General features: G+C 39.4%; 50 protein-coding genes, 1 tRNA gene and 1 pseudogene (2 of these 52 cut by a window edge). 33 read left to right on the forward strand and 19 right to left on the reverse strand.

Features of this window, described 5'->3' with window-relative positions:
- Both CUB63_RS10510 and CUB63_RS10515 read right to left on the reverse strand, forming a co-directional pair.
- A protein-coding gene (locus CUB63_RS10510) for a ShlB/FhaC/HecB family hemolysin secretion/activation protein (protein WP_109847997.1) crosses the window boundary here: on the reverse strand, nucleotides 1-1,159 show its 5' portion. Its footprint begins 524 nt before the window's first position; only the first 1,159 of its 1,683 coding nucleotides appear in the window; it begins with the start codon at nucleotides 1,157-1,159; the stop codon falls past the left edge of the window.
- Nucleotides 1,160-1,358: 199 nt separating this feature from the next.
- Nucleotides 1,359-1,435, reverse strand: a tRNA-Pro gene (locus CUB63_RS10515).
- Between the two features lie 299 nt (nucleotides 1,436-1,734).
- Between CUB63_RS10515 and CUB63_RS10520 the strand changes: the two genes are divergently transcribed.
- Nucleotides 1,735-2,040 carry a DUF5339 family protein gene (locus CUB63_RS10520; protein ID WP_006534621.1) on the forward strand — a complete coding sequence of 102 codons (306 nt, stop codon included), beginning with the start codon at nucleotides 1,735-1,737 and terminating at the stop codon, nucleotides 2,038-2,040.
- A 59-nt stretch (nucleotides 2,041-2,099) separates the two neighbouring features.
- On the opposite strand, the gene CUB63_RS10525 is transcribed toward CUB63_RS10520, so the two are convergent.
- Nucleotides 2,100-2,435, reverse strand: a complete 336-nt coding sequence (locus tag CUB63_RS10525) for a YceK/YidQ family lipoprotein (RefSeq protein WP_072064830.1) — start codon at nucleotides 2,433-2,435, stop codon at nucleotides 2,100-2,102.
- 392 nt (nucleotides 2,436-2,827) lie between these two features.
- Here CUB63_RS10525 and CUB63_RS10530 point away from each other — a divergent pair, with 392 nt between their 5' ends.
- Entirely contained in the window at nucleotides 2,828-4,486 is a 1,659-nt protein-coding gene (locus CUB63_RS10530) for a putative transporter (RefSeq protein ID WP_109847998.1), read from the forward strand.
- A gap of 265 nt (nucleotides 4,487-4,751) precedes the next feature.
- On the opposite strand, the gene CUB63_RS10535 is transcribed toward CUB63_RS10530, so the two are convergent.
- Together CUB63_RS10535 and CUB63_RS10540 are read right to left on the reverse strand one after the other, a co-directional pair.
- Nucleotides 4,752-6,011 carry a valine--pyruvate transaminase gene (locus CUB63_RS10535; RefSeq protein ID WP_072064833.1) on the reverse strand — a complete coding sequence of 420 codons (1,260 nt, stop codon included), beginning with the start codon at nucleotides 6,009-6,011 and terminating at the stop codon, nucleotides 4,752-4,754.
- Between the two features lie 170 nt (nucleotides 6,012-6,181).
- Nucleotides 6,182-6,766 carry a DNA-3-methyladenine glycosylase I gene (locus tag CUB63_RS10540; RefSeq protein WP_109847999.1) on the reverse strand — a complete coding sequence of 195 codons (585 nt, stop codon included), beginning with the start codon at nucleotides 6,764-6,766 and terminating at the stop codon, nucleotides 6,182-6,184.
- Nucleotides 6,767-7,002: 236 nt separating this feature from the next.
- On the opposite strand from CUB63_RS10540, the gene glyQ reads away from it, so the two are divergent.
- The 3 genes from glyQ to CUB63_RS17740 all read left to right on the forward strand — a co-directional run bounded on the left by glyQ (nucleotide 7,003) and on the right by CUB63_RS17740 (nucleotide 10,283).
- Nucleotides 7,003-7,908, forward strand: coding sequence for a glycine--tRNA ligase subunit alpha (gene glyQ, locus CUB63_RS10545; RefSeq protein ID WP_004246832.1), 906 nt, complete (start codon nucleotides 7,003-7,005; stop codon nucleotides 7,906-7,908).
- A gap of 9 nt (nucleotides 7,909-7,917) precedes the next feature.
- Nucleotides 7,918-9,990 (forward strand): glycine--tRNA ligase subunit beta, encoded by a 2,073-nt coding sequence (glyS, locus tag CUB63_RS10550; protein ID WP_006534613.1) that lies wholly within the window; start codon nucleotides 7,918-7,920, stop codon nucleotides 9,988-9,990.
- 86 nt (nucleotides 9,991-10,076) lie between these two features.
- Entirely contained in the window at nucleotides 10,077-10,283 is a 207-nt protein-coding gene (locus tag CUB63_RS17740; protein ID WP_255311263.1) for a helix-turn-helix domain-containing protein, read from the forward strand.
- Nucleotides 10,284-10,286: 3 nt separating this feature from the next.
- Here CUB63_RS17740 and CUB63_RS10560 read toward each other — a convergent pair whose 3' ends face one another.
- Nucleotides 10,287-11,573 carry a YidR family protein gene (locus CUB63_RS10560; RefSeq protein WP_109848000.1) on the reverse strand — a complete coding sequence of 429 codons (1,287 nt, stop codon included), beginning with the start codon at nucleotides 11,571-11,573 and terminating at the stop codon, nucleotides 10,287-10,289.
- A gap of 136 nt (nucleotides 11,574-11,709) precedes the next feature.
- Here CUB63_RS10560 and CUB63_RS10565 point away from each other — a divergent pair, with 136 nt between their 5' ends.
- The 6 genes from CUB63_RS10565 to recG all read left to right on the forward strand — a co-directional run bounded on the left by CUB63_RS10565 (nucleotide 11,710) and on the right by recG (nucleotide 18,559).
- Nucleotides 11,710-12,327, forward strand: coding sequence for a trimeric intracellular cation channel family protein (locus CUB63_RS10565; RefSeq protein ID WP_006534609.1), 618 nt, complete (start codon nucleotides 11,710-11,712; stop codon nucleotides 12,325-12,327).
- Between the two features lie 306 nt (nucleotides 12,328-12,633).
- Complete coding sequence (gene gmk / locus CUB63_RS10570; protein WP_006534608.1) at nucleotides 12,634-13,257, forward strand: guanylate kinase; 624 nt, start codon at nucleotides 12,634-12,636, stop codon at nucleotides 13,255-13,257.
- Between the two features lie 54 nt (nucleotides 13,258-13,311).
- Nucleotides 13,312-13,587: a DNA-directed RNA polymerase subunit omega gene (gene rpoZ / locus CUB63_RS10575; protein ID WP_006534607.1), complete on the forward strand. Its 276-nt coding sequence runs from the start codon at nucleotides 13,312-13,314 to the stop codon at nucleotides 13,585-13,587.
- Between the two features lie 28 nt (nucleotides 13,588-13,615).
- The gene (gene spoT, locus CUB63_RS10580) at nucleotides 13,616-15,742 is read left to right on the forward strand and encodes a bifunctional GTP diphosphokinase/guanosine-3',5'-bis pyrophosphate 3'-pyrophosphohydrolase (protein ID WP_109395897.1); all 2,127 of its coding nucleotides are present in this window, start codon (nucleotides 13,616-13,618) and stop codon (nucleotides 15,740-15,742) included.
- Nucleotides 15,743-15,744: 2 nt separating this feature from the next.
- Nucleotides 15,745-16,467, forward strand: coding sequence for a tRNA (guanosine(18)-2'-O)-methyltransferase TrmH (gene trmH, locus CUB63_RS10585; RefSeq protein WP_109848001.1), 723 nt, complete (start codon nucleotides 15,745-15,747; stop codon nucleotides 16,465-16,467).
- A gap of 4 nt (nucleotides 16,468-16,471) precedes the next feature.
- Nucleotides 16,472-18,559, forward strand: a complete 2,088-nt coding sequence (gene recG / locus CUB63_RS10590; protein WP_109848002.1) for an ATP-dependent DNA helicase RecG — start codon at nucleotides 16,472-16,474, stop codon at nucleotides 18,557-18,559.
- 164 nt (nucleotides 18,560-18,723) lie between these two features.
- Here recG and gltS read toward each other — a convergent pair whose 3' ends face one another.
- Nucleotides 18,724-19,941 (reverse strand): sodium/glutamate symporter, encoded by a 1,218-nt coding sequence (gene gltS, locus CUB63_RS10595; RefSeq protein ID WP_072064843.1) that lies wholly within the window; start codon nucleotides 19,939-19,941, stop codon nucleotides 18,724-18,726.
- Nucleotides 19,942-20,182: 241 nt separating this feature from the next.
- Here gltS and CUB63_RS10600 point away from each other — a divergent pair, with 241 nt between their 5' ends.
- From CUB63_RS10600 to CUB63_RS10610, 3 genes are all read left to right on the forward strand, one after another.
- Entirely contained in the window at nucleotides 20,183-21,574 is a 1,392-nt protein-coding gene (locus tag CUB63_RS10600) for a uracil-xanthine permease family protein (protein ID WP_072064847.1), read from the forward strand.
- A gap of 121 nt (nucleotides 21,575-21,695) precedes the next feature.
- Nucleotides 21,696-23,372: an AsmA family protein gene (locus CUB63_RS10605; protein ID WP_109848003.1), complete on the forward strand. Its 1,677-nt coding sequence runs from the start codon at nucleotides 21,696-21,698 to the stop codon at nucleotides 23,370-23,372.
- Between the two features lie 87 nt (nucleotides 23,373-23,459).
- Nucleotides 23,460-23,699 carry a hypothetical protein gene (locus CUB63_RS10610; protein ID WP_072064850.1) on the forward strand — a complete coding sequence of 80 codons (240 nt, stop codon included), beginning with the start codon at nucleotides 23,460-23,462 and terminating at the stop codon, nucleotides 23,697-23,699.
- Nucleotides 23,700-23,780: 81 nt separating this feature from the next.
- Here CUB63_RS10610 and rluF read toward each other — a convergent pair whose 3' ends face one another.
- The 5 genes and pseudogenes from rluF to typA all read right to left on the reverse strand — a co-directional run bounded on the left by rluF (nucleotide 23,781) and on the right by typA (nucleotide 29,100).
- The gene (rluF, locus tag CUB63_RS10615; RefSeq protein WP_072064851.1) at nucleotides 23,781-24,662 is read right to left on the reverse strand and encodes a 23S rRNA pseudouridine(2604) synthase RluF; all 882 of its coding nucleotides are present in this window, start codon (nucleotides 24,660-24,662) and stop codon (nucleotides 23,781-23,783) included.
- A gap of 184 nt (nucleotides 24,663-24,846) precedes the next feature.
- Nucleotides 24,847-25,761 (reverse strand): fatty acid biosynthesis protein FabY, encoded by a 915-nt coding sequence (gene fabY, locus CUB63_RS10620; protein WP_072064853.1) that lies wholly within the window; start codon nucleotides 25,759-25,761, stop codon nucleotides 24,847-24,849.
- Nucleotides 25,762-25,797: 36 nt separating this feature from the next.
- Nucleotides 25,798-26,234: pseudogene (dtd, locus tag CUB63_RS10625) on the reverse strand (D-aminoacyl-tRNA deacylase).
- 67 nt (nucleotides 26,235-26,301) lie between these two features.
- Complete coding sequence (yihX, locus tag CUB63_RS10630; protein ID WP_006534588.1) at nucleotides 26,302-26,919, reverse strand: glucose-1-phosphatase; 618 nt, start codon at nucleotides 26,917-26,919, stop codon at nucleotides 26,302-26,304.
- Nucleotides 26,920-27,264: 345 nt separating this feature from the next.
- Nucleotides 27,265-29,100, reverse strand: coding sequence for a ribosome-dependent GTPase TypA (gene typA, locus CUB63_RS10635; RefSeq protein WP_006534586.1), 1,836 nt, complete (start codon nucleotides 29,098-29,100; stop codon nucleotides 27,265-27,267).
- 359 nt (nucleotides 29,101-29,459) lie between these two features.
- Between typA and glnA the strand changes: the two genes are divergently transcribed.
- From glnA to glnG, 3 genes are all read left to right on the forward strand, one after another.
- Nucleotides 29,460-30,869, forward strand: coding sequence for a glutamate--ammonia ligase (gene glnA, locus CUB63_RS10640; RefSeq protein WP_072064860.1), 1,410 nt, complete (start codon nucleotides 29,460-29,462; stop codon nucleotides 30,867-30,869).
- 183 nt (nucleotides 30,870-31,052) lie between these two features.
- Nucleotides 31,053-32,099, forward strand: a complete 1,047-nt coding sequence (gene glnL, locus CUB63_RS10645; protein ID WP_072064861.1) for a nitrogen regulation protein NR(II) — start codon at nucleotides 31,053-31,055, stop codon at nucleotides 32,097-32,099.
- 10 nt (nucleotides 32,100-32,109) lie between these two features.
- Nucleotides 32,110-33,534, forward strand: coding sequence for a nitrogen regulation protein NR(I) (gene glnG, locus CUB63_RS10650; RefSeq protein WP_006534580.1), 1,425 nt, complete (start codon nucleotides 32,110-32,112; stop codon nucleotides 33,532-33,534).
- 147 nt (nucleotides 33,535-33,681) lie between these two features.
- Here the strand turns inward: glnG and hemN are convergent, their stop codons facing one another.
- From hemN to CUB63_RS10675, 5 genes are all read right to left on the reverse strand, one after another.
- Complete coding sequence (hemN, locus tag CUB63_RS10655) at nucleotides 33,682-35,055, reverse strand: oxygen-independent coproporphyrinogen III oxidase (RefSeq protein ID WP_109848004.1); 1,374 nt, start codon at nucleotides 35,053-35,055, stop codon at nucleotides 33,682-33,684.
- An 836-nt stretch (nucleotides 35,056-35,891) separates the two neighbouring features.
- Nucleotides 35,892-36,548, reverse strand: a complete 657-nt coding sequence (locus CUB63_RS10660) for a DUF799 domain-containing protein (RefSeq protein WP_006534578.1) — start codon at nucleotides 36,546-36,548, stop codon at nucleotides 35,892-35,894.
- Nucleotides 36,545-36,898, reverse strand: a complete 354-nt coding sequence (locus CUB63_RS10665; protein WP_072064868.1) for a DUF4810 domain-containing protein — start codon at nucleotides 36,896-36,898, stop codon at nucleotides 36,545-36,547. The genes CUB63_RS10660 and CUB63_RS10665 overlap by 4 nt, the downstream gene beginning before the upstream one ends.
- A gap of 23 nt (nucleotides 36,899-36,921) precedes the next feature.
- Nucleotides 36,922-37,596, reverse strand: coding sequence for a CsgG/HfaB family protein (locus CUB63_RS10670; protein ID WP_006534576.1), 675 nt, complete (start codon nucleotides 37,594-37,596; stop codon nucleotides 36,922-36,924).
- 485 nt (nucleotides 37,597-38,081) lie between these two features.
- On the reverse strand, nucleotides 38,082-40,421 hold the full coding sequence (locus tag CUB63_RS10675; RefSeq protein WP_006534575.1) for a Tex family protein: 2,340 nt from the start codon (nucleotides 40,419-40,421) through the stop codon (nucleotides 38,082-38,084).
- Between the two features lie 182 nt (nucleotides 40,422-40,603).
- Between CUB63_RS10675 and greB the strand changes: the two genes are divergently transcribed.
- The 12 genes from greB (at nucleotide 40,604) to CUB63_RS10735 (ending at nucleotide 52,271) form a co-directional block, all read left to right on the forward strand.
- Complete coding sequence (gene greB / locus CUB63_RS10680; RefSeq protein WP_006534574.1) at nucleotides 40,604-41,083, forward strand: transcription elongation factor GreB; 480 nt, start codon at nucleotides 40,604-40,606, stop codon at nucleotides 41,081-41,083.
- A 149-nt stretch (nucleotides 41,084-41,232) separates the two neighbouring features.
- Nucleotides 41,233-41,955 carry an osmolarity response regulator transcription factor OmpR gene (ompR, locus tag CUB63_RS10685; RefSeq protein ID WP_006534573.1) on the forward strand — a complete coding sequence of 241 codons (723 nt, stop codon included), beginning with the start codon at nucleotides 41,233-41,235 and terminating at the stop codon, nucleotides 41,953-41,955.
- Nucleotides 41,952-43,292: a two-component system sensor histidine kinase EnvZ gene (gene envZ, locus CUB63_RS10690; RefSeq protein ID WP_109848005.1), complete on the forward strand. Its 1,341-nt coding sequence runs from the start codon at nucleotides 41,952-41,954 to the stop codon at nucleotides 43,290-43,292. Before ompR ends, envZ begins: the two co-directional genes overlap by 4 nt.
- A 204-nt stretch (nucleotides 43,293-43,496) precedes the next feature.
- Complete coding sequence (pstS, locus tag CUB63_RS10695) at nucleotides 43,497-44,537, forward strand: phosphate ABC transporter substrate-binding protein PstS (protein WP_006534569.1); 1,041 nt, start codon at nucleotides 43,497-43,499, stop codon at nucleotides 44,535-44,537.
- A 76-nt stretch (nucleotides 44,538-44,613) separates the two neighbouring features.
- Nucleotides 44,614-45,573 (forward strand): phosphate ABC transporter permease PstC, encoded by a 960-nt coding sequence (pstC, locus tag CUB63_RS10700; protein WP_006534568.1) that lies wholly within the window; start codon nucleotides 44,614-44,616, stop codon nucleotides 45,571-45,573.
- Nucleotide 45,574: 1 nt separating this feature from the next.
- Nucleotides 45,575-46,477 (forward strand): phosphate ABC transporter permease PstA, encoded by a 903-nt coding sequence (pstA, locus tag CUB63_RS10705; RefSeq protein WP_072064874.1) that lies wholly within the window; start codon nucleotides 45,575-45,577, stop codon nucleotides 46,475-46,477.
- 29 nt (nucleotides 46,478-46,506) lie between these two features.
- Nucleotides 46,507-47,283 carry a phosphate ABC transporter ATP-binding protein PstB gene (pstB, locus tag CUB63_RS10710; protein WP_006534565.1) on the forward strand — a complete coding sequence of 259 codons (777 nt, stop codon included), beginning with the start codon at nucleotides 46,507-46,509 and terminating at the stop codon, nucleotides 47,281-47,283.
- Between the two features lie 14 nt (nucleotides 47,284-47,297).
- Nucleotides 47,298-48,032, forward strand: coding sequence for a phosphate signaling complex protein PhoU (gene phoU, locus CUB63_RS10715; protein ID WP_006534564.1), 735 nt, complete (start codon nucleotides 47,298-47,300; stop codon nucleotides 48,030-48,032).
- Nucleotides 48,033-48,246: 214 nt separating this feature from the next.
- On the forward strand, nucleotides 48,247-49,086 hold the full coding sequence (locus tag CUB63_RS10720; protein WP_072064877.1) for an ABC transporter substrate-binding protein: 840 nt from the start codon (nucleotides 48,247-48,249) through the stop codon (nucleotides 49,084-49,086).
- Nucleotides 49,087-49,192: 106 nt separating this feature from the next.
- On the forward strand, nucleotides 49,193-49,930 hold the full coding sequence (locus CUB63_RS10725) for an amino acid ABC transporter permease (protein ID WP_109848006.1): 738 nt from the start codon (nucleotides 49,193-49,195) through the stop codon (nucleotides 49,928-49,930).
- Nucleotide 49,931: 1 nt separating this feature from the next.
- Nucleotides 49,932-50,684, forward strand: a complete 753-nt coding sequence (locus CUB63_RS10730; RefSeq protein ID WP_109848007.1) for an amino acid ABC transporter permease — start codon at nucleotides 49,932-49,934, stop codon at nucleotides 50,682-50,684.
- A 228-nt stretch (nucleotides 50,685-50,912) separates the two neighbouring features.
- Complete coding sequence (locus tag CUB63_RS10735) at nucleotides 50,913-52,271, forward strand: NCS2 family permease (protein WP_099076019.1); 1,359 nt, start codon at nucleotides 50,913-50,915, stop codon at nucleotides 52,269-52,271.
- Between the two features lie 78 nt (nucleotides 52,272-52,349).
- Here the strand turns inward: CUB63_RS10735 and CUB63_RS10740 are convergent, their stop codons facing one another.
- Nucleotides 52,350-52,898 (reverse strand): GNAT family N-acetyltransferase, encoded by a 549-nt coding sequence (locus CUB63_RS10740; RefSeq protein ID WP_006534555.1) that lies wholly within the window; start codon nucleotides 52,896-52,898, stop codon nucleotides 52,350-52,352.
- Between the two features lie 2 nt (nucleotides 52,899-52,900).
- Complete coding sequence (locus CUB63_RS10745; protein ID WP_109848008.1) at nucleotides 52,901-54,373, reverse strand: glycosyltransferase family 39 protein; 1,473 nt, start codon at nucleotides 54,371-54,373, stop codon at nucleotides 52,901-52,903.
- A 188-nt stretch (nucleotides 54,374-54,561) separates the two neighbouring features.
- On the opposite strand from CUB63_RS10745, the gene yihI reads away from it, so the two are divergent.
- The 4 genes from yihI to feoB form a co-directional block, all read left to right on the forward strand.
- Nucleotides 54,562-55,059, forward strand: a complete 498-nt coding sequence (yihI, locus tag CUB63_RS10750; RefSeq protein WP_072064892.1) for a Der GTPase-activating protein YihI — start codon at nucleotides 54,562-54,564, stop codon at nucleotides 55,057-55,059.
- 225 nt (nucleotides 55,060-55,284) lie between these two features.
- Complete coding sequence (locus CUB63_RS10755) at nucleotides 55,285-56,724, forward strand: DUF4026 domain-containing protein (protein ID WP_109848009.1); 1,440 nt, start codon at nucleotides 55,285-55,287, stop codon at nucleotides 56,722-56,724.
- A 398-nt stretch (nucleotides 56,725-57,122) separates the two neighbouring features.
- Nucleotides 57,123-57,359, forward strand: coding sequence for a ferrous iron transporter A (feoA, locus tag CUB63_RS10760; protein ID WP_109399125.1), 237 nt, complete (start codon nucleotides 57,123-57,125; stop codon nucleotides 57,357-57,359).
- A gap of 48 nt (nucleotides 57,360-57,407) precedes the next feature.
- Nucleotides 57,408-57,671, forward strand: partial view of a Fe(2+) transporter permease subunit FeoB gene (gene feoB, locus CUB63_RS10765; RefSeq protein WP_006534548.1) — the beginning only. The gene runs 2,064 nt beyond the window's last position; 264 of the gene's 2,328 nt are visible here — the first part of the coding sequence; the start codon lies at nucleotides 57,408-57,410; the stop codon falls past the right edge of the window.

Consider the following 57,671-nt stretch of genomic DNA (forward strand, 5'->3'; position numbering starts at 1 on the left):
ATTTAGTATTAAGATAACCCCCTCTCATAAAACGATAATTTTGCTCAATACCCGCATTAACATAAGGGCTACGACGCTCATGTACTGATAAGCGATAGCCTGACATTTCATTTCGGTAAGTGTAATACTGAATTCCCCCTTTTAAAGTCACTGTACGCTGCGTTGAGGGTCTAAACTGGCGCTGGATCTCAAAGGAAAGAAGTTGTTGACGCGTTTTTTGTAACTTTTTTGTCGTTTCCGATATTCTACGGTTTGATCCAATGTTATAACCAAATAATGTCGCACGCCAATAATGATAAGGTACCTGCCATAAAAAGATCTGCTTTTTGATACCTCTTGATTTTAAGGTATCAAGTTGACTTGAAAGAATAACCATTAATGTGTCATTAAGTTGCGCTAAATTACCAAAGCTTAACCTTGTCGTACCAAATAGATCTCCGTAAATTTTTTGCTCTTTATTATCAATCGATACCGAGCCTGCGACTGTCCTTTTTCCAACTTGAGAAAGAGAAATAATTGACTCATTTTCTTTTGATGATGGTTCTATCTGAATTTTGACATTACTTTTAGGAATGGTTTTGAAATTTTCAGCGCCCTGTTCAATATCTTTAATATTTAAAATATCGCCTTTTTTTATAGGCATCGCCTGTGAGATCAAATAGTGTTTATCTGTCGACGTTTTAGAAACAATGTCTTGTACTTTCCCGACATTTAATGTGATATCCAATACCTCGTCATCAGCATAAAGATCAACGTTACCCACTTCACTCGTCACATAGCCAGCATCATAAAGCATCGCATTAAGAATATTGATATCTTGTTCTAATAATGATTGCGAATGACAATGCCCTATTAATGCTGCTTGCCATTTCGCCACTTGGCGTTGTAATGATGGAGAAGAAAACTCCTCCAAATGATGAATTTTTACCTGTTTGATTGAAAAACATGGCAAAGAAGGCGTGACAAACTCCATTTTATTTTGTTGCGCTAAATTCACTAAAGAGACACTGTCATTTTGTTGTAGTAAGTCATCTCTAAGTTGTGTCTCTGTTGGTAAATCTACTGGTACGGAAAGATCAATATGACTTTCATTCGCTACAGAGAAAAAGGCACAACACCATAAAATACAGTAGATTAGAATAGACAACTCAATACGCATTCAATTTACACTCTTATACAGGGAATAGGAGTGTTATGTATATGTAAAGAGAAACAAAAAAGATTTATAAAAAACGTCTTTTACCTACATAGGTGCCAATAATGCAACCATGCCTATCTATCAGAAAGTAAAAAGAGATGATTGATGAAGAGATGCCCAAAACGACAAAACCCCGCTTTAAAAGCGGGGTTTCTTAATATGGTCGGCGAGAGAGGATTCGAACCTCCGACCCACTGGTCCCAAACCAGTTGCGCTACCAGGCTGCGCTACTCGCCGAAAACGAGGTGCATCTTACTGCCAGAAACCCACTCCGTCAATACTTTTTTAGTATCACCTGACTGTTCGTACGGTTTTCGACCAAAATAGTTGATTTTTAACTTTTTTATCATAAACAAGAGGTGATTTTTAGCGTTACTGTAACAAGCTTAGCTTTCTTTCTTCGCTTTACTATGGCTTTCTTTACGTTATCTATAAAATATGAAAAAAAATAACAAATTTATTCTTAATTATTATCGTCTAATTAGTGTACTTTTTATATAATTCGATTATGTCAAATAAGGTGGGTAATTTAGAGAATGAAACAATGTTGGTTGGGTGTCGCATTACTTTTATTGTCAATCACACTTCCAGCTCAAGCATCTACAGTTCATGCTTGCCGAGTGTACTTTAAAGAAGCGGATAAATTTATTCAGTACATTTCTGAAAGAGAAGATCTAAAACATAATATGCCGGAGATTAAGGCTAACTTCGAGCAAAGCAAAAAACAGATAATGACAGCACCTCAAGCAGAACAAAAAGTTATATGTGACAAGGAAATGCAAGAGCTTAATAGTTTGAATAAAATGTTTGGCCCTAAAGAAGAAACAGCTTTACATAAATAATCAAATAGATAATGACTAAATATAATTACTTATTTATTATTTAGTCATTAATTTTTATATTAATTCTTATTTTCATGATTATTATTCGCAGTTGTATTTTCCAATCTTTTTATACGTTCCTTAGGTGAATTATCACTTTTATCATCACCTTGAGTATAATAATCATATGGTAATAATAAAGTATCTAATACGGCACTAAAAGGGAAATCGAGAATAACCAGTGGCTTCATTGCCCATCCGGTTTCATCATCTTTTAACATTGTCATGTTATTTTTTGTCCCTGAATAAAGTTCTTTATTCGGGCCAGCATGAGTCATAACACTTGAGCAACCTGTCAGTAATGTCGTCAAAAATGTAACTAATGTTAAATTTTTACTTGTCGTTCTGAATATCATAGGGCACCTATAAAACGAGAGCTGTAATCAACGCTTTTTATCATATAGTTAAACCTGTTTTCTCTTACAGGACAAGAGAAAGATGATATAAAAAAGCTTAATTTTTTAGTCAGTAAATAAATAGTTCTAGTGTAAGAAAGTTTCATTTTCTCTAATTAAAAAAATCATAATAATATTATTAATGATTATGTTTTGATGATATTAAAATTCAACCTTCATTATTTTAAATTAACACTTTAACGCTATATTTATCTTTCTTGTTAGTTTGATCTCTATATATGTTGAATCTGTGCGATAAGACACAGCGACTTTCATTATTCTTTGCCAAAATAGGTTTATCGTTTTAGCTCAAATTTCTTCTTTTTTTATTTTTTGGGTACAGGATCTTTTTTATGAGTGATATTGCATTAACAATGGTGATGTTGTCATTAGCAGGCGCTCTAGGTCTTTGGATTGGCAATATCAAAATTTATCGGGTTAGCCTAGGAATAGGCGGTGTTCTTTTTGGTGGAATTATTATTGGCCACTTTGCTCAGCGCTATAATTTCATACTTAATGCACAAACTCTTCATTTTATTCAAGAATTTGGGCTTATCCTTTTCGTTTATACTATTGGTATCCAAGTCGGTCCTGTTTTTTTCTCCTCACTACGTGTTTCGGGCTTAAAACTAAACGCCTTTGCTATCCTAATTATTCTTCTTGGTTCAATCATAACCGCGTCTATTTATCATCTATTTGATGTTCCTTTACCTATTATTTTGGGTATTTTTTCTGGTGCGGTTACCAATACCCCTTCTTTAGGGGCAGGACAACAAATACTGACTGATCTGCATGTCGACCCAGCATCAGTGGGACAAATGGGGATGGGCTATGCCATGGCTTACCCTATGGGGATCTGTGGCATTCTGCTAGTCATGTGGCTTATTCGTGTGTTCTTTAAAATCAACATTGATGAAGAAGCAAAAGCCTTTAGCAACCAACAAAACAACACTAAAGATGCACTACATACCATTAATATTGCGATTAAAAACCCCAATCTAGATGGCTTATTAATGCAAGATATTCCTCTGCTCAATGAAGATGCCATTGTCTGCTCTCGCTTAAAGCGTGGAGATAATATTATGGTACCTATGCCATCAACAATTATTCAGTTGGGAGATTTACTGCATATTGTGGGTTCAAAAGAAGATCTCAATAAAGTACGCCTAGTACTTGGTGAAGAGGTCGATGCTTCACTTTCAACATCAACAAATTTATTGCAATCAGTACGGATCGTTGTAACAAATGATTCCGTGCTCAGTAAGCGTTTAAAAGATCTGGATCTTAAAAGAAAATACGATGTTGTCGTGACTCGATTAAACCGCGCAGGTATCGAACTTATTCCAAGCAATAATAGTATGTTACAGTTCGGGGATATTCTTAATGTCGTTGGGCGCCCTGAGTCTATTGAAGCCATTACAGCCCTGTTAGGTAACGCTCGTCAGAAATTAGAACAAGTTCAAATGCTTCCTGTTTTTATTGGTATCGGTTTAGGGGTTTTACTTGGCTCTATTCCTATTTTTATTCCTGGTATTCCTGTGGCACTTAAACTGGGATTAGCTGGTGGTCCCCTTGTTGTTGCCTTAATTTTAGGACGTATTGGTACATTTGGTAAACTCTATTGGTTTATGCCTCCAAGTGCTAACTTGGCATTGCGAGAGCTCGGTATTGTCATGTTTCTTGCGGTGGTAGGATTAAACTCTGGCGGTGAATTTGTCGAAACATTAATTGATGGTCAAGGCTTGAGTTGGATTGGCTACGGCATTTTGATTACGTTATTACCGCTATTGATTGTTGGGGTGATCGCCAGAGTCTTCTTTAAACTTAATTATTTAAGCCTCTGTGGAATGTTAGCAGGTTCAATGACAGATCCGCCTGCATTAGCCTTCGCAAATTCAATTCATAGCTCAAGTGGGGCAGCCTCACTTTCCTATGCTACAGTTTATCCCTTGGCTATGTTTTTACGCATCGTAACACCACAATTAATGGCACTGATTATATGGACTTTGTAGTGAAAATAATAAATATATTAAATAATTGAACCGAAGTTGTTATCAAAATCTATATTTAGCTTAGCAGAGTGATAATTAAGGCAATGAATAGCCCTTATTTAAGCCATAGATTTTATAAATGTCTGTTTTAATAGTTCTCGTGCTAAGAAATTTAGATTGAGACGGATTACTAAATTTTTAGTAATCAATTTCTTTCCGTCAAACTTATGCTCAAAAGTCCTCGTTATTGTCTTTGCCCCTTCTTCTCGCTGAAGGGGCATTTTTATTAGATATTCACTGGCTGATAGATGTTCTCGATTTCTTCAGCCAGAATTTTTATTCCTTTCTCTATCAATTCAGGCTCTGGTACATAATTCATTCTCATACATTGATGAGCATGATCCCATGAATCTTCTAATCCCGGAAAGAAGTAATGTCCCGGCACCATTAATACACCACGTTTTTTCAAACGACGGTAAAGCTCTTCACAAGAAACCGGTAAATCTTTAAACCAAAGCCATAAAAATATCGCACCTTCAGGCTTATGAATAAGACAACGCTCTTCAGGTAAATAACGACGAATAATATTAATAGTTTCAAGTACTCGTTGATGATAAAAAGGCCCTATCACATCTTGAGATAACCGCATTAAATCATCGCGTTTTAACATTTCTAATGCCATTGCTGGTCCAATTCCACCAGGTGCGAGACTAATAATGCCGTTAACATTTGTAATGGCTGAAATCAGTTCTTCATTGGCAATAATAATGCCACAACGTGCCCCCGGTAAACCTAGTTTAGACAGACTCATACAGAGAATAGTATTGTCATTCCAACGAGGTGTTGCTTGAGTAAAAATAATACCCGGAAAAGGAACACCGTAAGCATTATCTATAATCAGAGGAATATTATGTCGTTTAGCTAAAATCTCTAGCTTTTCAACTTCGTCATCTGTAATCACATTACCCGTTGGGTTTGTTGGTCTTGAAACACAAATAGCCGCAATATCATCACTAATTTCAAGATGAGCAAAATCCACATGATATTTAAATTGCCCATTCGGCAACATTTCTATTGTTGGCTTATTCGCAACAAACAGATCTTCTTCTAATCCAGAATCAGTATAACCAATGTATTCAGGCGCTATAGGGAAAAGAATTTTTCGTTTTTTCCCATCTTTAGTTGTGCCACCTAATAAATTAAACAGGTAGAAAAAAGCACTTTGGCTACCATTGGTTAATGCAATGTTTTTCGCCGAAATATTCCAACCCAGCTTCTCTTTTAAGCATGTCGCCAACGCTTGTAACATAGCATCTTTGCCTTGCGGACCATCATAGTTACAAACTGCATCACTTAACGTACCATTTTCTGTCATCTCTTTAAGTAATTGACGAAAATAGTTGTCCATTTCAGGAATATGCGCAGGATTACCACCTCCCAACATCACGGCACCCGGTGTCCGTATTCCTTCATTTAAATCTTGCATCAAGCGAGCAATGCCTGAGTGCTGAGCAAATTTTTGCCCGAATTGTGATAATTGAGTCATCTTTGCAGGTATCTTCTATGTTGCTTTCTCGTTAAGAAATACCATACCGCGAGCTTTAATCTGCATCAATAGTTATAATGGAAATGATAAAATAGGAATATTAATACAGATTTAAATATTGAAATATAAAACCAATAATTTCTTAAATTAAAGATAACTCAACCCACATTTTAATTTTTATTGGTGTTTTCACTCTCTTCTTGGCGACAAAAACAGGAGAGAATATGGTCATTCACCATACCAACGGCTTGCATAAAAGCGTAGCAAGTTGTTGTACCAACAAATTTAAAACCTTTTTTCTTTAACGTTTTTGCCATTTTATCTGAGATTTCAGTGGACGCAGGTACTTGGGATATATCATCCCACTGATTAACAATTGGTTTATTATCAACAAATTGCCAAATAAACTGGCTAAAATCCTCACCTTGCTCTTCCATTGCTATAAAAACACGCGCGTTATTAATAATGGCGTTAATTTTTCCTTGATGACGGATAATAGCGGGATCTTGTAATAAAGCTTCGACATCTTTCTCTGTCATTTTGGCAATTTTTTCAGGTGAAAAACCAAAGAAACAGCGACGATAACCTTCTCTTTTTTTGAGTACGGTATACCAAGATAGCCCAGCTTGTTGGCCTTCAAGGCAAATCATTTCGAAAAGCTTGTATTTATCTCGTTCAGGTTTTCCCCATTCATCGTCGTGATATGCCAAATATTCAGGATCATTGGTTACCCAATCGCAGCGTTGTTTACTCATTCACTCATTCCTTGTTATCAATAACTTTCAATAGCATCACTTATATACTGTATAAATACACATGTAAATAGGTAAAAAAAATTCAATCTAATTCTTTGAGCATAGTCATAAAGTCAATTAAAGGATTATTTTTTTGATCGAGGGAAAATTGCCCGCATTCCTTGCTGTATATCTTTCGTCTAGAAGGTATACTGAAACCTTTCTTTTTATTCTATGTATCGCCATGCGGATATAACATGCAAAAGTTTGATACCAAAACCTTTCAAGGTCTTATCCTGACATTACAGGATTACTGGGCTCGCCAGGGCTGTACCATTGTCCAACCATTAGATATGGAAGTGGGCGCAGGCACATCACATCCAATGACTTGTTTACGAGCATTAGGCCCAGAGCCTATCGCTGCGGCTTATGTACAGCCTTCACGTCGTCCAACAGACGGACGTTACGGTGAAAACCCTAACCGTTTACAGCACTATTACCAATTCCAAGTTATCATTAAGCCATCGCCTGATAATATTCAGGAGCTTTATCTTGGCTCATTAAGAGAGTTAGGTTTGGATCCTACAATCCATGATATTCGTTTTGTGGAAGATAACTGGGAAAACCCAACACTAGGTGCTTGGGGCTTAGGCTGGGAAGTTTGGCTCAACGGCATGGAAGTCACGCAGTTTACCTATTTCCAACAAGTGGGTGGATTAGAGTGTAAACCGGTTACAGGTGAAATCACTTACGGCTTAGAACGTCTTGCCATGTATATTCAAGGTGTTGATAGCGTTTATGACTTAGTTTGGTGCGATGGCCCATTAGGTAAAACCACCTATGGCGATATCTATCATCAAAACGAAGTTGAACAATCAACTTATAACTTTGAATACGCAGACGTAGACTTCTTATTCTCTTGCTTTGAGCAATATGAAAAAGAAGCTCGTGAGTTGTTAGAATTAGAAAAACCTCTGCCTCTACCTGCCTATGAACGTATTTTAAAAGCAGGACACACTTTTAATCTATTGGATGCACGTAAAGCTATCTCTGTAACAGAGCGTCAGCGTTATATTTTACGTATCCGTACTTTAACCAAAGCGGTTGCTGAAGCATATTATGCTTCTCGTGAAGCGCTTGGTTTCCCTATGTGTAAAAAGTAAGAGGCTATCATGACAACTGAGACTTTCCTCGTGGAAATCGGCACAGAAGAATTACCGCCGAAAGCGCTTCGTTCTTTAGCCGAATCTTTTGCTGCTAATTTTACTGCAGAGCTGGACAACGCCAATATCACTCATGGTGATGTATCTTGGTTTGCAGCACCTCGCCGTTTAGCCATTAAAGTCGCTAATATGGCGAAATCACAAGCAGATAGAACCATCGAAAAACGTGGCCCTGCCATTGCTCAAGCATTTGATGCTGAAGGTAAACCAACCAAAGCGGCTGAAGGTTGGGCTAGAGGCAATGGCATTACTGTTGACCAAGCAGAACGCTTATCAACAGATAAAGGCGAATGGTTATTTTATCGTGCGGAAGTAAAAGGTGAAGCGGTTAACCAATTACTGATTGGCATGGTAAGCACTGCATTATCAAAATTACCAATTCCAAAATTAATGCGCTGGGGCGATAAAGAAACTCACTTTGTACGTCCTGTTCATACTGTTACTTTATTATTAGGTGATACTGTTATTGATGGTGAAATTTTAGGTATCCAAAGCGATCGCGTTATTCGTGGTCATCGCTTTATGGGTGAAGCTGAATTCACTATTGATAATGCAGATCAGTATCCTGAAATTCTTTATGAACGCGGAAAAGTGATTGCTGATTACGAAACGCGTAAATCAATTATTCTTCATGATGCTCGCCTTGCCGCTGAAAAACTCGGTGGTATCGCAGATTTAAGCGATAGCTTAGTGGAAGAAGTCACTTCATTGGTTGAATGGCCAGTTGTACTAACAGCAAAATTTGAGGAAAAATTCCTTGAAGTGCCTGCTGAAGCACTGGTTTACACCATGAAAGGTGACCAAAAATACTTCCCTGTTTATGATAAACAAGGTGGATTGTTACCTAACTTTATTTTCGTCACTAATATTGAATCTTCGGATCCACAACAGATCATTAGTGGTAACGAAAAAGTGGTACGCCCTCGCTTAGCGGATGCTGAGTTCTTCTTTAAAACTGACCGTAAACAACGTTTAGAAGATAACTTGCCGCGCCTTGAAACCGTATTATTCCAGAAAGATTTAGGCACACTGCGTGATAAAACCGACCGTATTCAGGCATTAGCTGGCTTTATCGCAGGTAAAATGGGTACTGATGTTAATAAAGCAACCCGTGCAGGTTTACTGTCAAAATGTGACTTAATGACCAATATGGTGTTCGAATTCACAGATACCCAAGGTGTTATGGGTATGCATTATGCACGTCATGATGGTGAAGCCGAAGAAGTTGCGGTTGCATTGAAAGAACAATATCAGCCTCGTTTCGCAGGTGATGAATTACCGTCTAATCCTGTTGCTAGCGCCCTCGCTATTGCAGAGAAGATGGATACCCTTGCGGGTATTTTCGGTATTGGTCAACATCCGAAAGGGGACAAAGATCCATTTGCTCTACGTCGCGCATCATTGGGTGTTTTACGTATTATCGTTGAGCAAGATTTACCGCTAGATATTGAAGAATTAACACAAGAAGCCGTTCGCCTTTACGGCGAAAAACTGACAAATAAAAATGTCGTCAGTGATGTGGTTGAATTTATGTTAGGTCGTTTCCGTTCTTGGTATCAAGAATTGGGTTACAGCATTGATACTATTCAAGCTGTATTAGCACGTCGCCCAACACAACCTGCAGACTTCAATGCTCGCGTTAAAGCGGTAACTTATTTCCGCACATTAGAGGAAGCCGCTGCGTTAGCAGAAGCGAATAAACGTGTTTCTAATATCTTAGCAAAATCTGCTAACGTAAAACTAAACGACACGGTTTTAGCTTCCGTCTTAAAAGCACCAGAAGAAGTTCAATTAGCGGCGAATCTTTCTGTATTACAAGATAAGTTGGCGCCATTATTTGCAGAGCGCAAATACCAAGAAGCCTTAGTTGAACTGGCATCATTACGTGATGTGGTCAATAACTTCTTTGATAAAGTTATGGTAATGGATGAAGACGAAGCGGTTCGTATCAACCGTTTAACCATGTTAAGTCAATTGCGTGAACTGTTCTTAAAAGTCGCGGATATTTCTGTTTTACAATAAATTGTAGAAATACAAAAAAACACAAAACCGGCATTGTGAAAGCAATGCCGGTTTTTTTTCCAATGAATGGTGAAAATATAAAATGAATTCGTGAACAAAATAATATTCCGCAATCGTCTCTTGCTTTAATACTCAATATGACAAAAGAGAGTGTATCAAAATGGGAGCGGAACAAAATTAAACCCAACGGAGCTACACTGAGACGTGTAAATTTGATTGCTCAAAAAGTCACTTATAATCTAATTCATTCTATTTTTAGAGCCTATATAATACAGGCTCTATTTTTAGAATAATAACTACAATCCAGTCTCTACCGTAAATATCTGACGATAACCATCAACATCACGCATAAAGGCGATATATTGATCATCAGGAGAGAATACAACAGCATCACTACTTGGTGCTTGTGCTGTTTTTTCTGTTAATCGCGTTAGTTCACCCGTTTTTGCATTACATAACATCACACTATTATCACAAATAAAGGTGAGATATTGTCCGTTACTATTCCATGTAAAGGCGGACTGAATATCCCAATCCTGCGAGGTAACTTGCTTTATTTCTTTCGTACTTGGCGAGACGGTATATAACTGCACAACACCGTTATCATCTTTCATTAAAAAAGCAATCGCATCACCTTGTGGGGAGCTTCTTAACCAATGACGAGGCTGATTTAAAACACCTGCATATTTTCTATTTGCGGTATTTGTTAGGCGAACTTGATGAATACCTTTAGCCACTGCTGGCATTGTTGTCTCGGTTCCTGCCAGTGGTTTATCACCTTCAATACTGAAAGCCTGATTATCATCCGGTAAATCCACTAAGAAAATATCAGAAACTTTATCACCCGTTTCACTGACGGTATCGCCAATAAATGCAATAGCCCAACGTTGTTGTGAACCATCAGCCTTTGTATACCCCTGAGTACCAACCCAACACTCTTCATAAGCTTTATTAATTTCATCGCTCCCCTTTTGTGGATGAGCGACAGTTTGGCTTATGACAGTGCAAAAATATTCACCGTCATATTCACGAGGGTGTTTTTTAACAACATTAATCGCTTTCAGTGGCACAGCAACAGCCACATTACGTTGATCATATTCGCCACCCAGTTCGTGCATAATATGATCGTTATATGTAAAGCTTAAACGCGTGCCGTCAGGACTAAAAACATGAACATGCGTACCGCCACGTAAAGCACCAGCCTGATAAGGTGATGTCAACGAACAAGCGTCGATATTAAATGCACGATTGTTTTCTGATCCATCAACAATCACTCCGCGACGATGATGAAAATCATAATGCCATTCATCATCTGGGTTTTCAGGTCCATGAATAAAAGCATAACGCACAGGCTCAATTGGGCATACTGTAGCCACACCAACATGTGCCCCTTGTGTTGCTGTGTAAATTATCTGTTGCTGTTTTGTTTTCGCATGAATTTTTTCTATGGTTAGACCTGTAAAAGATCCTCCATTGGGACGTACATCATAGACTAACCACTGGCTATCTGGCGTCCAAACATTTATATTGGTTAACTGATGATGACGGCTATCAAACGTAATCTGGTGTTCCTGAAAAGACATATTTATCCTTATCGGGAAATAAATTTCCACATTATAAAAACTAATTAATTTTACCTGGCACTAAAAAAATTCAGTCGAGACTTTTTCGCAAGGTAATTACTCTACCCTCACTAAATAGTCAAAAAATTAGAAAATCATGTTACTTAGTGTTCTCTATATTATTGGTATTACTGCAGAAGCCATGACCGGTGCACTTGCTGCTGGTCGTCGTAAAATGGATGTTTTTGGCGTTATTATTATCGCCTCTGCAACTGCCATTGGTGGTGGCTCTGTCAGGGACATTCTACTGGGCCATTACCCCCTCGGTTGGGTAAAACATCCTGAATATATTGTCACTGTTGCATGTGCTGCTGTTATCACCATGTGGGTTGCTCCCATGATGAAACACTTACAGCGACTCTTTCTTATCCTAGACGCCATCGGTCTAATGGTTTTCTCTATTATCGGCGCACAAATCGCACTCGATATGGAGTATGGCCCAATTATTGCTGCTATTGCCGCAGTGATTACAGGTGCTTTTGGCGGTGTATTAAGAGATATGCTTTGTAATACCATTCCTCTCGTGTTCCAAAAAGAAATTTATGCCGGTATCGCTTTTGGTGCTGCGTGGCTTTATATGGGATTACTGTTTTATACACCGTTACCAAGAGACGTCATTATCATCATTACCCTAATTGCTGGGTTAACAGCTCGACTTCTCGCTATTCGTTATAAATTGGGCCTACCTGTCTTTAATTACGAGAATCAAGATTAACGAATCGCTATTTTAACGACAGCGGTTCTTTTTGATTCTGTGGGGTATCTCAAAATATAATCTCTTTTCGCTATTGTGATAAAAGGTAATTCCTATCACTGAGCCTTTAATTGTATGTTAATATTGACATAGTTTAATTTTTCTCTTGTTTCTATATTCAGAAAATAGAATGTAATAAGAAAAAAATAGCTCTGTATTAAACATGGGCGCTGTATGTCATTCATTGTATGTGTATACTATATGGGGGGATTTACTCCCTAAACATGTATTTATACTTAATTCTCCAGTCAAATTCAGAAAGTCATCATGATCCAAGGAACACTTTATATTGTTTCCGCCCCAAGCGGTGCGGGTAAATCAAGTCTTATTCAAGCGCTGTTAAAAACACAGCCTTTATATGACACGCAGGTTTCTGTCTCTCATACAACCCGCCCAATGCGACCGGGAGAGAGCCATGGTGAACATTACTTCTTTGTTACTGAAGAAGAATTTAAAAGCATGATAGACAGCGGAGATTTCCTCGAACATGCTTGTGTCTTTGGTAACTATTACGGCACATCAGGCAAAGTTATCAAAGAAATTTTAGCCAGTGGTGTTGATGTCTTTTTAGATATTGATTGGCAAGGCGCACAACAAGTGCGTAAAGCGATGCCTGAAGCTCGCAGTATTTTTATTCTGCCACCGTCAAAAGAAGAGCTTTACCGCCGACTTCGTGGACGTGGCCAAGATAGCGAAGAAGTGATTACAAAACGTATGTCACAAGCTGTATCGGAAATGGAACATTTTAATGAGTATGATTATTTGCTGATTAATGATGATTTCAATACTGCGCTTGCTGATTTACAATCAATTATTCGTTCAGAAAAATTACGCCTTGATCGTCAAACGCTACGACATGGTGATTTAATCAGCAAATTATTGGCAGACTGAGTTAACTTTCAGTATTATGCCCAGTCATTTCGTTAATGGTGGAGTAACACAAATATGGCACGCGTAACCGTTCAAGACGCTGTAGAAAAAATTGGTAACCGTTTTGACCTTGTTCTGGTCGCAGCACGTCGTGCGCGTCAGCTACAAGTTGGCGCTAAAGACCCTTTAGTTCCAGAAGAAAATGATAAAATGACTGTTGTCGCGCTACGTGAAATCGAAGAAGGCCTGATTAACGGTAAAATTCTTGATGCTCGTGAACGTCAAGAGCAGCAAGAGCAAGAAGCAGCAGAATTACAAGCTGTTTCAGCGATTGCGGAAGGTCGTCGTTAATCGTTTATAAAATAGGGGTAGGTCTGCCTTGTACCTGTTTGAAAGCCTGAATCAAATCGTTCAAAAATACTTGCCATCGGAGCAAGTTGAACAACTTAAAAAAGCCTTTATCGTCGCCCGAAATGCCCACGAGGGGCAAACTCGTTCAAGTGGTGAGCCTTATATTACTCACCCTGTTGCGGTTGCGTGTATTCTTGCAGATATGCGATTAGACCACCAAACGCTAATGGCGGCGCTATTGCATGATGTTATCGAAGATACTCCTGCAACCTTCCAAGATATCGAAAACCTATTTGGTAGTACGGTGGCCGATCTTGTTGAAGGCGTGTCTAAACTTGATAAATTGAAGTTTAGAGACAAAAAAGAGGCTCAGGCTGAAAACTTCCGTAAGATGATTATGGCGATGGTAAAAGATATCCGCGTCATTTTGATCAAACTGGCAGACCGAACTCACAATATGCGCACTCTGGGATCATTACGCCCAGACAAACGTCGCCGTATTGCTCGCGAAACACTCGAAATTTACAGTCCTCTTGCACACCGTTTAGGTATACACCATATCAAAACAGAGCTTGAAGAGCTGGGTTTCGAGGCGCTACATCCTAATCGTTACCGTGTAATCAAAGAAGTCGTTAAAGCTGCTCGAGGCAATCGTAAAGAGATGATTAATAAAATCCTCTCTGAAATTGAAGGTCGCCTAACGGAAGCGCATATCGAATGCAAAGTTAACGGTCGCGAAAAACACCTTTACTCTATCTATCGAAAAATGTTGTTAAAAGAGCAACGTTTTCACTCGATCATGGATATTTACGCCTTTCGCGTTATTGTGAAGGAAGTCGATACCTGTTATCGGGTTTTAGGGCAAATGCACAGTCTTTATAAACCACGTCCCGGTCGAGTTAAAGACTATATTGCCATCCCCAAAGCCAATGGCTACCAATCTCTTCATACCTCACTAATTGGCCCTCATGGAGTACCCGTTGAAGTGCAAATTCGTACGGAAGATATGGATCAAATGGCTGAAATGGGGGTTGCTGCGCATTGGGCTTATAAAGAGCAAGGTGAACAACCGGGCACAACCGCACAAGTAAGAGCTCAACGCTGGATGCAAAGTCTACTTGAATTGCAACAAAGCGCGGGTAGCTCATTTGAATTTATCGAAAACGTAAAATCCGATCTTTTTCCTGATGAAATCTACGTTTTCACGCCAGAAGGTCGCATTGTTGAATTACCAACGGGTGCGACTCCTGTCGATTTTGCTTATGCGGTCCACACAGATATCGGCCATGCCTGCGTGGGCGCAAGGGTTGATAGACAACCTTATCCTCTTTCACAATCGCTACGCACAGGACAAACGGTTGAAATCATTACTGCTCCAGGCGCAAGACCAAATGCGGCTTGGCTAAACTTTGTCGTCAGTTCAAGAGCACGCTCTAAAATTAGACAACTGCTGAAAAACCTAAAACGTGAAGACTCTATTAATTTAGGTCGCCGTTTACTCAATCACGCATTAGGTGAGCACAAGCTTGCTGATATTTCAGCAGAAAATATTGAGCGTGAGTTGAAACGGATGAAACTTCATTCAATCGACGACTTAATGGCTGAAATTGGTTTAGGTAATACCATGAGCGTTGTTGTTGCGCGTAATTTATTGATTGATAGTCAAAATCAAGATGAAAACGCACAAACCGAAACAACCAATGATGCTCCACCTAAACTCCCAATTAAAGGTGCTGATGGCGTATTGATCTCCTTCGCTAAATGTTGTCGCCCTATTCCGGGAGATCCTATCGTTGCACATATTAGCCCGGGTAAAGGTTTAGTTATTCACCATGAGTCTTGTCGTAATATTCGTGGTTACCAAAAAGAGCCTGAAAAATTCATGCCTGTCGAGTGGGACAAAGAGATCAACAGCGATTTCATTACTGAAATTAAAGTCGATATGATTAACCACCAAGGTGCTTTAGCAAACTTAACCGCAGCTATTAATGATGCAAATTCAAGTATTCAAAGTATGAATACAGAAGAGAAAGATGGTCGCGTGTATTGTGCTTTTATTCGCTTAACAGCAAAAGACCGAATTCAATTAGCCAATATCATGCGTAAACTTCGTATCATGCCAGACGTTCTGCGCGTTAGCCGTAATAAAAACTAGTCATGAATTCAATTCGATATGCCCGCATCTGTCAAATGATGGCGATGCGGCAACCTGACCTGACGATTTGCCTTGAAGAAGTGCATAAATCCCATAATGTGGCTGCTGTTATAAGGACAGCTGATGCCGTGGGTATTCCTAAAATTCATGCTATTTGGCCTGAAGAAAAAATGCGAATGCTCGTATCACCAGCAGCCGGAAGCAACAGTTGGGTTAATGTAGAAACACACCCCACAATCACTGATGCCGTAGGTGCCTTTCGTACTCAAGGTATGCAAGTTCTTGCGACACATCTCTCAGATAAAGCCGTCGATTTTCGTGAGATTGATTACACTCGCCCAACTTGTATTATTATGGGACAGGAAAAAACCGGTATCTCACAAGATGCGATAGCGCTTGCCGATCAAGATATCATTGTTCCTATGATGGGGATGGTGCAATCACTGAATGTTTCAGTTGCCAGTGCTTTAATTTTATATGAAGCACAACGCCAACGTCAGGCTGCGGGTATGTATAATCGAACAGAGAGCACCTTAACAGAAGAAGAACAACAAATTCTGCTATTTGAAGGTGGATACCCAGTATTGGCAGAAGTTTCTCGTCGAAAAGGCCTGCCTCGCCCATACATTAATGATCGTGGTGAAATTGAAGCACCTGAGTCATGGTGGGCAGAAATGCAAATGACACAAAAGCAACTTAGGAAATTAAAAAAGACGGAGTATTGATCCCATGAAAGGAAAACTGCTTGATGCAATCCCCTTAACCACTCTTCACGGCGTAGGTGCAAGTCAGGCAGACAAGCTGGCAAAAATAGGGCTTGTGACTATTGAGGATTTGTTACTCCACCTTCCTTTGCGTTATGAAGATCAAACGCACCTCTATGCTATTAGCGATCTTCTTCCCGGTATCCCTGCCACTGTTTCAGGTGAAGTATTAAGAACTGAAGTCAGTTTTGGTCGACGAAAAATGATGACCTGCCAAATTTCTGATGGCTCAGGTATTTTAACGCTTCGCTTTTTTAACTTTACAGTTGCAATGAAAAATAACCTTGCTCAAGGTAAACAAGTCATCGCCTATGGTGAAGTAAAGCGAGGAAGTCGTGGCCCTGAAATTATCCACCCTGAATATAAAATCAAAGTGGCAGGTGCTGAGGTTAAACTACAAGAAACACTCACCCCGATTTATTCAACAACCGAAGGCTTACGCCAAACATCATTGCGAAAACTGATAGAGCAAGCGTTAGAATTACTTGATACCTGTGCTATTAATGAATTATTGCCCGATCAATTTATTCATGGTTTACCTCCATTAGCCACCGCATTACGTACACTGCATAATCCTCCCCCTGATATCGCTTTTGCACAGCTTGAAAAAGGACAGCACCCTGCTCAAAAAAGACTCATTATTGAAGAGTTACTCGCCCACAATCTAGGTATGCTCAATGCCAGAGCTGGTGCGCAATCTTATCGTGCAGAACCGCTGTTTATGCCAAGCACTTCCACATTACGCCAGCAATTTCTCGCAATGCTACCTTTTACCCCGACAAATGCTCAACAACGTGTCGTCAATGAGATAGAAACAGATTTAGAAAAAAACTATCCGATGATGCGATTAATCCAAGGAGATGTAGGTTCAGGTAAAACGCTAGTTGCAGCATTAAGTGCATTACGTGCTATTGCAAATGGTAAGCAAGTGGCGTTAATGGCTCCAACAGAATTATTAGCAGAACAACATGCATTGACGTTTAGAAAATGGTTTGAGCCTTTTGGTATCCAAGTGGGTTGGTTGGCTGGAAAGCAGAAAGGGAAAGCTCGCGAGGCACAGCAAAACGCCATTGCGAATGGTGAAGTATCGATCATTATTGGAACGCACGCTATTTTCCAAGAACAAGTTAAATTCCACTCTCTAGCCTTAGTGATTATTGATGAACAACACCGATTTGGTGTACATCAACGCCTCGCATTATGGAAAAAGGGCGAAGAGCAAGGCTTTCATCCCCATCAATTGGTGATGACAGCAACGCCGATCCCTCGCACATTAGCCATGACAGCCTACGCTGATATGGACACCTCTATCATCGACGAATTACCACCGGGACGCACACCTGTTACCACTGTCGCTATCCCTGATACTCGCCGTAATGACATTATTGAACGCATTAGGTTGGCTTGCACAGAAGAAAAGCGACAAGCCTATTGGGTATGTACCTTAATTGAAGATTCTGATGTTCTTGAAGCGCAAGCAGCCCAAGTTATCTATGATGAGCTTACAATTGCACTCCCTGAAATCAAAGTAGGGTTGGTACATGGGCGAATGAAGCCCGCAGAAAAACAGGCCGTAATGACCGCATTTAAAGAAAATGAACTCCAACTTTTAGTTGCAACAACAGTGATTGAAGTTGGCGTTGATGTGCCTAATGCCAGTTTGATGATTATTGATAATCCAGAACGGCTAGGCCTTGCACAGTTACACCAACTACGTGGACGTGTAGGTCGAGGCGCAATCGCCTCTCATTGTGTCTTGTTATATAAAACACCACTCACTCAAACGGCACGTTTGCGATTGCAGGTATTAAGGGATAGCAATGATGGCTTTGTCATTGCACAAAAAGATCTAGAGATCCGTGGCCCCGGTGAGCTTTTAGGTACCAAGCAAACGGGTAATGCACAATTTAAAGTCGCTGATTTATTGCGCGACCAAGGACTTGTTCCTGAAGTTCAGCGTATCGCTCGTTACCTGCATCAACACTATCCTAAACATTCTCAAGCCTTAATCGAACGCTGGCTACCTGCTAAAACACAATACAGCCAAGCTTAAAGTTTCTCTTTTACATGGCTTAGCGTGCGTTTAAACTCGCTTTAGGTCGATCTTGAAATATATTAGTAAGTTACATATCACATAGAAAAACACCTCAATGCCGATATCCAACATTGAGGTGCTCTTTAACGTTTTTGAAGCTATTTTAATTTATAGCAACCAAACTATCCTGCAACTATAGGCGTAAAGAATGGCAATAGTAGATACAGTTTGATCACTATCGCATTCACAATATCAATAAAGAATGCCCCTACCATTGGTACGACTAAGAACGCAAGATGAGAAGGGCCAAAACGATCTGTAACAGCTTGCATATTCGCAATCGCCGTTGGTGTTGCTCCTAAACCAAAACCACAGTGACCCGCTGCTAAAATCGCCGCATCGTAGTTTTTACCCATGACACGGAAAGTAACAAAAATTGCATAAAGTGCCATTACACCTGCTTGAACACCAAGGATAACCAGCATTGGGATCGCCAGTGAAGCCAGTTCCCATAATTTCAGGCTCATTAATGCCATTGCTAAGAATAACGATAAACTCACGTTACCTAAAACTGACACCGCTCTATCAAAAACACGGTAGAACCCAAGCATTGAAAGGCTATTACTTAAAATAACACCAATAAACAGAACACACACAAAGGTTGGTAGTGAGAATGCCGTGCCTTCTAACAATTGAGAAAGGAACGTACCGGCCATTAAACAGATAGAGATCATCGCAATGGTTTCTAACAATACCATTGAAGTAATCATTCTACCTGTAGTGGGTTTCTCAAAGGCCGTTGGCATTTCATGATCATCAGCACCAATTCCTGGTGTTGGAATATTTTTGATTAAGTAACGCGCAACTGGGCCACCAATCAATCCACCTAAGACCAAACCAAAGGTTGCACACGCCATTGCGACTTCAGACGCACTCATGAAGCCATAACTTTCAACGAACGTTTTACCCCAAGCAGCCCCTGTACCATGACCACCCGATAATGTAATAGAACCAGCCAATAATCCCATAAGAGGATCAAGGCCTAACATTTTCGCCAATGCAATACCGACAGTGTTTTGCACTAATAACAACCCAACAACAACGAAAACGAAAATAAAAAGCGCTTTTCCTCCCGCTTTTAAGCTTGCAAGGTTCGCGTTTAAACCAATTGTTGCAAAGAAGGCTAGCATTAATGGATCTTTAAGTGAGAGATCAAAACTGACTTCCCAATCCATAAAAGATTTAGATGCTAATAGAAGAACTGCAACAAGTAGCCCACCTGCAACAGGTTCTGGGATCGTATACCGTTCTAAAAAAGGAACAGATTTCACTAACTTACGTCCGATCAAGAGAACCAAAGTGGCCGCAACCAGCGTGCCATAAACATCAAGATGATACATTTATGTACCCCGTCTTATTTGTTAATTTTATATAAAAATACTACGACGCTAAGTTCATCCATAAACAACGCCAAAAGCAGGTATCCCCGATTAGAAAAAAAAACGCAGACAAACACAAGTTAAAACATATAAAAATGTGAGCGCCTCTTATGCATTTTAATAACATCATTTTCACGCAAACGATTGCTTTTGTGGCGCAGATCATTAAAATACTGTTTTTGTCGAATAAGAAATTCACACCATGGTTACTTCAGAAAAACAAAATTTGCCTAAAAATAGTGATGTTTCAATTAAAAAAAATAGCGAACTTCTTTTTGCTTTAGAAGAGAAACCGCCATTACCACAAACACTTTTTGCTGCTTGCCAACATCTTTTAGCTATGTTTGTCGCGGTTATCACGCCTGCGATCCTTATTTGCCAAGCATTAGGATTACCTGCACACGATACTCAACGCATTATTAGCATGTCTTTATTTGCATCAGGTATTGCCTCTCTTATTCAAATTCGAGCATGGGGACCGATAGGTTCAGGATTATTATCAATCCAAGGAACAAGCTTTAACTTTGTTGCTCCGCTCATTATGGGAGGATTAGCACTTAAAAATGGTGGAGCAGATATTCCTACAATGATGGCGGCCCTTTTTGGGACATTAATGGTCGCCTCATTAACCGAAATCATCCTTTCTCGTGTACTTCACTTAGCAAGACGTATCATTACACCATTAGTTTCAGGTGTCGTAGTAATGATAATCGGCCTCTCTTTAATTCAAGTTGGATTAACTTCAATTGGTGGTGGTTATGCTGCTATCGAAAATAATACCTTTGGTTCACCACAAAACCTGTTATTAGCAGGCTCTGTTCTTATCGTTATTATTTTACTTAATCGACAAAAAAATCCTTACTTACGCGTTGCTTCTTTAGTCATTGCAATGGCTGTGGGCTATGTTCTTGCTTGGGCTTTAGATATGTTGCCCACACCAGTAGAACATCAAGAAACACCTTTTATGACTATTCCTGAGCCGTTTTATTATGGGCTGTCATTTGATTGGCACTTGCTTATTCCTTTAATGCTGGTGTTTATGATCACTTCACTAGAAACCATTGGCGATATCACGGCAACTTCTGATGTTTCAGAACAACCCGTCAGTGGCCCTTTGTATATGAAACGGATCAAAGGAGGCGTATTGGCTAATGGAATTAACTCTATGGTTTCGGCATTTTTCAATACCTTTCCAAACTCTTGTTTTGGTCAAAATAATGGTGTGATCCAATTAACTGGTGTTGCTAGTCGCTACGTAGGCTATGTTGTTGCCGCGATGCTCATTATCTTAGGACTATTTCCGTTTGTCGCAGAATTTGTGCAAAGAATTCCTGAACCAGTATTAGGCGGAGCTACATTAGTCATGTTCGGTACGATAGCTGCGTCTGGTGTACGCATTGTTTCTAAAGAAGCGTTAAATCGCCGAGCCATCATGATCCTTGCGATTTCACTTGCGGTAGGGCTGGGCGTTTCACAGCAGCCTCAAATATTACAATTTGCTCCAGATTGGCTAAAAACATTGCTGTCATCAGGTATTGCTGCAGGCGGCTTAACGGCAATTATTCTTAATCTTATTTTCCCTCAAGAAAAGTAGTTGCCATAAATTATAACAGTTAAATAATCTTGTTTTATCTAGTGATGAATACTTGAGCATCGCCTAGTTTTCAGGCATAACTGTATACTGTTTTGATGGAGTATAAAACAGGAGAAGGGCAATGCGCTGGCTGATGAAAAGTATGGTATCTCTGATACTTATTGTTATTTTATTTATTATTATAATTTACGCTTTTATTCAGACTCAGTGGGGAGCGCAAAAGACAAGCGAATGGCTAACAGAATACACTGATTATGATATTCGCTTCTCAGGTATTGAACATGACCTTATGCAGCCCGAACAAGTTATTGTTTATGATCTCCTCGTTAATCCTAAACAAGATAAAGCCAGAGTATCGGCAAAATCAGCACAAATCCGATTTGATTGGCAATTTTTTACCACCCCTTCCCATCTGCAAAAAATTACATTAGAAAATGGCAATATTGAATTTACCAATAAGTCTCCATCAATACCGTTAAGTGCTGATATTCTGCAATTTAAAAATATGATTTTAAACAGCACCAATGCGGATTTTTCTTTCGAAGCAAACAAAGTGACGGGGGGAATTACACCTTGGGCACCTACATCGGAAGATTTTATTGGGGCAGGCCATTTTCAATTTTCTATTGCTGATGGAATGATAAATAATAATAAATTCAGTAACTTTATTATTTCTGGTCAATATCAGCCCAATAATATTCAAATAGAAAAACTAGGAACGCGTTTACTTAATGGCTCACTCTCATTAAGTGGTCAGTATCAAGATAATCAATGGAAGTTTGATGAAGTTTATATGAATGGCTTACGCTGGCAATCTTCGCAAACTTTTAATGAATTAATTCAGTCTCTCTCTGAGTACCCACGCATTAGCATAAGAGCGCTTAATATTGTTGATTTTACGGCTGAAGGGAAACAGTGGGCAATGAGTGGTTTTGATGGGCAATTTTCTCAATTTAATTGGGATAACGCTCTTTCATTTACAACCGGCGAGCTCAATACAAATGACCTTGTTTTTCAAGATGAGCATTTCACTGATCTTATCGCAAAACTCAACCAGCAGAACAATCAACTCAATCTAGATAACCTCAGTTTACGCTATGAAAAAGGCTTAATTAAGCTTGCTGGTCATTGGAATAAAGACAATAAAACCATCACGATCCAAGATGCCACACTATCAGGTCTTTTATATACGTTACCTGAAAATTGGCTCAATTTTTTAGCTAAACCGATAGATACCAAGAGTAATATTCAAAATATCACTATCGAACAGTTATCTATCAACCAATCTATTTTGATTAATATCACGCCGGAATTTCCATTTCAATTCACCAACTTAACAGGAAAATTGCAAAATTTAATGGTTGCAAAAGAAGGTGAATGGGGATTATGGCAAGGTTCAGCCGTATTCAATGCAGATAGTGGAACATTAAATCGCATTGAATTACGTCGCCCTGATTTAAAAATTGTCACTCAGCAAGATAACGCTATTATTGAGCAATATTCAGCATTTATTGGTGACGGCATTGTTCGAGGTTCAGCCGGCTTAATCCAATCTAACCAACAACGCCAATTTTCACTTATTACTAATGGTTTAAATGTACCTTTATCAATACCTTATACATTAGGTTTAAAAACAACCTACTCTGATGAAATAGGTCAATTTACACTAAAATTGAAAGGTAATTTACGTGCAAGCCCAGTGATATCAACACTCAATGGCACATTGACTGGAAGTAAAGGTGAGCAACAAATACTCAATTCAGAAATACAAAATGGTGAAATAATTAATCACCTATAATATTGATCTTTCGCAGGAGCACGGATTGCTCCCTTAATAAAAAGCGTTACAATGCGCTATTGCCCTTTTCTTTATCGTGGAGTTTTCATGTCTGACGAAGATTTTTCCCCTGAAAAAATATCTTTAAACACGTTTCAACAATCTCCTTTAACTGCACTTAAAGATAACAGCACACTGCTTGTGTGTGATGACAACAAAACTCCGTTGTTCTATTGCCTTTCTAAAGAAGACTATGACGCCTTAATTGAACGAGTTATGGATGCCGAACTTGCCGCGATAGTGCTTGAACGTCGTCAAAATAAATTAGATGAGTTGAATTTAGACTAACTTTATTGATGCCTAAATAGAACAAATAAAAAACACCCTTTCAGGTGTTTTTTTGTTTTTATCGCATCTACAAAAATGAAATTAACGTTTTTTCTTTTTTCGACCCGGCTGAGCAAAGCGCTTACGAGAGTTATTTTCCGTTTCTTTGGTTTTTGTTTGAGGAATATGAATACCCAAGGCTTTTGCATTACTGCTGATTTGTTTCTTCGGCTTATTTTGCTTAGCTTTTGGTGGTGCTTCTGACGTTGATTTTTCAATCGCATCAAAGAGTTTGATCAGCTCATCATCCGTCAAGTCTCGCCATTCACCGACTGGTAATCCAGATAAGCTCACATTCATAATACGAACACGTTCAAGCTTAGTGACTTCATAACCAAAATATTCGCACATACGACGAATTTGGCGATTTAACCCTTGAACTAAGGTTATACGAAACACCATCGGCGCTTCTTTCTTGACCTTACATTTCTTGGTTTTTTGTCCCATGATAGGAACACCCGCACCCATTCCATGAATAAATTCATCAGTGATCGGTTTATTCACTGTCACAAGGTACTCTTTTTCGTGATCATTACCCGCACGTAGGATTTTATTGACTAAATCACCGTGGTTGGTCAAGAAAATCAATCCTTGTGAATCTTTGTCCAAACGTCCAATTGGGAAAATGCGGGTGCTGTGGTTAACATAGTCAACAATATTATCTTTTTCGCCATCATCTGTGGTACTGACAATACCCACGGGTTTATTCAGCGCAATCAGCACCAGCTCAGAATTATCCTGTGCTTCAATCAATCGACCATTGACTTTGACTTCATCGCCAGCAAATACTTGGTCGCCAATACTGGCGCGTTTGCCATTAATAAGGACAAGTCCTTGCTCAATATAACGGTCAGCCTCACGACGTGAGCAGATCCCGCTTTCACTGATATATTTATTAAGACGAGTAGATAAATTGGTGTCCATGCTTCCCTCCGTAAACTGCGAAATATACATCAATTGGATAGGGATAGAAACTCTATAACACTAGCATTCAAGAATAGATTTTTTATACTCTGTTTTTTTAATTAAAAACGCAGAAAATAGAAAAAGTAACCCAAAAGAAAATAATAATTTCCCTTTAAATTACTTTTAAAGATAGCTAGCTGAATTAGCACTGCTTATTTTGTGAAGGTAAAACAATATAAGTACCACTAAAAACAGCACCAACACCTTCATCACCACAAATATCAACATCTAGCTTAATTCGTGCCTTACTCCCCTTCGCTAATCGCCCTAAATCTCCGCTTAAATTTTCCATATCAGCAACGGCAGCAGGACGCCCTGATACAGGTTTGCGATAACGAATATGCGCATCCACCAACACAATATCACCTTGCAACTTATGTTCTTGCATTAATAGCCAAATCAATCCCCAACCCGTTAATGTTGCGAGTGAAAATTGGCTGCCTGCAAAAATAGTGTGGTGAGGGTTTTGGTTCCCCGCTTCTGGAATAGTGGTGTAAAAACGTGTTCCCGTATATTGAGTAATACGTAACCCCATTTTTTCACTTAAAGGAATATGTTGATGCCACTGTTTTTGTAATTCAGCACACCAATCAGGCCGATGAAGAATATCATCTAAAGACTCAATACTTTTTTTCATAAAAAAGTGCTTAATGGGTGTTGTTTGCGGGCCTGTCACTAAACCACAATTTTCATAACCCAATTTTTCAAAGAAACTTACAGATTCTTCTCTCGCACTACACACTATTCGTTTTATACCCTCTTGGCGAGCCAATGACTCAAGTGCCATAGCAACGAGAGTACCTAAACCTTTACCTTGTGCATCCGTGTGCACCGCCATAAAGCGAATAGCACCCTCATTATCGGCATTGATATAGAGTCGTCCAATCGCAACAGGTTGTCCTGTTTCATCGACAACCATTTGGTGATGTGCAAAGGTGTCATAACCGTCTTTTTCAGAGCCTTCAGGTTGATGTAGAGGTTTACGAAGCATTTCCCAGCGAAAAGCATAATAGGCATCAAATTCGGCCTCTGTTTTTGGGGTTCGTAAATGGTACATATCTGAGCTCCTTTTAACATCACTGCTCGTTCGATGTTATACCTGCAACCAGAAGGTAACAGGGCCATCATTCGTCAGTGTAATTTGCATATCTGCGGCAAATTGGCCTGTTTGCGTTTCTAAGCCTTGTTGCTGACATTGTTCAATAAAGTAGTGATAGAGATTTTTCGCTAATTCTGGGGGGCGCCATTCGAAAACCCAGGACGCATTCCTTTTTGTGTTTCCGCGGCAAGTGTAAATTGAGAGACAACTAATAAACTGCCACCAGCTTGTTGCACATTTAGGTTCATTTTGTCGTTTTCATCACTAAAGATGCGATAACCACATACTTTTTCACATAATCTTTTGGCTTTCTGTTCGTTGTCGTCTTTCTCTACACCTAATAAAACCAATAAACCTTGATTAATAGCACCGACTGTTTCACCTGCAATATCCACTTTTGCCTGTGTCACTCGTTGAATTAATGCGATCATACTCTCTCCAAAATAAATCAATAAAAAAGGATAACAAACTCAGCCTATTGTTATCCTTACGATAGCATTATTCTTCTACTGGGAGAGAAAAATCATAATCTTTGAAGTAATCAATAATGGTATTTTTATCAACTACATGCACGGCTTTCATACCAACCGAAAGAGCAGCATCGACATTAGCTTGTAAATCATCAAAAAAAATGGCGTCTTGTGCTTCAACATTTTCAGACTCCAAAACATACTTAAACAGTTCAGGATCGGGTTTTCTCATACCAAGATCTTGCGATAAGTAGAGGAAATCAGCGGAAGCTGCGATTTCAGGATAATGCTCTGGCCAGTAATCATGATGCAAGCGATTCGTATTTGATAACACCACAACCCGATGTCCTTGCTCTCTTAATTTATTCATTATATCAATGACTTCAGGTCGTACTGCGATAAAAATAGCCTGCCATCCTTCAGCAAATTGCTCAAAACTTAAGTTCATGCCAAGTTCTGAGTTAATTTCTTCAGCAAATTCGATATCTGTAATATTACCGCGCTCATGTAATTTAAAAACTTCGCCGGCTGTGAAGTTCTTTTTTATACTTGCTAATGGAACACCACTAAGCTTACTCCATACTGCGAATACTCGGTTAAAATCGATATCAATAATCACATTACCCATATCAAAGATATAAAGCATAAATCCTCTCCATAATAGAAAACTCGTTTTACTTTAATCATAAATCGCGTTACTGAACAGGCTTAAACGCTAAAAAAGTACAATAATCACACTTAATTTTTTGTAAAACATAAAATCCAAAGAGGGAGAGATAAAAAAAGAGATGAGAAGCATCATTACCTAGAATGGAATTATGAGGTGATGATAAAACATGATAAAAGGTGGGAGAAGAAAGGATTGAGAGAAAACTTATGCGGCAGAGATTATTTTCCACCGCATTCGTCTTTTATAGCAACATAGACTCTTGATGAGTATAAACTCAGGGCGCTAAACGCGCCCTAAGAATTATGTTATCAAAATAACGAATTAGTCTTTGCTACGGTAAGCACGACGACGATCGTTTTCTGACAGATAACGCTTACGCAGACGAATAGACTGCGGAGTAACTTCAACTAACTCATCGTCATCAATAAATTCTAGTGCTTGTTCTAATGTTTGTTTCAGGTGTGGAGTCAGCGTTGTCGCCTCATCGGTACCAGAAGCACGCATGTTAGTCAGCTTTTTACCCGTTAAACAGTTTACTGTTAAGTCATTAGAGCGAGTATGAATACCAATTACTTGGCCTTCATAAACTTCTGCACCATGAGTAACGAATAATTTACCACGGTCTTGTAAGCTATACAGTGCGTAAGCAACGGCTTTACCTTGGCCATTAGAGATCATAACACCATTATTACGGCGACCAATTTCACCTGGACGAACATCATCATAGTGACTGAATGTTGCATACAGTAAACCAGTACCTGATGTCATGGTCATAAATTCAGTACGGAAACCAATCAGACCACGGCTAGGGATAATGTAGTCTAAACGTACACGTCCTTTACCATCTGGTTGCATATCACGCATTTCGCCTTTACGCTCACCCATCGCTTGCATCACATCACCTTGGTGCTGTTCTTCAATGTCGATAGTCACTTGTTCAAAAGGCTCTTGTTTACGACCGTCAATATCACGGAAGATAACTTTAGGGCGAGATACGCCTAATTCGTAACCTTCACGACGCATATTTTCAATCAGAACTGACAGGTGAAGCTCACCACGACCTGATACACGGAATGCATCTGGATCTTCTGTTTCTTCTACACGTAATGCAACGTTATGGACTAACTCTTTTTTCAGACGATCTAAAATCTGACGAGAAGTCACAAACTTACCTTCACGGCCACAGAAAGGTGAAGTATTAACACAGAAATACATGCTAACAGTTGGTTCATCAACGGCTAATGCAGGTAGCGCTTCAACAGCACCCACTTCACAAATCGTATCAGAGATATTCAGTTCACCTAAACCAGTGATTGCAATGATATCGCCAGCTTCAGCAACATCAACTTCGATACGCTCTAAACCTAAATGGCCTAAAACTTTACCGACTTTACCATTACGGGTATTACCTTCGCTATCGATAATAGTCACTTGCTGGTTAGGTTTAACCTTACCACGCTTGATACGACCGATACCGATAACACCTAGGTAGTTGTTGTAGTCCAACTGAGAAATTTGCATCTGGAATGTACCTTCCAGATCAACTTTTGGTGGCTCTACATATTTGACAATAGCTTCATATAACGGAGTCATATCTTCAGCCATGTCATTATAATCTGTTCCCGCAATACCGTTTAATGCAGATGCATAGATAATTGGGAAATCAAGTTGTTCGTCAGTTGCACCTAAGTTTACGAACAGGTCAAATACCTGATCAACAACCCAGTCTGGACGCGCACCAGGGCGGTCAACTTTATTGATAACAACAATTGGTTTTAAGTTGTTAGCAAACGCTTTTTGTGTCACAAAACGAGTTTGTGGCATTGGGCCATCCATCGCGTCAACCAGCAATAGAACGCTGTCTACCATAGACATAACGCGTTCTACCTCACCACCGAAGTCGGCGTGTCCTGGGGTATCTACGATGTTAATACGATAGTCATTCCATTTAATCGCTGTGTTTTTCGCAAGAATAGTAATTCCGCGCTCTCTTTCGAGATCATTTGAGTCCATCACGCGCTCAGCAACGGTTTCACGTTCACCGAACGTACCAGATTGCTGTAGTAATTTATCGACGATAGTTGTTTTACCATGGTCAACGTGGGCGATGATGGCGATATTACGCAAGTTTTCGATCACAAAATTTGCCTCAGGCATTGTAGAAATAAGCGCAGTATTGTACACGCTTTAGACGAGAGACTAAACAAGATCACAATAATGATTGCTTAACAATATGCAATTAATTGAATTGTGATCCTTTTCACGCCTCAGAATTTAGTAGTATCCGTTCCATTGCACCAAAACAGTGCAACTAATTAGGCTTAATTTGCACCAAGTTTGTGCAATAATTAAAAAATCACAGGAGATATTCTACACTAAACTTCATCAATACAGTATATATCCCTTTTTAGATAAGTTGGCATGCTTTTCGCAATAGAATTCAGGTGAGCAAAAAATTCACCGAAAAATGTGTAAGGCCACTGCACTCAATAAAACCATTCGCCAGGAGAGTTCCTATGTCCCTTGAACATGTGTTATCCATGATTGAAGAACATAAAGTTAGATATATTGACTTACGTTTCACTGATACCCGCGGTAAAGAACAACATCTTACTATTCCGGCTCATCAGGTTAACGATGATTTCTTTGAAGAAGGAAAAATGTTCGATGGTTCCTCTATTGGTGGCTGGAAAGGCATTAACGAATCAGACATGGTACTGATGCCTGATGCAACAACCGCAATGCTCGACCCATTTTTCCAAGATCCAACCCTGATTATTCGTTGTGACGTTTTAGAACCGGGCACAATGAAAGGTTATGACCGCGATCCTCGTTCTATTTCAAAACGTGCTGAAGACTATTTAAAATCAAGTGGTATTGCAGACACTGTACTGTTTGGGCCAGAACCCGAATTCTTTCTATTTGATGACATTCGTTTCAAAAACGATATTTCGGGTGCTTCTTACGCTATCAACGATATTGAAGCGGCTTGGAACACCAATACCAAATATGAAGATGGCAACAAAGGTCACCGCCCTATGGTGAAAGGGGGTTATTTCCCACTGCCACCTGTTGATTCATCACAAGATATTCGTTCTACCATGTGTAACATTATGGAAGAAATGGGCTTAGTGGTTGAAGCACATCACCATGAAGTAGCAACTGCAGGTCAAAACGAAGTAGCAACTCGCTTCAATACCATGACCAAAAAAGCAGATGAAACCCAAATTTATAAATACGTGGTACAAAACGTGGCTCACGTATTTGGTAAAACAGCGACCTTTATGCCAAAACCTCTCGTGGGTGATAACGGTTCAGGTATGCACTGCCATATGTCACTGTCTAAAAACGGTGTAAACCTGTTCGCAGGTGACAAATACGGCGGATTATCTGAAATGGCGCTGTATTACATCGGCGGTATTATCAAACATGCTCGTGCACTCAATGCGTTCACTAACCCAACCACTAACTCTTACAAACGTTTAGTCCCAGGTTTTGAAGCACCTGTAATGCTGGCTTACTCTGCGCGTAACCGTTCAGCGTCAATTCGTATTCCAGTGGTTGCCAGCATGAAAGCACGCCGTATTGAAGTACGCTTCCCTGATCCTTTAGCAAACCCTTATCTCGCGTTTGCAGCTCAATTAATGGCTGGTCTTGATGGAATTATCAATAAAATTCATCCTGGTGATGCTATGGATAAAAACCTCTATGACTTACCGCCAGAAGAAGCAAAAGAGATCCCAACGGTCGCAGGTTCATTAGAAGAAGCATTAAATGCATTAAATGCAGATCGTGAATTCTTAACCCGCGGTGGTGTATTTACTGATGATGCTATTGATGCTTATTTAGAGTTATTACGTGCGGATGTTCAACGTGTACGTATGGCGCCACATCCTCTTGAATTTGAAATGTATTACAGCGCTTAAGATAAGTTTTACTGATAAAAACTTAAGCCAAGATGTAAAACTGTTTTTTGCCGTGAAGCTATTTTGCCCATCTTCGGATGGGCACTTTTCTCCCACTTAAGGAGTCCATCTATTCACTTACGCATTGGTTCATTAATGCAATAAAGGTAAGATGCACTAAAATGGTGCAAAGAGGTATTCAATATGGAAACGGCAGACTTACCTGACAATACATTAATTTTAGACTCATTGATTCACTCAGTATTGGTTATCAACAAAGAGTTTATTATTTGCTACGCAAATCATTCTGCGTTACAGGTTTTAGCACAAAGCCGTCGAAAATTATTTGAAACACCTTTCACTGCCCTTTTCAGCTATTACTCCTTTGATGCTGATTTAATGCGTGAAACATTAGCAAATGGACAAAGCTTTACCGACAATGAAGTGATATTGGTTGTAAATAACCAATCACACACAATGTCGCTCAGTGCCCAACCTATTTCCGAGCAACATATTTTGCTGGAACTGGCGCCTATGGATAGTCAACGCCGGTTAAGCCAAGAGCAGATACAACAAGCCCAGCAAATGGCTGCTAGGGAATTGGTTAGGGGGCTGGCACATGAAATTAAAAATCCGTTGGGAGGATTACGAGGTGCGGCTCAATTGCTAGCAAAATCCTTACCTGATCCTGCTTTAACGGAATATACGCAAGTCATTATTGAACAAGCTGATCGCCTACGTGTGCTGGTGGACAGATTACTCGGCCCCCAACATCCAGGCACAAAAACACATCAGAGTATTCACCATGTCGTTGAGCGCGTTGCTCAACTTATTTCTCTCGAATGCCCTGAAAATGTTACCTTGCTAAAAGATTACGATCCCAGCTTACCTGAGTTATCACATTACCCCGATCAAATAGAACAAGTACTCCTAAATATTACTCGTAACGCCTTACAAGCTGTTGAAAAAACAGGAGGGACGATTATTTTGCGTACCCGTACTGCTTTTCAAGTCACACTCCATGGTGAGCGCTACAAACTGGTTGCGCGTATTGATGTCATTGATACGGGTGATGGCATTCCTCCTCATCTACAAGATACACTTTTTTACCCCATGGTGAGTGGTAGAGAAGGAGGTAATGGATTAGGGCTCTCTATTGCGCGTAATTTAGTCGATCAACATGCAGGTAAAATCGAATTTACCAGTTGGCCCGGAAATACTGAGTTTTCTATTTATTTACCAATTAAGTAGGAGATAACCAATGCAAAAAGGAAATGTATGGGTTGTTGATGATGACAGCTCAATTCGCTGGGTACTTGAACGTGCCATTTCTCGTGAAGGTATATCTTGTAAAACCTTTGAACATGCGAATGATGTGCTTAATGCACTCAATACAGAAATACCTGATGTGTTGTTATCAGACATTCGTATGCCTGATATTGATGGTTTATCTCTTCTTAAAATCATTAAAGAAAACTACCCTACTTTACCCGTGATAATTATGACTGCGCATTCTGATCTGGATGCTGCAGTAAATGCTTATCAACAAGGCGCTTTTGATTACTTACCAAAGCCATTTGATATCGACGAAACATTAGCATTAATTGACCGCGCTATTACGCATTATCGCGAGCAAAAACAACCGAATACCGATGAAACCTCACTGCAATCAGTTACCGATATGATTGGTGAAGCGCCTGCAATGCAAGAGGTTTATCGTATTATTGGTCGACTTTCTCGTTCCTCAATCAGTGTACTTATTAATGGAGAATCGGGTACGGGAAAAGAGCTAGTCGCACATGCATTACATCGCCACAGCCCAAGAGCTTCCTCTCCTTTTATTGCTCTCAATATGGCAGCTATTCCTAAAGATTTAATTGAATCAGAGCTTTTTGGTCATGAAAAAGGGGCATTTACAGGTGCTTCTCAAGTACGACAAGGGCGATTTGAACAAGCCAATGGCGGTTCTCTTTTTCTTGATGAAATTGGTGATATGCCTCTCGACATTCAGACACGGTTACTGCGAGTGCTTGCTGAAGGGCAATTTTATCGAGTCGGCGGTTATGCTCCAGTTAAAGTTGATGTGCGCATTATTGCCGCTACACATCAAGACTTAGAAAAGCGCGTTCAAGCCGGTGATTTTCGTGAAGATCTCTATCATCGACTTAATGTAATACGTATTCAATTACCACCATTACGTGATAGAACGGAAGATATTCCCAGCTTAGCGCGCTATTTTCTGCAAAAAACAGCAAAAGAATTGGGCGTCGAAGCCAAAGTATTACATCAACAAAGTTTGCAAATCATGATGGAATACAACTGGTCAGGCAACGTTAGACAATTAGAGAATGTGTGTCGCTGGTTAACGGTAATGACGGCAAGCCAAGAGATTATGCCTCAAGATTTACCACAAGAAATTCGCCAACCTGATGAGAGAGCCAAAAATATCAATCGAATTGCTTCTTCTCAACATTGGTCACAACATCTTTCATTATGGGCAGATGAAGCATTAGGGGAAGGAAAAGAAAACATCTTAACAGATGCTCTACCTCAATTTGAACGCACACTATTACTCAGTGCCTTGGCATATACACAAGGGCATAAACAAGATGCCGCACGACTATTAGGTTGGGGCAGAAATACACTAACCCGTAAATTAAAAGAGTTGGGGATAGAGGAATATTAATCCTCTATACTCGTCATCCTTCAAGTTGCAAGGGTGTTGGCTACGCTCAGCTACCCGAATCACATACATGAGTATGCTCATCGGGATATCTTTGCTTGCCGCCTACCTGCAACTCAAATGATTTAGAATATATACCCTCTTTTGTATTTAAATTACACGAGAGAATTGACGTTGGCGCATTTGATTTCGTAAATAGGTATCAAAACACATGCAGATATTACGAATAAGCAAACGTCCTCTTGGTGTCACTTGAATGCCGTCAACTGTTATTTCAACTAAACCGTCATCTTTCATTGGCACAAGTAATTCTAAATCTTCTTTAAAATAGTCATGGAAAACAATATCGTGCATTTTTTCAATATCAGAAAAATGCAGATTAAAATTACAAATTAAGGTTTTAATTACATCACGGCGAATACAATCATCATGAGTCAGTGATAAACCTCGCCATAGTGCATTACCTTCACTATTTACGCACGCATAATACTCTTTCAATACCTTCTCATTTTGCGCATAGTTATCCCCTAACATACTAATTGCAGAAACACCCATACCTAATAAATCACACTCTTCATGAGTGGTATAGCCTTGGAAATTACGATGTAAAATACCTTTGCGCTGAGCCACGGCTAATTCATCATCAGGCTTTGCAAAATGATCCATTCCAATAAATTGATAGCCATTTGTCGTTAGCGTAGAAATGGTTTCTTGTAATATTTCTAATTTTTCTTCCGCTAAAGGGAGGTCTTCATCTTTAATTTTACGTTGAGCTGCAAATAAATTAGGTAAATGAGCATAATTAAATACACTTAATCTATCTGGTGATAATTCAATGACACGTTTTAATGTAAAGGCAAAACTCTCTTTGGTTTGCTTAGGTAAGCCATAAATTAAATCAATACTGGTGGAGTGAAAACCCACTTCACGCGCACGCTCTACTAATGCAAAAATAAACGCTTCATCTTGCTCACGATTGACTTTTTGTTGTACTTCTTTATTGAAATCTTGCACGCCCATACTCAGACGGTTAAAGCCTTCATTACGCAAATGATCGATAACATCTAATTCAATCTCACGCGGGTCAATTTCAATAGAAAGCTCTGCATTATCGACAAAATCAAAATGCTGACGTAATAACGAGACCAATCGACTAATTTGTTGCTTATCCAGAAAAGTCGGTGTCCCCCCACCCCAATGCATTTGAGTCACTTTTCGGTCTTTAAAATAGCGTGCTCGATTAATAATTTCTTTTTCTAAAACATCAAGATACTCATCTGCTTTATGTTTATGGCGCGTAATAATTTTATTGCATCCACAGAAATAACACAGCTTATGGCAGAAAGGAATATGGATATAAAGTGATAAAGGGCGCTCAGGATAACGTTGAGTCGCTTTGATAAAATCAGCATCGCCATATTGCTGATTAAACTCTAATGCTGTTGGGTATGATGTATAGCGAGGACCTGAATAGTTATACTTATGGATCAGGTCAAGATCCCAAATAATTGTTTGTTCTGACATGCCTCTACCTTCCAAAAGTGAACCGCTGATATTTCATACCAGCAAACAGACATTATGAATATCTGGAAGATATAGTGTAACCAATAAATCAGAAACTGAATATGATCGAAAGAGGTATCGCATAAATCTCTATCTTCTTATTGATAGACGATAACTCTCAAATATACGGCGTGATGTAAATCACATTATATAAAAATAGTCTTATCCATTAAAGATATTCATGAATAAATTACGTTTATTCAATATGTTAGTCGTTTAAATTTATTGTGGAATATCAGAAGAAAACTTTTACACCGAGTTTAAAGCGATATATTACTCAAAATACGATTTAAATTAATTAAATATCTCGTTATATTGGTTTTATTATTCTTTTATTCCCTCTTAATTCGATGATTATAATAATAGTAACATTTATACCTTTACCTAAATTATAATATTACATATCCTAGAGACAAACATTGATTAATATCCAAATCAGTCGTGTTTTGATTTAAATTTGAGAGTCATTTAAAGAATAAAGGTCGCTATATTACAAGGAAAGATAGCATCCCCCATACCTTATCTTATTCTAATTGACCAGTCTCTTTTATATACCCGAATTATGGATTATTAACCATGGAAGGAAATGGACTAGCAACCAAGGATGGTTTATCTTTTCAATAACATCACTTCTTTTTTATTTCCTCTCTATCTCATACTTATCAGATCGTAAGTATAAGCAGTATTACCTAACATTAAATAAGAATAATTATTATCTGTAAATAAAATAAGGCTCTGCTTATTTTAAACTAATTAAACAGAACCTTTCATTATGATGCTTATTTTAATGCATTTACTTATTCTGCATCTTTACCATAATTAGGTGAACGAGGGCCGTATAAAATACCATTGACTTTACCGGCTGAAAGTAACCGCACACTGGTTATTCCTGCAATTTGGTAACTCTTATCAGAAACGGTATTAACAATTTGATTCACAACAGCTGAAACCAACATCCCGACTAAACTACCTGATGAACCTTCTGTTTCTGTACTTGATGCCGTTGCAGAGCTGCTCCACAACACGCCACCATTACGAAGATCAACAAGCTTAGCAGTCACGGTCACTCTCGTATCACTGGAAATAACTTGATATGACGTTCCAAACTCGGTGATATCTAAGTATAAAACAGCATCTGCCCCAAAGATTTCACGTAATTTATTAGGACTTACCGCGTGAATATCCCCAGCCATGGATAAACCATTTTGCTTAAATGTCTCTTCAACGACAGCAACAGGGAAAACATAATATCCTGCTTCTGCCAAAGGGTATGTCACTTGAGATAAGAAACTGTGCCCTGCTTCAACTTCCGTTGTGTGGTTTTGCGGCACTAAGACTAAAATACTTTTTGGTTTACTCTGTTTAAATGCAGTGTAATCTGTTTTAACTGGCTGGGCGCAACCCGTTAATACCAACGTAAAAGCCAAGCAAACTAAAGTGAATAAGCGACTCATTTTTGCATTCCTTTATTTTTCATCAGGCGATCCATAAATTCTGCTGATTCAGGGTAAAGTGCTTTTTCCTCATTAAATTCAGCCATCGCTAAATCTAATGCACCTGTCGCACCATATAACATGCCTAAATGCGCATGTAATCCTGGTGGAATACCTAATGATTTAGCACGAGAAAGTTCGATGCTTTTCTTTAATGCATCAATCTGTGCTTGAGGGTCACTTTCACTTTGTTGATAGTGTTGATAAACCACTTGTTGATAACTGTCCCAGTTATAAAGTGGTTTAGGGCCACTTGCACAGCCCGTCAGTAATAATGCCCCAAAAGCAAGGCTTACTAATGATTTAGACATCGTTATATCCTTATAAAGACATATTATTTTGAAGGCTGCCAAGCATTGCTCTCAATACCTGCAACTAAGTTATTAACCGCTTCACGAATTGCTAAATCTAGCACTTTACCGTTAAGTGTTGAGTCATAGCTTGCTGTTCCACCAAATCCAATGATTTCACGGTTAGAAAGCTCGTATTCACCCGCACCTTGAGATGAGAACACCACTTCTGATGTGTTTACATTCACAACGTTTAAATTGACTTTTGCGTAAGCAACTTGGGTTTTACCGCGGCCTAAAATACCAAATAATTGGCGATCACCGACTTCTTTACGGCCAAATTCAGTGACATCACCTGTAATAACATAGGTTGCACCTTTTAATTGCTGGCTTTGGCCTTTAATACCCGCTTCTTCTTTTAATTCAGATAAATTAGCTCTATCTAATACATTAAAACGCCCAGTCTGTTGTAAGTGCGTCATTAAAATGGTTTTGGATTGATTACCTAATCTATCAACACCATCAGAGAATATTCCATTCATATAACTAGAACGGTTATCAAACTTACCAATTGAAATAGCGCTCTTAGTGCCTGTATAAGTTGTGTGATAGGTTGCGACTTTAGCAACCTCTAAAGAGCGTGAAGATTCTGATGCACAGCCTGCTAGTAATGAAGCAGAAATCATGATCAAACCAAACGATAATTTATTTAAATTCATATTAATAACCTAATAAAGGTGAAATAAACCTATAGATATTCATTCTATTAATTAAGATAGAGTTGATATAAACAGAAACAATGGTTTCCAGTTCTAGCTCATAGACGTTCACTTAAAAACCTTAATAATAATAAGGTTATAAGGCGATCAACTCATATTTATAATATAAAGGTAATCAGCGATAGGGAGAATAGAAGATGAATGATAAAAATAATAACAAATAAATATAGAGATAAAACAGAGAATGCTTTGTTTATTATTTTTTTAATATCACTTAAGTCAGTTCAATATTAAAGCTATAAAAAATGGAAGAGAATTTATATTACCTTACTATTTAATTAATTCTTATAAGTATCTTTATCAAAAGAAAACATCTAAATAATGTGTAATAAAAAAGGCGATATAACCTATATTAGTTATATCGCACTTATTATTCTCGTTCTTTTTACCAACTACCAACTAATAGGGTAGCAATAAATGCGCTATTAGCGTTTTTTTCCAAATGCTGCGGCTAAAGCATCACCCATTGCACTATTTCCTGCATTATTACCATTACTCATTGGCTGACGGTTATTACGAGCTGTTTTTTGCCCTTTGTTATTTCTAACAGAATTCGTGTTATTTGATGATGACTGTTTTTTATCACTATCACCCGCGACTTCATCTAAACGCATAGTCAGTGCAATGCGCTTGCGAGCTAAATCCACCTCAAGAACTTTAACTTTAACAATATCACCCGTTTTTACCACAGTATGTGGATCTTCAATAAATCGATCTGCTAAAGAAGAGATATGAACCAAGCCATCTTGGTGTACACCGATATCAACGAATGCACCGAAGTTCGTCACGTTAGTCACAGTTCCTTCAAGGATCATACCACTGACTAAGTCATTCATTGTTTCGACACCTTCAGCAAACGTTGCCGTTTTAAACTCTGGGCGAGGGTCGCGCCCTGGTTTTGCTAACTCTTTTAAGATGTCATTAATCGTTGGTAGACCAAATTGCTCCGTGATAAACGCTCTTGCATCAACCTGTGAGATCAAAGCGCTATTTCCCATTAAATCGTCAATCTTTTGCTGCGTAGATTGCAAGATATTTTCCACAACAGGATACGCTTCAGGGTGAACTGTTGAGGCGTCAAGTGGGTTTTTGCCATCACGAATACGCAAGAATCCTGCACATTGCTCAAAGGCTTTTGGCCCTAAACGCGCCACTTTGAGTAACTGTTTTCTATCAACAAAACGACCGTTTTCATCGCGCCAGCTAATAATATTTTGAGCAATAGATTGGCTAAGACCTGCAACACGCGTTAATAATGGTACTGATGCTGTATTTAAATCCACACCAACACTATTCACACAGTCTTCCACGACAGTATCCAGTTTTCTGGCTAATAATGTTTGGCTAACATCATGCTGATATTGACCAACACCAATTGATTTAGGATCAATTTTTACCAGTTCAGCCAACGGATCTTGTAAACGGCGAGCGATAGATACCGCACCACGAATAGAAACATCTAAATCAGGAAACTCGTTAGCAGCAAGCTCTGATGCGGAATATACGGACGCTCCTGCCTCACTCACAATTACCTTCTGTGCTTTGACATCTGGGTAACGTTTTACAGTTTCAGCAAAAAAGCGTTCGGTTTCACGAGAAGCAGTACCATTGCCAATTGCCACCAGTTCAACATTATGCTTAATACATAACGCCGCAACACTGGCTGCCGCTTTATCCGCTTGGCCTGTATGTGGATAAATCGTATCTGTGGCGATTAATTTACCAGTGCTATCAACAACCGCAACTTTAACACCGGTACGTAAACCAGGATCAAGCCCCATTGTGGCACGCATGCCGGCAGGAGCAGCCATCAATAGATCATTAAGGTTACGAGCAAAAACATTAATCGCTTCTTCTTCCGCTTTTTCTCGTAATTGGCTCATCAGTTCTGTTTCAATATGCATTAAAACTTTTATGCGCCAAGTCCAACTTACAACCGCTTTACGCCAGCTATCTGCGGGTTGATTATTTAAACGTAACCCTAAATGTTCCGTAATCAGTTGTTCACCGTAGCTCTCTTTGGGTGCTTCTTCAAATTGTGGATCTGGATTAAGTGATAATTGAAGAATACCTTCATTTCGGCCACGAAACATCGCTAATGCACGGTGAGAAGGAACATTAGCAATAGGTTCATGATGATCAAAATAATCACTAAACTTAGCCCCTTCTGCTTCTTTACCCTCAATCACTTTGGCAACAAGGTGTGCATTCTTCCATAGATATTGACGGACTTTCGCTAATAATCCAGCATCTTCTGAAAAGCGCTCCATTAAAATATAACGCGCACCATCTAAAGCGGCTTTCGTATCATTCACGCCTTTTTCTGCGTCGATATAAGCGGTTGCCACTTCTTCTGGATTATTTTGTGGTTCATTCCACAGTAAATCCGCTAAGGGTTCTAATCCATTTTCAATCGCAATCTGCCCACGAGTACGGCGCTTAGGCTTATAAGGAAGATAGAGATCTTCAAGCTCTGTTTTACTTTGAGTGTCATTAATTGAAGAACGTAACTCAGGCGTTAATTTTCCTTGTTCTTCAATTGATTTTAAAATTGTTTGGCGGCGATCGTTGAGTTCCCGTAGATAACTAAGGCGAGTTTCTAATTGACGTAATTGCGTATCATCTAGTCCGCCGGTGACCTCTTTACGATAACGGGCAACAAATGGCACCGTATTCCCTTCATCCAGTAACGTTATAGCCGAAAGGACTTGCTGGGGCTTAACTGAGAGCTCATCTGCAATAATTCGGCTTAATGATTCATTCATAAAATATTTACCTACCGAGAGGAATAGTTAAAAAAAGATGGTTATTATACACGCAGAGCACTAAAAAAATTGGGCAAATTTCCTATCTATCTCGACAATTATGAGGAAATTAACAGATTATTTTAACATTCACGTTATAGTATCTTTATGAAATTCAATGTTGATGATAGTTTTTATTTGTAATGGCAAAAAGTAACTATATTACTCGTGATGGCTGGTATGCCTTAGACAAAGAGCTAAAATATCTTTGGAAAGAAGAACGCCCCCGTGTCACACAATCGGTTTCAGAAGCCGCGGCACAAGGTGACCGTTCAGAAAATGCTGAATATATTTATGGAAAGAAGCGATTACGCGAAATTGATAGACGTGTTCGTTTTTTATCAAAACGTCTTGATGAGCTAAAAATCGTTGACCCCGATCCTCGCCAAGAAGGAAAAGTCTATTTTGGTGCTTGGGTTACGCTTGAAGATGATGACGAAAATGTCAAAACCTTTAGACTTGTGGGTCCCGATGAATTTGACCCAGCAAAGCAGTGGATTTCTATTGATTCCCCTGTTGCCAGAGCGCTTATTGGTAAGCAAGTTGATGATGAAATTAGTGTGCAAACACCAGGTGGTGAAGTTAATTACTGCGTATTATCTATCAAGTATCATTCAGAATAAGGCAAATAAATAGATTTATTCTCTTTATCCTCACCAAAGAACAAGTTTTATCTATAAATTATTAATATTTATTCTTTGTTTTTGGTTTAATATTCTTATCGATGATAGAATTCGCTAATAGAAGCATTTGCACTTCGGGAGCTTAAAAAATGCAAGAAAGTTATAAAGTGCTAATCGTAGATGATGATTTACGTCTACGTTCACTACTCGAGCGTTATTTGACAGAGCAGGGTTTTCAAATCCGTACTGCTGCAAACGCTGATCAAATGGATCGTCTGCTCACACGTGAATCTATCCACCTTATTGTGCTCGATTTAATGCTTCCAGGTGAAGATGGCTTATCTATTTGCCGTCGCTTAAGAAGCCAAAATAACCCTATTCCTATTATTATGGTTACTGCAAAAGGGGAAGAGGTTGATAGAATTGTAGGGCTTGAAATTGGCGCTGATGATTACATATCAAAACCTTTCAACCCAAGAGAATTACTCGCACGTATTCGCGCCGTTCTTCGTCGCCAAGCGAACGAACTGCCCGGTGCACCATCACAAGATAATGCCATTATCTCTTTTGGTAAATTCAAGCTAAACCTTGGTACACGTGAAATGTTCCACGAAGAAGAGCATATGCCTCTGACAAGTGGTGAATTTGCTGTATTGAAAGTGTTGGTATCACACCCTCGTGAACCACTTTCTCGTGATAAGTTAATGAGCCTTGCTCGTGGTCGCGAATACAGTGCAATGGAGCGCTCAATTGACGTGCAAATTTCTCGTTTACGTCGCATGATTGAAGAAGATCCAACACATCCTCGCTATATTCAAACGGTTTGGGGTCTTGGTTACGTCTTTGTTCCTGATGGAACCAACGTTCAATGAGAAGGCTGAGGCTTTCCCCTCACAATAAACTGACACGCTCGTTATTTCTGGTTATCTCGCTGCTTTTTTTTAGCTTGATAGCCAGCTATATCCTTGTGCAGCATCTTATTGTTGGGCCAAGCCTTCAGCAATTTAATAAAGTATTAGCGTATGAAATACGCACGTTAGTACCTGAAGAACTGATCCTAGTTGACGGCACTCCGCTAAAAATATCCCCAGCTTTACGCAATAAAATCTATAACGAATTAGGCATTTCTTTCTTTGATAAAGAAGCTGCACTTAAGGAAGGGCTCTATTGGGCAAAAATAGACGATGAATTAAGTGAACAGATGACTGAATATCTTGAGGGGAAAACTGAAATTTGGATCGAGAATACGCTGGAATATCCTGTTTTATGGGTCAATACACATATTTCCCCTTCTCTTTGGATCCGTGTACCACTAACTGAATTAGGGCAAAACTTCTTACTGCCTGTTTATCGACAAGCGATTATTTTTATTATTATCGTTGTCGCTTTTTTCTGGCTTTATAGTCGTTTTCAAAATCGCCCACCCAATGAAGTAGAGTATGCTGCGCGCCGGATTGGAAAAGGCGTCATTCCTCCTCCTATTCCTGAATCTGGCTCTTCAGAAATGCGTTCAATCATTCGCGCCTTTAACCAGATGTCATCAGGAATTCGCTCATTAGACAATGATAGAACACTTGTTATGGCAGGTGTTAGTCATGATTTGCGTACACCACTGACTCGTATTCGTTTAGCAACTGAAATGATGAGTCCCGAAGATAGTTACCTCGCAGACTCTATTAATAAAGATATCGAAGATTGTGATGCTATTATTGGGCAATTTTTAGACTATATGCGCACGGGTAAAGAGATATCTTTAGAACTGTGTGATATGAATAATCTATTACAAGAAGTCATTTCAGCTGAATCTAATTCAGGAAAAATCAGTGAAGAACATCTTTATCCAGAACCCATTAATATCACAGCTAATCCTATCGCTGTAAAACGAGCACTTGCCAATATGGTTGTCAATGCCACCCGCTATGGCAATGGCTGGATAAGCGTTTCAAGTGGAAAAAATGAAGAATATGCATGGTTTCAAGTCGAAGATGATGGCCCTGGTATTCCACAAGAGGATAGACAACGTCTTTTCCAGCCTTTTGTTCAAGGTGAACAAGCGCGTAGCTCAACGGGGGCGGGTTTAGGATTATCCATTATTCGCCGTATCATGGATGCTCACGGTGGTTATGTTGAGCTTGATGATAGTGTTAAAGGTGGATTATTAATTCGAGCTAACTTTCCATTAAAAGAGCGAGAAGACGAAGACGATTAGGCACATCTTAATCTATCTCTTTTTATCTTTCTCACTTCCTTTTTTTCTTTCTCCCCTATAAATATTTCATCATTTTTATGCTTTGTCATAAAACTGTCACAATTAAGACATTTAATTGTCATCTAACTGACCTATTGTCTGTGCGTACCGTAACCGAAGTTGATAGATGTCGAAAATTATTCTACCTATCCCACAGGAGGGATTATGAAACTGATGCGTACCACCCTGACTAGTGTCATTGCCGCTGCGTTTTCAATGACCGCTCTTTCTGCACAGGCAACGACCTCGCTGACTGGTGCTGGCGCAACGTTCCCTGCCCCAGTTTATGCTAAATGGGCAGATTCCTATCAGAAAGAAACGGGTAACAAAATTAACTACCAAGGCATTGGCTCCTCTGGTGGTGTTAAACAAATCATTGCTAATACCGTTGATTTTGGTGCTTCTGATGCGCCATTAGCAGACGATAAATTACAAGCTGACGGTTTATTCCAATTTCCTACTGTGATTGGTGGCGTTGTTATGGCAGTCAATATTCCTGGTATCAAATCAGGTGAACTGACCTTAGATGGCGACACTATCGGTAATATCTATCTAGGCAAGATCCAAAAATGGAACGACCCGGCCATCGCTAAACTCAATCCAGGCTTAAAATTACCAGACCAAAATATCGCGGTTATTCGTCGTGCTGATGGTTCAGGTACCTCTTTCGTTTTCACTAGCTACTTATCAAAAGTAAATAGTGCATGGAAAGATGGCGTGGGTGCTGGCTCTACCGTTAAATGGCCAACAGGCTTAGGTGGAAAAGGAAATGATGGTATCGCTGCATTCGTTCAACGTGTACCGGGTTCAATTGGTTATGTTGAATATGCTTACGCGAAACAAAACAATCTTGCTTATACTAAATTAGTCACCGCTGACGGCGAAGTCATCGCGCCTACAGCAGACAGTTTCAGTGCGGCAGCAAGAAAAATCGATTGGAGCAAAAGCTTTGCACAAGATCTGACTAACCAAAAAGGTGAAAATGCATGGCCGATTACTTCAACCACCTTTATCCTTGTGCATCAAACACAAAAAGATGCAGTGAAAGGTAAAGAAGTACTGAATTTCTTCAACTGGGCTTATGAGAAAGGTAATCAGGAAGCGAAAAATCTTGATTATGCCGTCTTACCAACTGAAGTTGTAGAACAAATCCGCACAGCGTGGAAAACAAGTATTAAAGACAGTAATGGTAAACCGATTTACTAATAAAACGGCAACCATTAAGAAATTAGTTAACGTTCACCCCCTGTAAAACAGGGGGTAATAAATTAAAAGAGGCTTTATGGCCGAGCACACAACGGTAATAAAGGCCCCTAGTAAACGAGGGGACGTTATTTTCAGCGCACTAGTCCGTCTAGCTGCGTTGATTACGCTTTTGCTTTTAACAGGTATCATTGTTTCACTGATTTTTGCTTCATGGCCAAGTATTCAGCAGTTTGGCCTTTCATTCTTATGGACAAAAGAATGGGATCCACCAGCACAGGAGTTTGGTGCATTAGTACCGATCTACGGTACCATTGTGACCTCAGTCATCGCACTGATTATTGCTGTTCCTGTCAGTTTTGGTATCGCCCTTTTCCTCACTGAATTAGCGCCTAATTGGCTAAAACGTCCATTAGGTATTGCGATTGAGTTACTCGCGGCTATCCCAAGTATTGTTTATGGTATGTGGGGGCTATTTGTCTTCGCACCACTGTTTGCCACCTATTTCCAAGAGCCTGTCGGTAATGTGCTTTCATCCATTCCTATTGTGGGTGAGCTTTTCTCAGGCCCTGCTTTTGGTATTGGTATCTTAGCTGCAGGTGTTATCCTCGCTATCATGATCATTCCTTATATCGCTTCTGTGATGCGTGATGTGTTTGAACAGACACCTGTCATGATGAAGGAATCAGCCTACGGTATTGGTTGTACAACATGGGAAGTGATTTGGAATATCGTTCTACCTTATACCCGTAACGGTGTTATCGGTGGCGTTATGTTGGGATTAGGCCGTGCCTTAGGTGAAACCATGGCGGTGACCTTTATCATCGGTAATACCTACCAATTAGACTCTATCTCACTGTTTATGCCAGGTAACAGTATCACGTCTGCATTAGCGAACGAATTTGCTGAAGCAGAAACGGGATTACACACTGCTGCATTAATGGAATTAGGGCTTATCTTGTTTGTCATCACCTTTATCGTTCTCGCGATTTCTAAGTTTATGACATTACGTTTATCAAAAAATGAAGGGGCGCGCTGATATGTCTAAAACATCCTCTTCTTCATTACGAGTTCAAACAGAAAACGAACTGCGTGTACGCCATAAACGCCAACTTTGGCGTCGTCAAAAAAACCGTATCGCGCTGTTTTTATCTATCTCGACTATGGCATTTGGTCTTTTCTGGTTAACGTGGATTTTATTCTCTACGTTCACCAAAGGCTTTGATGGCATGTCAATCGCGCTTTTTACTGAAATGACTCCACCACCGAATACTGATGGTGGTGGATTGGCGAACGCCATTGCTGGTAGTGGCTTACTGATTTTGTGGGCGACGGTTATTGGAACACCGTTAGGTATTCTTGCAGGGATTTATCTGGCTGAATATGGTCGTCGTTCATGGCTTGCTGAAACTACACGTTTTATTAACGATATTTTGCTGTCAGCGCCATCAATCGTCGTCGGACTCTTTGTCTACACCATTGTGGTTGCACAGATGCAGCACTTTTCAGGATGGGCTGGGATTATCGCATTAGCGTTACTGCAAATTCCTATCGTGATACGTACCACTGAAAATATGTTGAAGTTAGTCCCTGATAGCTTACGCGAAGCCGCTTACGCATTAGGAACACCAAAGTGGAAAATGATCTCTAAAATCACCTTAAAAGCCTCGGTATCAGGCATTATCACGGGTGTGTTATTAGCGATTGCACGTATTGCCGGTGAAACAGCACCACTGTTATTTACTTCACTATCAAATCAATTCTGGAGCACAGACTTAAACGAACCGATAGCTAACTTACCTGTGACTATCTTTAAGTTCGCCATGAGTCCTTTTGCACAATGGCAAGAGCTTGCTTGGGCTGGCGTATTACTTATCACCCTCTGTGTTCTATTTATCAATATTATTGCGCGCGTGCTGTTTGCTAAACGCAAGCACGGTTAACGCAGAAAGTTAAGCAAGAGAGACGTTGAATGATTATGGCTAATGATAACGCAGGAAATAAAATTCAAGTTCGTGATTTGAACTTCTACTACGGTAAATTCCATGCGCTGAAAAATATCTCTTTAGATATTGCCAAAAATAAGGTGACTGCATTTATCGGCCCTTCTGGCTGTGGTAAATCAACCTTACTGCGTACTTTTAATAAGATGTATGAGCTTTATGGCGAACAACGTGCAGAAGGCGAGATTCTGCTAGATGGCAACAATATCCTGACAGATAAGCAAGATATCGCGCTATTGCGTGCCAAAGTCGGTATGGTGTTCCAAAAACCAACACCTTTCCCGATGTCAATTTATGACAACATCGCTTTTGGTGTACGCTTATTCGAAAAGTTATCTCGCGCTGATATGGACGAACGTGTTCAGTGGGCTTTGACTAAAGCCGCATTATGGAACGAAACCAAAGATAAATTACATCAAAGTGGATATAGTTTATCTGGTGGTCAACAACAGCGTTTATGTATTGCACGCGGTATCGCTATTCGTCCTGAAGTGTTATTACTCGATGAGCCTTGTTCAGCACTTGACCCAATCTCAACAGGTCGTATTGAAGAACTTATCAGCGAACTCAAATCAGAATATACCGTGGTTATCGTGACACATAACATGCAACAAGCAGCACGTTGTTCTGATTACACTGCATTTATGTATTTAGGTGAGTTAATTGAATTTAGCGATACGGATACGTTATTTACGCGTCCTGCGAAAAAACAAACTGAAGATTACATCACTGGGCGTTATGGCTGATAACGAGGCAATCAATGGATAATTTAAATCACAACAAGCATATTTCTGGTCAATTTAATGCTGAGTTAGAGCATATCCGTACCGAGCTGATGGTTATGGGTGGGCTTGTTGAAGAACAACTGAAAAAAGCCGTTATGGCAATGCATAATCAAGACCAAGCATTGGCAAATGAAGTTATTGAAGGTGACCATAACGTCAATATGATGGAAGTCGCCATTGATGATGCGTGTATGCGAATTATTGCTAAACGCCAGCCAACCGCGAGTGACTTACGTTTAATTATGGCGATATCAAAAACGATCGCTGAGCTAGAACGTATCGGTGATGTTGCTGAAAAAATCTGTAAAACGGCGCTTGAAAAGTTTTCACACCAGCATCAACCTCTGCTTGTGAGTTTAGAATCTTTAGGTCAACACGCCATACAAATGCTTCATGATGTTCTTGATGCGTTTGCGCGCATGGATTTAGATGAAGCTGTACGCATCTATCGTGAAGACGCTAAAATTGATAATGAATATGAGGGGATTGTTCGTCAATTAATGACTTACATGATGGAAGATCCTCGCACTATTCCAAGTGTGTTAACCGCACTCTTTTGTGCACGCTCAATTGAACGCATCGGCGACCGTTGCCAGAACATTTGTGAGTTCATTTTCTATTACGTAAAAGGTCATGATTTCCGCCATTTAGGGGGCGACCAAGTAGAAAAAATGCTCACCAAAAGTGACGATAGCAACACCTCTAAATAAATTTATCTCTCTTTTTCTTTTCTTCAAAACAGCGACGCTGATGTCGCTGTTTTTTTATTTTCTTATCAATTAATCCCCTTCTAGCTCAACACGTTTTTTTATCTTATTCCTTAAAAGCATATACATATCAATTTTTATTATTTTATGAACTTAGATCAACTTGATAGCGTGATATCCAACATAACGATGATAATTCTTTTCTTTGGGGTGAATAATGAAACTACGTGTTTTGGCAACCGCATTAATTGCAGGCTCTGTGCTTTTCTCTGGTCTTGCAAAAGCAGATAAACTCGATGATATAAAAAAAGCAGGTGTAGTACGTATCGCGATTTTTGATAGCAATCCTCCTTTTGGCTTCATTGATCCTCAAACCAAAAAACTGGCAGGTTATGATGCGGATATCGCCAATGAGATCGCCAACGATTTAGGTGTAAAACTGGAACTTCGCCCAACAAACCCAGCAAACCGTATCCCACTTTTAAGTTCTAAGAAAGTTGATTTAATCGCGGCCAACTTCACCATTACCGATGAACGCGCTAAGCAGGTTGACTTCTCTATTCCTTACTTTGCAACCGGACAAAAATTTATTGCACGTAAAGGGGTTTTAACTAACCCAGAACAAATTCATTCACTGCGCATTGGTGCAGATAAAGGTACTGTTCAAGAAATCACGTTACGTGAACGCTATCCTGACACCAAAGTTATCTCTTATGACGATACACCACTGGCTTTCGCCGCATTACGTAATGGTAACGTACAAGCCATCACACAAGACGATGCAAAATTAGTGGGTTTATTAGCCAATCTTCCTGATGCCATTAAAGCAGATTTTGAAATTTCACCGTTTAGCATCACCCGTGAATACCAAGCAGTTGCAGCAGCTAAAGGTGAAGAACGTTTAATTAATGAAATCAATAACACACTATTAAGATTGGAAAAAGAAGGCAAAGCAGAAGAGATCTATAACCGCTGGTTTGGCCCTGAAACCAAATCAGCTCAACCTCGCGGTGATTTTAAATTTGCCCCACTATCAGAGCAAACACCACAATCTTGATCTTTAAAGCGTAATAACTTTCTTCTTTCATCAAAATAAAGTTATTCCTTTACTAAAACACCTACCCCGCTTTTGCGGGGTTTGGTGTCTACAATAGGCCTATTATATGTTTGAGCAATTTCTATCACATTACCTTCTTGAGCCACACTATTTAAGCTGGCTCTGGAACGGTTTTCTAATCACTTTGCTTATCTCTTTTTGGACTATTGTCATCGCAACATTAATGAGCTTCGCCCTTAGTGCTGCAAGAGATAGCACGTTTGCGCCATTACGCTGGTTAGCCACTGCTTATACTTCACTATTTCGAAATACTCCACTGTTAGTACAGTTGTTCTTTTGGTATTTCGCCTCAGGAGAATTTCTGCCACAAAGCGCCATGATGTGGTTAAACACACCTCATGAGATTGTATTCTTAGGTGTAACACTTTCTTGGCCTTCTTTTGAGTTTTTGGCTGGCATTGTGGGGCTGACATTTTACTCAACGCCATTTATTGCCGAAGAGCTGAGAGCGGGCATTCAAGGTGTTAAACAAGGGCAAAAATATGCCGCTTTAGCACTAGGCTTAACACCGTGGCAATCTATGCGTTATGTGATTTTACCTCAAGCGTTTCGTATTGCTCTGCCTCCTTTGTTGGGTCAATACATGAATGTGATAAAAAACTCATCACTGACTATGGCTATTGGTGTTGCAGAGCTTTCTTACGCATCAAGACAAGTCGAAACAGAATCACTACGTACCTTTGAAGCCTTTGGTGTCGCAACCATTCTTTATATTGCGGCGATAGCCTTGATGGAAGCTTGGGGACAATGGCATCAGCAACGTAAATTAGCACAAGGATATTAAAATGGATTTTACTGTTATTGCTGATAACTGGCAGTACTTACTCTTTGGTGCTTATCCTGATGGGCCTTTAGAAGGTGCAGCGCTGACCATCTTTATCAGTATCATTGCGGGTATTGCATCTATTATTTTAGGTACCTTAGGTGGCATTGCACTTGCGATGCTCAGAGGCATCTGGGTTAACCTTTTCGCGGCTTTTTTAGGTTTTTTCCGCGCTATTCCCGTCATTATGTTGATATTTTGGGTCTATTTTTTATTGCCCGTTGTATTAGGGATGGAAATACCTGAGATCACCACCGTAATTTGTGCATTGGCGTTAATTACATCGTCTTATATTGCACATGGCGTTAAAGCGGGTATCTTGGCGATTGGGAAAGGTCAGTGGCAAGCAGGGTTATCGTTAGGCTTTAATCGCTGGCAAGTGTTGTGGCATATCGTATTGCCACAAGCATTACGCATGATGGTGCCTTCATTTATTAATCAGTGGATAGCCTTAATCAAAGATACTTCATTAGCTTATGTCGTCGGTGTCGGTGAGCTTTCGTTCTTAGCGACACAAGTCAATAACCGCAGTATGGTTTACCCAATGGAAGTCTTTCTATTTGTTGCTTTTATCTATTTTGTTCTCTGTTTTTCATTGGAAATTGTTGCCAATAGAGTGGTTAAATTATTTTCCACACAAAAAGAAAAGCGCCCTTTTTGGCAAATGGTGTTGCCGTTTAGAAAAAAATATTTCACCAAAAAAGAAAAGGCATAGGAAAGGATTTAAATGTATGACTGATCCCGCTATAGAAATTGTATCATGTCGATACCATTATTAGACTTATTAGCCTCCTTACATTTATCCAGTTTAACCCTTAAAGGATCTCAACGTTTTTTAAGCTTTAGATTTTCCTTCTACGCAATCGATTACTTTTTTAGGTGCAGTTATGGTTTTATTTGTGTAGGATAAAGCGAAAAACATTTTTTTTGGGATCTTTTGTCTATGAGCATGTCATCACCAAACTCTGGTTCACAGGGTTTGCTCCAACGTGTGTTTAAGCTACAAGAACACGGTACAAACGCTCGCACTGAACTAATTGCGGGTATCACGACTTTCTTAACGATGGTTTATATTATCTTCGTTAACCCTCAAATTCTCGCTGCTGCCAATATGGATATCAAAGCCGTCTTCGTAACGACCTGCTTAATTGCGGCTTTCGGCAGTATTTTAATGGGATTAGTGGCAAATTTACCTATCGCCGTTGCCCCCGCTATGGGTCTAAACGCCTTCTTTGCTTTTGTGGTTGTTGGCGCGATGGGCTACTCATGGGAAGTTGCTATGGGAGCGATTTTCTGGGGTGCCGTAGGTCTGTTTTTACTCACGCTCTTTCGTATTCGTTATTGGATAATTGCCCATATTCCACTGAGTTTACGTGTGGGTATTACGAGCGGTATCGGCCTTTTTATCGCCATGATGGGCTTAAAAAACTCTGGTATTATTATTCCTAATAACGACACTATCGTGACTATCGGTAATTTTGCTTCTCATAACGTATTACTAGGTGCATTAGGCTTTTTTATTATCGCTATTCTTGCTGCTCGTAATATTCATGCCGCAATTCTTATCTCAATTGTTATCACCACTGTCATTGGTCTTCTCTTAGGGGATGTTCAATATCAAGGTATCTTTGCTATGCCACCTTCTATCACTACCGTGGTAGGTAAAGTGGATATTGTTGGCGCGTTAGATATCGGCCTTTCTGGTGTGATTTTTGCCTTTATGTTAGTTAACCTATTTGACTCTTCAGGCACATTAATTGGTGTCACTGATAAAGCGGGTTTAACCGATGACAAAGGCAAATTTCCACGGATGAAACAAGCATTATATGTCGATAGCTTAAGCTCTGTTGCAGGCTCTGCAATGGGAACATCGTCTGTCACTGCTTTTATCGAAAGCACTTCGGGTGTTTCTGTCGGCGGTCGTACAGGTTTAACGGCGGTCGTTGTCGGTATTCTTTTCTTGCTCGCGATCTTCTTATCACCACTCGCAGGCATGGTACCAAGCTATGCGACGGCAGGCGCACTGATTTATGTGGGTGTATTAATGACATCCAGCCTTACGCGCGTGAAATGGGATGATTTAACAGAATCTGTTCCAGCCTTTATCACTGCTGTCATGATGCCATTTAGCTTCTCAATTACTGAAGGTATTGCTCTTGGTTTTATTGCCTACTGTGTGATGAAAGTGGGTACTTTCCGCTGGAAAGAAATTAATCTATGTGTTGTGATTGTTTCACTACTATTTATTTTAAAAATATTACTAATTGATACTCACGTGATTGATTTAAATAATTTATTTTAACATTTAATAAATTAAGATCATGATGATACAGACAAAACGGCACCAATAACGTGCCGTTTTTTATAAGAAAAGAGGTGATTATGCAACGTTCGTGGGCAACAACAAACCAAAGATAATCGAATCAGAAACCTCATCACCGACTATCCAACGCTGTTTAAGATACCCTTCCTGTTCAAAACCTAATTTCGCTAATAAAGCAGCTGAAGCTTTATTATCAGGGTGAATATCGGCCTCTAAACGACGAACAGATAAATGCGTTTGGAGATACGTGATAAACGCAGCCATAGCTTCTTTCATCACCCCCCTGCCTTGATAAGCCGTATCAAGGCAATATCCGATTTCGCCACGTCGTGAATTAGGGTAATGATTAAAGAAAACACACATCCCCATCAGTGTATTAGTTGCTTTATCTATCACCGCTAAACGCAGATACTCTTTTCTTTCCATATGGGTGATATCTTGAATGATATCTTCTTGCGCTTCTTGCAGAGATTGCCAAGGAAGATGACTCCAGTAGCGCGTCACTTCAGGTGAGCTCATGATCTTAAACCAATCTTCCGCATCCCCCATTTCAAAAGGGCGCAATCTTAATCTTTCTGTTTCAACCTGAATATCGGCGTAACGCATCTCTACTTTTCCTTATGTGTTTTTGGCGCCACAAATGCAATACAAACTGGCTCGGCAATGGCATCGGGTTCAGCACGAAACATTATCTCTTGAGTATCCGCTATTTTTAAGCTCGGCCAGTGCTTTAATCCCTCATCAAAATGTGCTTTTTCACAGTAATAGCCGACTGCACTCACCAAGACGACACCTTTTTCTTCTAATTGTTGAAGTGTTATATATCGATTATAAATATTAGGTGGTTGAACATTTTCTTCTAACACCCAAGGCTGTGAAGATAATGGTCTATCTTTACCATAAAAAGTCACCCATTCATGCATATACTCACCACCAACATATGCAAGTGGCGTGTGATAATGCTGATGCCATGCTTGTTCAACCTCTTGCACAAAGGTTTTTACACCAATAAATTTTTGACCTGCATTACGCACATTAGCAGCTTGAACGACGGTATAGCCAGAAACAACCAACATGCCAAACACACCTAAACCGTACAATACACCACGCAATGAACGCTTAGGCATGACACTGATTGAACCCACAAAAAGCGCAGTTGCAACTGACATAAAGGGTTGTAACCATTCCGTGATACGTCCACCTTCATGAAAACTAAACCAGACAAAAATAATTACCAATGGGAATAGCAATACAAAATTCAACAACTGGCTATCTTTAGATGCAGACCAACTTACTCGGCCACCATAAAGACGTAATATTACCCACATCAAGATAATGGGATAAAAAACCGTCAGTGCAGCACGCGTTGTACGTAAATTAAAACGGTTTTCTATTTGTGAATCGACCCACTTAAAAGCGGCAAAGTCGGTTTGCCATAACCAAATAAAATTAGGGATAACAAAAGCAAACCAAATAACTAACGCTATATAGAAATAGGGAGAACAATAACTTGCTCGAACTTTAGGTACAAAAAGGCTTGATAAAAACACAGAACCTATAAAAGCTAACGATGAATATTTCCCCATTGTGGCGATACCCATCGTAATCGCAAAACCAATCCAATATTTTTGATTGTCATTAATAGCACAAAGGAAAAAATAGAACGCCCATGCCCAACAACCCACTAGAATATAATTATCGTTATACGGGATAATATCAAAGTTGATAACGCCAGATAAATTAAGCGACAACATAGCAAACCAAGCTAGATTAGTATTTTGTGTCAACTTATAGGCTAAGTTCCAAACACCTAATAGCCCAATGGCAATGACAATAAAGTGGATAAAATACCAATAAAAGCTAAAATCGATACCGCCATAAATAGCCGGTGTCATTATAAAACCAACAAACCAAGGATTTTTTGGAGATCCCCACCCTCCATTAGTGCCCCAATTAACAGCCTCAACAGCATCATAAGGCACGGTAGGGTCAAAGAGATAACTCACTAAGATCCAGAGCGTCGCATAACCAATAACCCACCAATATACTGGTTTACGTAATTGTGCAGATAATAATGTCATAATAAATAAAAATTTAAGTTAATTAATTTAGTTTGGTCGTTGATTGACGTCACAACACAGTAAAGTATAGTGAAACGAACCGCACATTGTACGTGAGCAAAAATTAAATTGTCTTAAATTTGCGCTTTTATTGAAAATTTGTTTCTGATAGATTGCGCAACCAAGAAGATCACTATCGAGTTACCATTATGAATATGATTAAAAGAAAACCCGCAGCTAAAACACGTAAGAAATCTCGTGAAGAGCTGAACGCGGAAGGACGTGAACGTAAACGTCAAAAAAAACACCGCGGCAATCCTGCCGGTAACCGTCAGCAGGAAGCGGAAAATAAACAGCAAACGAAAAATACAGCGCCGAAAGATCCCCGTATTGGTAGCAAAAAACCGATCCCTCTGATTGTGGGTGATACACCAAAAGTGGCGAAGAAAAAACCGGCACCTGTTAAAGAAGAGCCCGTTCGTTTAACATCTGAGCAAGAATTAGACCTGTTAGAAAACGATGCTCGTTTAGATGAATTACTGTCTCGTCTTGAAAACGGTGAAAAACTCAACGCAGAAGAACAGGCTTATACTGAGAAAACCCTTGATCGTATTGACGAATTAATGGTTGAACTGGGTATTGAGTTTGAAGATGATGACGATGAAGAGAAAACAGAAGACATCATGCAATTGCTGAAAGGTAAATAATCAAAAGATTAATTATTTTCCTTGATTAGCTGACATCTAACGGATATTAATAACTTATTGATATCCGTTATTTTTTATAACGTTTTCTCTGTTTTACTTTTCATTAATTTTTATTATCAACAATAGATTAAATAACCCTCACAAGCTCAGATAACTCCATCTATTCCTCTCTTGTTATCCCTGATATCCTATTTTTCTATCTTTAATATACGAGTGATAAAAAATATGGATAACAGACAGCAGTACTTAGATATCGCAGCTGGGCAAGGAGAAAAAGTGCCCTCTCGTATAGTGGCCTTCCCTGCACAGCCACTAAACTATGCGCTTATTGAACAACGTCTAGACGAACAGACAGATTACACTGATGGTGAAATAAATTATCTCAGTGAAAATATTGACGACGGTTTTTTCTATCGTTGCCAACATGGTGATGACGAGTTACATTTTTTTGTCTGTCTTTACCCTCGTGATGAAAATTACAAAATACGCCCAATGTATTCAACAGATGAACTTACCCCGCAATTATTAGCGCACGCAAATGCCACAACTCAAGATTTATTGTTGGAAACACTGTTTACTGAAACCTTGCATCCTTTAGCGAGTTATCGCCATCAACTGAATTTTCTTAATATCATCGCACCCGAAATAGTTTTAGCATTAGATGAATCAGCGGCAGGTAAAGCATTAACGCCTGAGTGGATACGCTTCCAATTAGAAACGCCCGATCTTTATCCTGAAGTAGAAAGCTTATATGTTATTCATGCTGTCTATGACACAGAAAATGAACCACCAACCATGTTCTGGTTCCATACACATGGATTAGCTCGTTGTGGTTTAACAGAAGTCGATTTAGTTATTCCAAGTATGCTTGAATCTTACTATGGTATTCCTGATCTCTTCCGTTGCTTTGTTAATAACAGCATTAATCATCGCCAAATTGCATTTGGTGAACCAATGCTTTGCGGTCAAACATCATCAGGCTTGGAGTATCTTGTCGCATTACCTTTTGAAGAAGGTATTCGCCATATTAATCAATCAACACCACTCGAAAGCCTTAGACCTTTAGAAGAGATGCGTTACGACACGGAAGGTGCACCACACGGCGTTTTCTTGGGTGATTTGGCCGATCGTGATGAATATCATCAACATCCTTCTTCTATGCTATTTAGAACCAATGAAGAAAATCCTGTTTTAGAAACCTTCTTTAAAGGTTATGAAGAGCAGCAAGCGATGATGCTACTGCGTAGCAATGAAGAAACCTATGAGATGTCTGAAAAAGCCAAGCGACGTTGGGAATACTTCGTTTCTATGTTTGATAACTACAATCAACCACCTGTTGAGAAAAAAAGTGGGTTTCTCTCCAAGTTATTAGGAAAAGACAAACCCGAAGAGACCGAAAACCCGTGGCAATTTATGATCAAATTCGGCATTCCTTATGGTGAAGAGGAAGAGCTAGAGCATATGTGGTTTGTGCCACAGTCTCGTGATGGAGACACTGTTTATGCAAAATTACTCAATGTGCCATTTTATGTGAAAGAGATGCAAGAAGGTGAAATCTATCCCATCAATATAGATTTAATTACTGATTGGGTCGTTTCATTTGAAGGTGATAGCTATACCCCTAACAATATTTACCAGCTTTTTAGCCACCAGCAAACTCACTAATTAGTAGGCATTCACAATAACAACGCGAGCTTTTTTACTTAAGCTCGCGATCTTCATATTCTTGAAATCTACGTTTATCTTGTTCCCTGTTAATACTATTAATTGATTATTATTTTATTGCTACATCGACATCTCAACACTTCACATTTTGTTTTTGTCTAGTAACAGATAGAGAAAACAGCCTGATTTCCTCCCAATATCTTTTCTCTGGTTGATTTAAATCAAGTGCAGATAAGTGTAGTCTAGGCTAAATTATACCCAATAAGGATAGTTATAATTCTCATTAGCATTAAAAATATTTATTATAATTATCCTGACTATTATTATGTGAATTCTCATACGCGTTAATAATTATCAGTATCATTATTTTTTGTATCAACATTCGTGGAAGGACGATTATGTCTCTGATCCCAAATCACAGTTATAAAATCTTGAGCTACTCACCTCAGATTAGCCCTGCATACAGACAGAAATTGTTATCTTTAGGTATGTTACCTGGCGCTGTGTTTAACGTTATTCGTATCGCCCCACTGGGTGATCCTATTCAAATAGAAACGCACCGAGTCTCCCTAATTTTAAGAAAAAAAGATCTCGCATTCATTAATCTTAGCGAAGTAGTTCATAACGAAAAATAATCGTTATTTCTCATTCAACCTGGCAAGACAACTATTGGCATCACTATTATGACTCCTCTCACTATAGGCCTTATCGGTAATCCCAATGCCGGTAAAACAACACTCTTTAATCAGTTAACAGGCTCTCGTCAGCGTGTGGGTAACTGGGCGGGTGTAACGGTCGAACGTAAAGTTGGTCGTTTCACAACTGCAAATCATAAAATTGAGCTCGTCGATTTACCCGGAACTTACTCTTTAACGACAATCTCAGAACAGACATCGCTTGATGAGCAAATCGCCTGCCATTTCATTTTAAGTAATGAAGCAGACATG

Source organism: Proteus penneri (assembly GCF_003144535.1).
Lineage (GTDB): Bacteria > Pseudomonadota > Gammaproteobacteria > Enterobacterales > Enterobacteriaceae > Proteus > Proteus penneri.

What these genes read in the sequence shown, in the direction of transcription:
- feoA (WP_109399125.1), top strand. Translation starts at nt 57,123, where the DNA reads ATGTCTCTGATCCCAAATCACAGTTATAAAATCTTGAGCTACTCACCT.
- recG (WP_109848002.1), top strand. Translation starts at nt 16,472, where the DNA reads ATGAAAGGAAAACTGCTTGATGCAATCCCCTTAACCACTCTTCACGGC.
- glyS (WP_006534613.1), top strand. Translation starts at nt 7,918, where the DNA reads ATGACAACTGAGACTTTCCTCGTGGAAATCGGCACAGAAGAATTACCG.
- glnA (WP_072064860.1), top strand. Translation starts at nt 29,460, where the DNA reads ATGTCCCTTGAACATGTGTTATCCATGATTGAAGAACATAAAGTTAGA.
- pstS (WP_006534569.1), top strand. Translation starts at nt 43,497, where the DNA reads ATGAAACTGATGCGTACCACCCTGACTAGTGTCATTGCCGCTGCGTTT.
- CUB63_RS10560 (WP_109848000.1), bottom strand. Translation starts at nt 11,573, where the DNA reads ATGTCTTTTCAGGAACACCAGATTACGTTTGATAGCCGTCATCATCAG.
- CUB63_RS10535 (WP_072064833.1), bottom strand. Translation starts at nt 6,011, where the DNA reads ATGACTCAATTATCACAATTCGGGCAAAAATTTGCTCAGCACTCAGGC.
- CUB63_RS10670 (WP_006534576.1), bottom strand. Translation starts at nt 37,596, where the DNA reads ATGAATTTAAATAAATTATCGTTTGGTTTGATCATGATTTCTGCTTCA.
- gmk (WP_006534608.1), top strand. Translation starts at nt 12,634, where the DNA reads ATGATCCAAGGAACACTTTATATTGTTTCCGCCCCAAGCGGTGCGGGT.
- pstC (WP_006534568.1), top strand. Translation starts at nt 44,614, where the DNA reads ATGGCCGAGCACACAACGGTAATAAAGGCCCCTAGTAAACGAGGGGAC.
- CUB63_RS10540 (WP_109847999.1), bottom strand. Translation starts at nt 6,766, where the DNA reads ATGAGTAAACAACGCTGCGATTGGGTAACCAATGATCCTGAATATTTG.
- CUB63_RS10720 (WP_072064877.1), top strand. Translation starts at nt 48,247, where the DNA reads ATGAAACTACGTGTTTTGGCAACCGCATTAATTGCAGGCTCTGTGCTT.
- CUB63_RS10605 (WP_109848003.1), top strand. Translation starts at nt 21,696, where the DNA reads ATGCGCTGGCTGATGAAAAGTATGGTATCTCTGATACTTATTGTTATT.
- CUB63_RS10735 (WP_099076019.1), top strand. Translation starts at nt 50,913, where the DNA reads ATGAGCATGTCATCACCAAACTCTGGTTCACAGGGTTTGCTCCAACGT.
- CUB63_RS10610 (WP_072064850.1), top strand. Translation starts at nt 23,460, where the DNA reads ATGTCTGACGAAGATTTTTCCCCTGAAAAAATATCTTTAAACACGTTT.
- glnG (WP_006534580.1), top strand. Translation starts at nt 32,110, where the DNA reads ATGCAAAAAGGAAATGTATGGGTTGTTGATGATGACAGCTCAATTCGC.
- CUB63_RS10755 (WP_109848009.1), top strand. Translation starts at nt 55,285, where the DNA reads ATGGATAACAGACAGCAGTACTTAGATATCGCAGCTGGGCAAGGAGAA.
- rluF (WP_072064851.1), bottom strand. Translation starts at nt 24,662, where the DNA reads ATGGACACCAATTTATCTACTCGTCTTAATAAATATATCAGTGAAAGC.
- CUB63_RS10675 (WP_006534575.1), bottom strand. Translation starts at nt 40,421, where the DNA reads ATGAATGAATCATTAAGCCGAATTATTGCAGATGAGCTCTCAGTTAAG.
- CUB63_RS10525 (WP_072064830.1), bottom strand. Translation starts at nt 2,435, where the DNA reads ATGATATTCAGAACGACAAGTAAAAATTTAACATTAGTTACATTTTTG.
- yihI (WP_072064892.1), top strand. Translation starts at nt 54,562, where the DNA reads ATGAATATGATTAAAAGAAAACCCGCAGCTAAAACACGTAAGAAATCT.
- CUB63_RS10520 (WP_006534621.1), top strand. Translation starts at nt 1,735, where the DNA reads ATGAAACAATGTTGGTTGGGTGTCGCATTACTTTTATTGTCAATCACA.
- CUB63_RS10730 (WP_109848007.1), top strand. Translation starts at nt 49,932, where the DNA reads ATGGATTTTACTGTTATTGCTGATAACTGGCAGTACTTACTCTTTGGT.
- CUB63_RS10745 (WP_109848008.1), bottom strand. Translation starts at nt 54,373, where the DNA reads ATGACATTATTATCTGCACAATTACGTAAACCAGTATATTGGTGGGTT.
- hemN (WP_109848004.1), bottom strand. Translation starts at nt 35,055, where the DNA reads ATGTCAGAACAAACAATTATTTGGGATCTTGACCTGATCCATAAGTAT.
- glnL (WP_072064861.1), top strand. Translation starts at nt 31,053, where the DNA reads ATGGAAACGGCAGACTTACCTGACAATACATTAATTTTAGACTCATTG.
- trmH (WP_109848001.1), top strand. Translation starts at nt 15,745, where the DNA reads ATGAATTCAATTCGATATGCCCGCATCTGTCAAATGATGGCGATGCGG.
- envZ (WP_109848005.1), top strand. Translation starts at nt 41,952, where the DNA reads ATGAGAAGGCTGAGGCTTTCCCCTCACAATAAACTGACACGCTCGTTA.
- fabY (WP_072064853.1), bottom strand. Translation starts at nt 25,761, where the DNA reads ATGTACCATTTACGAACCCCAAAAACAGAGGCCGAATTTGATGCCTAT.
- pstA (WP_072064874.1), top strand. Translation starts at nt 45,575, where the DNA reads ATGTCTAAAACATCCTCTTCTTCATTACGAGTTCAAACAGAAAACGAA.
- typA (WP_006534586.1), bottom strand. Translation starts at nt 29,100, where the DNA reads ATGCCTGAGGCAAATTTTGTGATCGAAAACTTGCGTAATATCGCCATC.
- CUB63_RS10565 (WP_006534609.1), top strand. Translation starts at nt 11,710, where the DNA reads ATGTTACTTAGTGTTCTCTATATTATTGGTATTACTGCAGAAGCCATG.
- CUB63_RS10530 (WP_109847998.1), top strand. Translation starts at nt 2,828, where the DNA reads ATGAGTGATATTGCATTAACAATGGTGATGTTGTCATTAGCAGGCGCT.
- yihX (WP_006534588.1), bottom strand. Translation starts at nt 26,919, where the DNA reads ATGCTTTATATCTTTGATATGGGTAATGTGATTATTGATATCGATTTT.
- CUB63_RS10660 (WP_006534578.1), bottom strand. Translation starts at nt 36,548, where the DNA reads ATGAGTCGCTTATTCACTTTAGTTTGCTTGGCTTTTACGTTGGTATTA.
- phoU (WP_006534564.1), top strand. Translation starts at nt 47,298, where the DNA reads ATGGATAATTTAAATCACAACAAGCATATTTCTGGTCAATTTAATGCT.
- rpoZ (WP_006534607.1), top strand. Translation starts at nt 13,312, where the DNA reads ATGGCACGCGTAACCGTTCAAGACGCTGTAGAAAAAATTGGTAACCGT.
- gltS (WP_072064843.1), bottom strand. Translation starts at nt 19,941, where the DNA reads ATGTATCATCTTGATGTTTATGGCACGCTGGTTGCGGCCACTTTGGTT.
- CUB63_RS10665 (WP_072064868.1), bottom strand. Translation starts at nt 36,898, where the DNA reads ATGTCTAAATCATTAGTAAGCCTTGCTTTTGGGGCATTATTACTGACG.
- CUB63_RS10600 (WP_072064847.1), top strand. Translation starts at nt 20,183, where the DNA reads ATGGTTACTTCAGAAAAACAAAATTTGCCTAAAAATAGTGATGTTTCA.
- glyQ (WP_004246832.1), top strand. Translation starts at nt 7,003, where the DNA reads ATGCAAAAGTTTGATACCAAAACCTTTCAAGGTCTTATCCTGACATTA.
- pstB (WP_006534565.1), top strand. Translation starts at nt 46,507, where the DNA reads ATGATTATGGCTAATGATAACGCAGGAAATAAAATTCAAGTTCGTGAT.
- greB (WP_006534574.1), top strand. Translation starts at nt 40,604, where the DNA reads ATGGCAAAAAGTAACTATATTACTCGTGATGGCTGGTATGCCTTAGAC.
- ompR (WP_006534573.1), top strand. Translation starts at nt 41,233, where the DNA reads ATGCAAGAAAGTTATAAAGTGCTAATCGTAGATGATGATTTACGTCTA.
- CUB63_RS10740 (WP_006534555.1), bottom strand. Translation starts at nt 52,898, where the DNA reads ATGCGTTACGCCGATATTCAGGTTGAAACAGAAAGATTAAGATTGCGC.
- CUB63_RS10725 (WP_109848006.1), top strand. Translation starts at nt 49,193, where the DNA reads ATGTTTGAGCAATTTCTATCACATTACCTTCTTGAGCCACACTATTTA.